This is a genomic window from Acidiphilium cryptum JF-5, assembly GCF_000016725.1.
GTDB classification, from domain to species: Bacteria; Pseudomonadota; Alphaproteobacteria; order Acetobacterales; family Acetobacteraceae; genus Acidiphilium; species Acidiphilium multivorum.
Genome location: NC_009484.1, coordinates 1,818,802 through 1,875,838, shown reverse-complemented (window position 1 = coordinate 1,875,838; position 57,037 = coordinate 1,818,802). Strand labels below are relative to the sequence as shown.

Sequence of the window (57,037 nt, the reverse complement as noted above, 5' to 3'; positions counted from 1 at the left end):
CTCAGCGCCTCGTCGGCCTTGCCTTCCAGCGCCACCAGCACGCCGATCTTGCCGAGCCCCGGCTTCAGCGCGCCATGCACGTATGACGCGGCAACGCCGTCCTTCACCTCGACCACCGCGGCCCGCCGGATCGACATGTTCTCGCCGACCGTCGCCACCAGGCTCACCAGCTCGTCCGCGACGCTGTGCGACTTGCCCGGAAAGGCCGCCGCCTTCAGCGCCTCGACATCCTCGCCCACGGTGAGCGCCAGCTTCGCCACCGTCTCGACGAAATTCTGGAACGCCTCGTTCCGCGCCACGAAGTCGGTCTCGGCATTCACCTCGACCATCGACGCCCTGTTGCCCTCATGGGCGACACCGACAAGCCCTTCCGCCGCGGTCCGCCCCGACTTCTTCGCCGCCGCGGCAAGACCCTTCTTGCGTAGCCAGTCGACCGCGGCTTCCATGTCGCCGTCGGTCTCGACCAGCGCCTTCTTGCAATCCATCATGCCCGCGCCGGTCTTCTCACGCAGATCCTTGACCATCGCGCCGGTGATATCGGCCATGGGAGTTCTCCTCAGAAAATGAATACGGCCGGACCCGCCAGGGGCGGGTCCGGAATTCGTCCCGCGTGCGGCTCAGGCGTGCGCTTCGGCGTCCTCGTCCACCGCCTCGGCCGGCAGTTCTTCCAGCGCGCCGATATCCGCGCCGGAAGCCGCCATCTCGGCGCTGATCCCGTCGAGCACCGCGTTCGCGACCAGGTCGCAATACAGCGTGATCGCGCGGATCGCGTCGTCATTGCCGGGGATCGGATAGGTGACACCCTCGGGGTTCGAGTTCGAGTCGAGCACCGCGACGACCGGAATGCCGAGCTTGTTGGCTTCCTCGACCGCGAGCTTCTCCTTGTTCGTGTCGATGATGAACAGGATGTCCGGCAGGCCGCCCATTTCCTTGATGCCGCCCAGCGCGCGGTCGAGCTTGTCGCGCTCGCGCATGAGGTTCAGCATTTCCTTCTTGGTCAGGCCCTGGCCATCGCCGGCCAGCGTCTCTTCCATCTGCCGCAGCTTGCGGATCGAGTTGGTGATGGTCTTCCAGTTGGTCAGCATGCCGCCGAGCCAGCGGTGATTGACGTAATACTGGCCGCAGCGCTTCGCCGCATACGCCACGTGCTCGGCCGCCGCCCGCTTGGTGCCGACGAACAGCACGCGCCCGCCGCCGGCGGTGACGTTGCGGATCTCGCGCAGCGCGCGCTCGAGCATCGGCACGGTCTGCTGCAGGTCGATGATGTGGACCTGGTTGCGCACGCCGAACAGGAACGGCGCCATGCGCGGGTTCCAGCGGCGGGTGTTGTGGCCGAAATGCACGCCGGCTTCGAGCAGCTGGCGCAGGGAGACGTCTGGCATCGCCATGATCTGGTATCCTTGTCTGGGGCCGCCGGGCAGGCGGCCATCCGGTTGAACCTCCACGAAGCCGAGCCTTGCGGCACCGGAACCAGCGCGCTGGATAAGGCGCTTCGTGTGCGAATTATCGGCAACTTCGCCCGAAGGCGTGCCGATCGGGGCGATATGGCCCAGATCGGCCTCCGGCGCAAGACGTGCTAGACGCCGGGCATGACGCCGCTCGCCCTTTATATCCACTGGCCGTTCTGCAAGGCCAAATGCCCCTATTGCGACTTCAACTCCCATGTCCGCGAGCGGATCCCGGAGCGGCGGATCGTCGCCGCACTCCTCGCCGAACTCGACTTCGAGGCCGCCCGCCTCGGTCCGCGCCGGCTGACCTCGATCTTCTTCGGCGGCGGCACGCCGAGCCTGATGGCGCCCGAAGGCGTCTCGGCACTGATCGCGCGGGCCTGCCGCCTGTTCGCGCCGGCGCCCGATCTCGAGATCACGCTCGAAGCCAACCCCACCAGCATCGAGGCCGGGCGGTTCCGCGCCTATCGCGAGGCCGGGGTCAACCGCGTCTCGATCGGCGTGCAGAGCCTGAACGACGACGCGCTGCGCTTTCTCGGCCGCGAGCATGGCGCGGCCGAGGCGATGGCCGCGGTGGAACTCGGCCGGGCCATCTTCCCGCGCCTGTCCTTCGACCTGATCTATGCCCGGCCGGGCCAGACGCTCGCCGCCTGGCGCGCCGAACTCGGCGCCGCCCTCGCCGTCGGGCTCGATCATCTCTCGCTCTACCAGCTCACCATCGAGCCCGGCACGCGATTCGCCACCGCCCATGCCCGCGGCGATTTCGCGCTCCCCGAGGATGACGATGCCGCGGCACTTTACGACGCCACCGCCGAGGAGGCGGCGCGCTTTGGCCTCGGCCCCTACGAGATTTCGAACTACGCGAAGCCGGGCGAGGAGTCGCGCCACAACCTCGCCTACTGGCGCTACCGCGACTATGCTGGCATCGGCGCCGGCGCGCATGGGCGGATCAGCCTGGGCGGCACCCTGCTCGCGACCCGGCGGCACCGCGCGCCGGAGGAATGGGCCGCCCGGGTCGAGGCGGCGGGGCATGGCAGCACCGAGGAAATCGAGATCGGCGCGGACGAGCGCGCCCGCGAGGCGCTGCTGATGGGGCTGCGGCTGGCCGAGGGGATCGACAGGGACGCCTACGCGGCGCGGACCGGGCGCGATCTCATGGACATGCTCGACCCCGATGTGACGGCGCAGGCGATCGAGGCGGGCTATCTCGACGTCACGCCGGCGCGGGTGAGCGCGACCTATGAAGGCCGCAAGCGGCTCGACTCGCTACTGGCGGCGCTGCTCGGCTAGAGCATCATCCGATCAGATGGAGTCATCTGATCGAATAAAGATGCTTTAATTATCAATATTATAGAGCACTACATCCGATCCGGATGGATCGGAAAGTGCTCCAAGGCCTACTGCGGCCGGCGCTGCACGCCGGTGCCGAGGAAGCCGCCATCGACCGCGAGCACGTGGCCGGTGACATAGCCGGCATCCTCCGAGCAGAGGAAGGCGGCGGCGCCGGCGATTTCCTCCGGCGTCGCGTAGCGGCGCATCGGCACGGCGTCGGTCCAGATCCGGCGGATCTCGGCGTCGTGCATGCGCGCGACCAGCGGCGTGTCCACCGGGCCGGGGGCGATCACGTTCACCCGCACGCCGGCGGTGGCGAGTTCCACCGCCATGACCTGGCTCATGATCACCACGCCGCCCTTCGAGGCGCCGTAGGCGGTGCGGCCGACATTGCCGCGCATGCCCGACACGCTGGCGATGTTGACGATCGCGCCGCCGCCCTGCGCGACCATCGCCCGCGCCGCCGCCTGCGCGACCAGGAACGTGCCGCGCAGGTTGATCGCGATGATGCGGTCGAACAGTTCGGGGGTGGTTTCCAGCAGCGGCACGTCATGGCCGATGCCGGCCGCCTGGACGAGGATATCGACCCGGCCATGGGTGGCGCGGGTGGTCTCGACGAGTTCGGTGGCGCTCGCCGGATCGGCGACGTCCACCCGCAGCGGGGCGATGGGGGGCGCGGCGTCGAGCGTTGCCGCGTCGGTCGCGATATCCGCGGCGATCACCTTCGCGCCCTCGGCGGCGAGGCGGGCGGCGATGGCGGCGCCGATGCCGGACAGCCCGCCGGTGACGATGGCGATCTTGTTGTCGAATCTCATGGCTTGTCTCCGGTCGGGGCGAGTCTGTCAGTGGGGGAGCAGGACCGTGGTGATCGCCGGGACGAAGGCGACGATCAGCAGGCCGATCAGCAGCGCGGCAAGATAGGGCACGATGCGGCGCATGCCGGCGGCAGGGTCGATCCGCCCGATCGCGCAGGCGGCGTAGTAGCCGACGCCGAAGGGCGGGGCGAACAGGCCGATCCCCATCGCGAGGATCACCACGATCGCGTAGTGCACCTCGTTGATGCCGGCCTGGCTCGCCACCGGGAACAGCAGCGGGCCGAACAGCACCATCGCGGGGATGCCCTCGAGAACGCTGCCGAGCACGATGAAGACCACGATGGACGCGAGCAGGAAGCCGTCGCGCCCGCCGGGCACCGCCTGCATCGCCGCCCCCAGCGACATCGCGAAGCCGGACTGGGTGAGCGCCCAGGACATGCAGCTCGCGGTGCCGATGATGAACAGGATCGCGCCGGAGAGCGATGCGCTGTCCACCAGCATCGGCCAGAGGCGGCGCCAGTCGAACTGGCGGTAGACGAGCAGGCCGACCAGGGCCGAATAGAAAATGCCGATGGTGGACACCTCGGTCGCGGTGGCGATGCCGTCGGCGACGGCGAAGCGGATCAGGAAGGGGACGACCAGCGCCGGCAGGGCGATGACGAAATTCCGCGCCATGATCCGGACGGGCGCGCGCGGCGCGGCACCGTGGCCATCGCGCCCCGCGTTCCGCCGCGCGATGATGCCGAGCACGATCGCCAGCACGAGCGCCGGCAGCATGCCGCCGGCGAAGAGGGCGGCGATCGAGACGCTGGTGACCGAGCCGATGATGATCAGCACCAGGCTGGGCGGGATCGTCTCGCTCATCGCGCCGGAGGCGGCGAGCAGCGAGACCAGCTCGCCCTCCGGCACGCCGCGGCGCTTCATCTCGGGGAACAGCACCGGGGCGACCGCCGCCATGTCCGCCGCCTTGGCGCCGGAAATGCCGGAGACGATATACATCGCGCCGAGCAGGACATAGCTGAGCCCGCCGCGGAAATGGCCGAACAGGGCGGCCAGGCTGTCGACCATCGCGCGGGCCATGCCGGTCATCTCGATCAGCGTGCCGAGGAAGACGAAGAGCGGCACCGCGAGCAGGATCAGCGAACTCATGCCCTCCTGCATCTTGCCGACCATGATCGAGAGCGGAATGCCGCCGGCATCGGCGAGATAGGCGAAGGTGGCGAGGCCGAAGGCGAAGCCGATCGGCACGCCGGCGGCAACGCCCGCGCCGAGCAGCAGCACGAAGAAGACGACGAGCGACCAGTTGCCGATATCGTCGAACCAGGGGGCGAGGACGGACAGCGCGAGGCCGGCGGCGGCGAGGCCGATCGCGGCGAGCAGCAGGTCGCGCAGGCGGTGCGCCGGGAGCTGGACCAGCGCGGTCAGCACGATCAGCCCGAAGCCAGCCGGCAGGGCGGCGGTGCGCAGGCTGCCGGGCAGGCCCAGCGCCGGCGTGTGGATCGCGCCCTGCTGGGCGGCGAAGCCGATCGCGTCCGGCAGGAGCAGCAGCGCGAAGCCGGCCATCGCCGCCAGCGCGAAGGCCTCGGCGAAGGCGCGGGTCGAGGGGCCGAGACGGGCGACGAGCGCCGTCATGCGCATGTGGCCGCCACGGCGCAGCGCGATGACCGTGCCGAACATGGCAAGCCAGAGGAACAGGAGTTCTTCCAGCTCCTCCGACCAGACCATCGCGATGCCGCAGGCGCGCGCCAGGATGCTTGCGCCGAGCAGCAGCACCTCGGCGGCGAGCAGCAGGGCCGCCGCCGCCTCGACCGCGCGGGCGAGCGCGCGGTCGGCACGGGCGAGCGCGCCGGGGCGGGGCGGCGTCATCGCAAGGCGGTCGTCAGGCGAGCTTGCCGACCGCGGCTTCCAGCGTGCTCCACGCCTCGTCGCCGAAGCGCTTCTTCCACTCGGCATAGAAGCCGGCCTTCTGCAGGGCGGCGCGGAAGGGCGCGGCATTCGTGTCGTTGAACTTCAGGCCCTGGCCTGAGAGCTTGCCGCGCAGGGAATCGTTGAGCTTCGCGACGTCGGCGCGCTCCTTCACCGCGGCGCCGTTGATCTCGTCCTCGACGATGGCGCGCAGCTTCGGCGGCAGCTTCTCGAACGCCTTCGGGTTGGCGAGGAACCAGAACCCGTCCCACATGTGGTTGGTCATCGAGCAGTATTTCTGCACCTCGTAGAGCTTCGCCGTCTCGATCACCGCGAGCGGGTTTTCCTGCGCGTCGACGAGATGGGTCTGCAGGGCGGAGTAGACCTCGTTGAAATTGATCGAGGTCGGCACCGCGCCGAAATCCTTGAACAGCGAGGTCCAGAGCGCGGCGACCGGCACGCGGATCTTGAGCCCCTTGAAATCGGCCGGCTGCATGATCGGGTGGGTGCCGGTGGTGGTCTGGCGGAAGCCGTTGTCAAAGATCCGGTCGAAGGCGGTGAGGCCATGCGCGGCGATGCGGCCGCGGATATGGGCGCCGAGCTTGCCGTCCATCGCCGACCAGACCTGATGGTAGTCCTTGAAGGCGAAGCCGACGCCGGAAATCGCCGCGTCGGGCACCAGGGTCGACAGGATCAGGCCGGAGAGGGTGAAGAACTGCACGGCACCGCTGCGCAGCTGGCTGAGCGTTTCGGTATCCGAGCCGAGCGCGCTGTTCGGGAACAGCATGATGCGCAGCTGGCCGCCGCTGCGGTGCTCGATGTTGCGGATCGCCTCGGAGAGGCGGACGTTGAGCGGATGGGTCGCCGGCAGGTTGGTGGCCAGCCGGTAGCGCAGCACCGCCGCCTCGGCGCGGCCGCCGATGGTGAACAGGGGCAGGGCGGCGGCCGAAAGCCCGAGCTGGCGTCGCGTGATGGTCATGGTCAGGTTTCCTCCCGTTTTGCTGCGCCGGTTGTAAATTAAACGCGATCGTTTGCAACGGAAATGAACGCCGTGGCGGCGGCGGCCGTCACGGCGTCGGGATGCCGGCGCGGCGGGCGATCTGGCGGGCGCGGGCGCGGACCGGGGCGTCGACCATGGCGCCGTCGACCGCCTCGGCGCCATCGGGCCCGGCGGCGAGAATCCGCTGCGCCCAGGCGAGTTCCGCCGCCGACGGGCGGAAGCCCTGCCGGGCCGGCGCGATCTGGCGCGGGTGGATGCAGAGCTTGCCGCCGAAGCCGAGGCTGGCGGCGTGGCGGGCGTCGTCCTCGATCGCGGCTTCATCGTCGATCGCGGTGGTGACGCCGTCGATCGGCGGCGGCAGGGCGGCGAGGCGGGCGGCGAGCACGAGTTCCGCGCGGGCGTGGAGCAGGGCCTCGCGCGTGTGCGCGGCGCCGAGATCGGCGCAGAAATCGATCGAGCCGAACGCAAGCCGCGCAACCCCGGCGGCGGCGAGGCGGCGCGCCTCGGCGAGGCCGCGCGCGGTCTCGATCAGGGCGATGACCGGAGGGCCGCCGGCGGCTTGCGAAACCGCGGCGATCCGCTCCGGCGCTTCCGCCTTGGGCAGCACGATCCCGGCAAGGGGCAGGCGCGCGGCGCAGGCGAGATCCTCCGCGTGCCAGGGCGTGCCGGCGGCGTTCACCCGCAGGAAGATCTCGATCCCGCCGGGCAGCGCGCCCGGGGCGGCGAGGGCGGCGCGGGCGGCGGACTTCGCCGCGGGGGCGACCGCGTCCTCGAGGTCGATGATGATGGAATCGGCGCCGGAGGCGGCGGCCCTGGCGAAGCGTTCCGGCCGGTCCGCCGGGACGAAGAGCAGGGCGAGACCGCCGGCGCTCATGCGGGCGATCCGGCGCGCGGGGCGGGTGGGGTGCAGGGGCGGAAGGCGGGCAAGCGGCGTCTCCGGTTCGGCTGGATGCCGCAGGTTAGAGAGCCGGCGCGCGGGGTCAATGCGTCGCGCCGGGGAATGCGGCGGGAGCGGCGTCAGATGGCCATCGCCGTCTGGTCCGGCCGCGCCGGCACCGAGGGATCGAGTTCGGCATCGGTCATGTTGGTGAAGTAGTGGTCAGGGTAGATGGTGTTGAGCCGGCGCAGGCCGAGGCGGGCGATTTCGGCCAGCGAGACGTCGTTCTGGGCCTCGTAGATCTCGACCTGCATGATGACCCTGTTGTTGCGCAACGTCCGCTCCATGCCTTTGAGGACGCGCGCCTCGTGGCCTTCGACATCGATCTTCATCACGATGACCGCGCCGGTTGCCTGGAGCGCGGCATCGATGGTGGTCGCGGGCGCCGGGTAGGAGTCGGCGCCGCTGGCGAGGATGCCGACGCCGGCGCGGTTGCCGTCCGGATGCGTCCGGCTGTCGCTGAAGCGGATGGTGCCGGTTGTATCGGTCACGGCGATGTTGGCGGCGGTGATCGCGTGCGTCGCGTCGTTCAGCAGCAGGTTGGCCTGCAGCTGGGCGAAGTTGTCGCGGTCGGCCTCGAAGGCGTGGATCCGGTCGAACAGGCCGGTGCGCAGGGCGAGGAGCGAATAGAGGCCGAAATAGGCACCCACATCGACGAACATCATGGAACCGATGCGCCCGGCGCGGCGGGCGAGGTGGAAGAGATAGTCGAGCTGCTCGCGCTCCCATGCATCGCTGTCGATCAGGGCGCGGTCGACGATCGAGCCGCGGTCGAGCAGGAGCGTGAGGCCCTGGCGGTCGTGGATATCGAATTTCGACCGGTGCCGGGGGGCCGCTTTCGGCACGCCCATCGCGGCCTCGATGGATGAAATCTTGTCGCTGATGTTCAGCAGCGCCGAATAGGCGCGGATCGTCTGACGCAGGGGGGTGAAGGTCCTGATCGACATCGCGAGGGTCCCGGATGGTGTCGCGGGACGATCCCATCCGCCTGCGGCGCCAGCAAGACGGGCTTAAGTATCCCGATCTCGCTCATTGGTGGTAGGGCCACCGGGACCGCACGGCATTTTGACCGGATGGTCGGAGTGAGAGGATTCGAACCTCCGGCCCCTGCGTCCCGAACACAGTGCTCTACCAGGCTGAGCTACACTCCGATGACGCGGCCTATAGCCAAGGGAGGCGGGATAGGCAAGGCTCCGGCGGCGCGTTTCTGCCGTGCGCGGCGACGGAAAGTGACGCAGGGCCACCATTGCGTTGACGAGATTTAACCACAGCATCCCGCCCCGATTATTCGCGATCTTGCAGATTGGGTGCTATGGAGCCGCCATGTCTCGACCTCTGAAAGCCGGCGAGCGGCTGGCCAAATCCGATTCGCGGCGCCGTGCCGGCCCCACTCCTCCCAAGCGTGGCGGCAAGCCTGCCCCCAGGAAGCGCCCCGGCCTTGCCGGCGTTGCGGGCGGGATGTTCGTGCGCGGCCTCTATCGCCTGGCGCTGGTCGGGATGGTGGGCGGCGTTCTCGTGGGCGGCGGGCTGTTCTTCTATTTCAGCAGCGGCCTGCCCGGCGTGGACCGGCTGCGCCATTACGAGCCGCCGCTCGAAACCCGGATCTACGCCGAGAATTTCCGCCTGATCGGCGCGCTGGGCACGCAGCACCGGATCTATGTGCCCTACGACCGGATTCCGCCGCTGGTCGCCGATGCGTTCATCGCGGCCGAGGACAAGAATTTCTGGACCGAGCCGGGAATCGACCCGCTGGCCATCGTCCGCGCCGGCGTGGTCGACCTGACCCGGATCGGCAGCCATGAGCGCCCGCTCGGCGCCTCGACCATCACGATGCAGGTGGTCAAGAACATGCTGCTCGACAACCGGATCGACTTCACCCGGAAGATCAAGGAGGCGATCCTCGCCGTCCGGGTCAACCGGGCGATGTCGAAGAAGCAGATCCTGACCCTGTATCTGAACGAGATCTTCCTCGGCCAGGACAGCTGGGGCGTGGCCGCGGCGGCGCAGGCCTATTTCGACAAGCCGCTGTCGCAGCTGACCGTTGCCGAGGCGGCGATGCTCGGCGGCCTGCCGAAGGCGCCGACCAATTACAACCCCTTCCTTCACCCCAAGCGCGCCCGCGACCGGCGGGACTGGGTGATCGGGCAGATGCAGGCGGACGGGTTCATCACCGCGGCGCAGGCGCGCGAGGCACTCGCCGCGCCGCTGGTGCCAAAGGCGGCTGCCGGGCCGGCGTCGATTCCCGGCGCGGGCTATTTCGTCGGCGCGGTGGAGACGCAGCTGGTCCGCATGTTCGGCCGCAAGACGGCGATGGAGGGCGGGCTCATCGTCCGCACCAGCCTCGATCCGAAGCTGCAGGCGGCGGCGACGCGGGCGATGCGCGACCGGCTCGTGTCGTACGACCACGAATTCGGCGTCTATCACGGCCCGGTCGGGCATATCGGCGCCGGGGAACTGGCCGCCGGCTGGGCGCGGGCGCTGGCGCGGCAGGACACGCCGAAGGGGCTCATCGCCTCCTGGCGTCTCGGCGTGGTGATCAGCGAGACCGCGCAGCGCGCGCGAATCGGCTGGCTCGACGGCGACTCGCCGTCGGAGGCGCATACCGGCACGCTCACCCTGGCGGCGATCCAGTGGGGGCGGCCGATGATCCACGGCCGTCCCGGGCCGCTGCTGCGCAACATGGCGCAGATGCTCAAGCCGGGCGATGTGATCATGATCGAGCCCAAGCCGGACAAGGGCGGGACGGTCTCGCTCGAGCAGGTGCCGAAGGTCGAGGGGGCGATGCTCAGCCTCGACCCGCAGACCGGGCGGGTACTTGCCATGGTCGGCGGCTGGAGCAACCGGCTCAGCCCCTATAACCGCGCGATCCAGGCGCATCGGCAGCCCGGCTCCAGCGTCAAGCCGTTCGACTATCTGACCGCGATGCAGGCGGGCGTTCAGCCGGATGCGACGATTCTCGACGCGCCGTTCATCCAGCGCCTGTCGGACGGGCAGATCTACCGGCCGGGCAATTACGAGAATTCCTTCCAGGGCCCGGTGCCGGTGTTCTACGCGATCCAGGAGTCGCTCAACCTGGCCACGCTGCATCTGGTGCGGCGGGTCGGGCTGCCCAACGTGATCGCCAATTTCAAGAAATTCGGCGTGGTGAAGCACGCGCCGCTGATCTATCCGGCGGCGATCGGCGCGCTCGACACCACGCTGTGGCGCATGGTCCGCGGCTATGCCGCGCTCGACGAATACGGGCGCAAGGTGCAGCCCTCGCTCATCGACAGCGTGACCGCGCCGGACGGGCACATCCTGTACCAGGCGCCCGACCAGTCCTGCGCCAACTGCATGGACGGTTCGGCGCAGCAACCGCCGATCCTGAACCGGCCGGGCGCGCGGCTCGCTAATCCGGACAGCGTCTATCAGGTCATCATGATGATGCGGAACGTGGCCGAATACGGCACCGGCGTGCCGGCGGTGAAGGGGCTGAAGCGGCCGATCGCCGGCAAGACCGGCACGACCAACAATTTCAACGACGCCTGGTTCATCGGCTTCGTGCCGCAGATGGTGACGGGATGCTGGATCGGCTTCGACAAGCCGAGGGATCTCGGCGTCAACCAGACCGGCGGCAATGTCTGCGGCCCGGCCTGGAACCAGTACATGAAGGTCGCGCTCAAGAACCAGCCGGTGATTCCGTTCAAGCCGCCGCCGGGCATCACGCTGCACAAGGTGACGTTCCGCGACGAGACGGTGGAAGAGGCATTCAAGCCGGGCCAGACGCCGGGCGCGCAGTCCAACCCCGGGCTCGTCGCCGACGATCCGCTGAATCTCGGCGGTGCCTTCGCGAACACGACGCCGTCGACCGGGTCGCACGATTTCAGCCCGGCGCCGGATGGCCAGACCCCTTCGGGCGGGGCGCCGGCGCCGTCCGGCAATGTCGACAAATCGCTGGGCGGGCTGTATTGACCGGCTTTGGAAATCATCCCGACAGAATCTGAAGAGAAGAGAGAATGTCTGCCGAAACCCAATCGCTCGCCGAGCAGATCACGCAAAGCGTGGCCCTGCTGAGGAGGCATCTTTGACTGGGATGCCGCCCTTCGCAAACTCGAGGAACTGAACGCCCGCGCCGAGGACCCGGCGCTGTGGGACAATGCCGACGCCGCCCAGGCGATGCTGCGCGAGCGCAACCGCCTCGCGACCCAGACCGAGGCGGTGCACACGATCGAGCGCGAGACCGAGGATGCGCTCACCCTCGCCGAACTCGCCGAGGCGGAGGGCGACCAGTCGGTGCTCGCCGAGGCCGAGGCGGCGCTGCGCCGCATTTCCGAGGAGGCCAAGCGCCGCGAGATCGAGAGCCTGCTCGCCGGCGAGGCCGACGGCAATGACTGCTATCTCGAGGTGAATGCCGGCGCCGGCGGCACCGAGGCGCAGGACTGGGCCGAGATGCTGCTGCGCATGTATACCCGCTGGGCCGAGCAGCACGGCTACAAGGTGACGATGCTCGAGGAATCCGAGGGCGAGCAGGCGGGCATCAAGTCCGCCACCATCCAGGTCTCCGGCATGAACGCCTATGGCTGGCTGAAGACCGAGGCCGGGGTGCATCGGCTGGTGCGGATCTCGCCCTTCGACGCCAATGCGCGGCGGCAGACCAGTTTCGCCAGCGTCTGGGTCTATCCGGTGGTCGACGATTCGATCGAGGTCGAGATCAACCCGGCCGACCTGAAGGTTGACACGTTCCGCGCCTCCGGCGCCGGCGGCCAGCACGTCAACAAGACCGAGAGCGCGATCCGCATCACCCACGTCCCCTCCGGCATCATCGTCGCCTGCCAGAACGACCGCAGCCAGCACCGCAACCGCGCCACCGCGATGGAGATGCTGAAATCCCGCCTCTACGAGATGGAGCTGCAGAAGCGCGAGGAGGCCGCCGCGGCCTCGGAAAGCGCGAAGCGCGACATCGGCTGGGGGCACCAGATCCGCTCCTACGTGCTCGCACCCTACCAGCTCGTGAAGGATTTGCGGACCAACTTTGAAAGCGGCAATCCGGACGCGGTGCTGAACGGCGATCTCGACGCGTTCATGGCCGCATCGCTCGCCTCCCGCGTGGGGGCGACCCGCAGCGAGGCGTCGGCCCAGGCCGAGTGAGCCGGCCCGAAGCGGCGGGCTCTGCCGCCGCTTCGGGAGACGGGCTGAATGCGGATGGCGGGACTTGAACCCGCACGCCCTGACGGGCAACAGATTTTAAGTCTGCTACGTCTACCATTCCGCCACATCCGCGTGGCGAACCGTTCCTGCCACGGCGCGGGCGCGTCGGGCAAGCGCCCGGCGGGCAGGTCAGAATCCGAACTGCACCTGCCGGCTGTTGCCGCGGGCGAGGTTGCGGTAGCGCGCCATCGCCAGCAGCGGGAAGAACCGTGGATAGCCGTGGTAGCGCAGGTAGAACACCCGCGGGAAACCGACCGCGTTATAGGGCTGTTCGGTCCACGAGCCGTCGTCTTCCTGCACCGATTGCAGCCAGGCGATGCCGCGGGCGACGGCCTCGTGCTCGGCCTGGCCGGCGGCCATCAGGCCGAGCAGCGCCCAGGCGGTCTGCGAGGGCAGGCTTTCGTGATACTCGCCGGGCTTCGCGTGGGCGTAGGTCTCGCAATCCTCGCCCCAGCCGCCATCCGGCCGCTGGCGGGCGAGCAGCCATTCGACGGCGCGGACCATCATCGGGTCGTCCTGCGCCACGCCGGCGGCGTTCAGCGCGCAGAGCGAAGACCAGGTGCCGTAGATGTAGTTCGTGCCCCAGCGGCCGAACCAGGAGCCGTCCTGTTCCTGCTCGCGGCGCAGATAGGCGACGCCCCGCTCGATCGCCGGGCGATCTTCCGCGTGGCCGAGCTGGGCGAGGAAGGAGATGCAGCGCGCGGTGACGTCCGCCGTCGGCGGGTCGAGCAGGGCGCCGTGATCGGCGAAGGGGATGTGGTTGAGGTAGTGGAACTCGTTGTCCGAATCGAAGGCGCCCCAGCCGCCGGAGCGGCTCTGCATGCCGAGGATCCATTGCCGGGCGCGTTCCACCGCCTCGCGATGGGCGGGATCGCCGTTGCGGTCGAGGATCATGCCGACCACGGCGGTATCGTCCACGTCGGGGTAGTGCGCGTTGTTGTACTGGAAGGCCCAGCCGCCGGGCGGGGCGTCCGGCTTGCGATAGGCCCAGTCGCCCTTCACGTCGAGGATCTGGCGGGGGATCAGCCAGTCGCAGGCGGCGGCGAGTTGGGCATCGCCGGGGCTGCCGGCCTCGGCGAGGGCGTGTGCGGCCAGCGAGGTGTCCCAGACCGGGGAGAGGCAGGGCTGCACGTAGCTCGCCCCCTCGAAACGGTAGGAGGCATCGGTCACCAGCTTGCGGACCGAGGCCCAGGCCGTCGCGTAATCCGGGTGGTCGGGGCTGTAGCCGAGCGTGTGATACATCATCACCGTGTTGGCCATGGCGGGGTAGATGGCGCCCAGCCCGTCCTCGCCGTTCAGGCGCGGGGTGATGAAGTCGATCGCCGCCTGGATCGCGCGCTTGCGGCTGCGGGCGGGGAAATGCCGCTCGAGCGGGCGCAGCGCCGAATCGATCGCCTTGAACAGGTAGCCCCAGTTCGAGCGGTAGGGGCCGCGGATATAGTCGGTCACCTGATCGGGCGGGGTGACGAACAGCTCGTCGATCCGGACGTTGCGCGGGTTGCGCGCGATGGGGCGCTCGGTCAGCAGCACCAGCAGAGGTGCTATGACGGTGCGCGACCAGTAGCTGATCTTCCAGATGGTGATCGGGAACCAGTCCGGCAGCAGCATGATCTCGACCGGCATGACCGGGCAGGCCCGCCAGGGGACGGCGCCGAACAGCGCGAGCTGGATGCGGGTGAACACATTGGTGCGCGCCGCCCCGCCGCGGGCGAGGATGGCTTCGCGTGCGCGGCGCATGTGCGGGGCGTCCGGGTCGTCGCCGATCGCCTTCAGCGCGAAATAGGCCTTCACGCTGGCCGAAATGTCCATCGCCCCGTCATGGAAGAGCGGCCAGCCGCCGGGATTCTGCGGCGAATTGCCCTGGATGCCGCGCAGGAACACGCCGATGCGCGCTTCAAGCTCGGGGTCGATCCGGTCGAGGAAATGTTCGAGCAGGACGTATTCGGCGGGGATCGTCGCGTCGGCCTCGAGTTCGTAGACGTAATGGCCGTCCGCGCGCTGTTCCGCCGAAAGCCGCGCGTGGGCGCGGCTGATCGCCTGGTCGAGGGCATCGAAATCGAAGGAAATCGTATCGAACATTGCCCCCGTATATGCGATTTTGCTTCGCCGCGCCTAGTATCCTGCGGATAGGGCAGGGCCGGGATGCGGCTTGCGCCGGTCTCCCGCGCCCTGCGGAGCCGTTCAGTCGGGCAGGGTCTGGCCGCGCGTTTCGCGGCCGAAGGGGACGATCAGCAGCCCGATCGCGAAGGCGACGGCGGTGATCGCGACCGGCGTGCCCAGCGTTCCCATGCCCTTCACCGCCCCCGCGAGGATGAAGTTGACCACGGCGCCGGCGAAGCGGCCGATCGAGGTGCAGAAGGCGAAGGCGGTGGCGCGGATTTCGGTCGGATAGAGTTCCGGCAGCCAGAGACTGAACATCGCGAAGTTGCCGCCGCCGAAACCGAGGAAGAACAGGACGGTCAGGAAGGCCGGCAGGGCATGGCCGGCGGGCAGGTAGAACGCCCAGCCGAAGGCGAGGATGATGGTGATGAACATCACCGCGAAATAGATCGAGAGCGTCGGCCGCCGTCCCCAGCGCTCGGCCATGATCGGCAGGGCGATGCAGCCGAGGATGGTGCCGATGGAAAGGATGCCGGTGCCGAAGGAGGCCATGTGGATCGCCGCCTTGATCGGCATGCCGGCGGCCTTCGCGAGGATGATGATCGCGCTCGGTTCATAGACCGCGCCGGCCCAGAGCCCGATGATGGCGACCGTGAGCAGCACCGACATCACGATGGTCTGGCGCCGGTAGGCGGGCGCGAAGATGGCGACGAGCGGATGGGTGTCGCGGCCGGCGTGGTGGCGTTCCCATTTCCCCGTCTCCTTCACGCCGAGCAGGATCAGGATCGAGATGATGACGGGGACCATGCCGCAGAGGAACATCGCCCGCCAGCCCAGGCTTGCGCCCACGGTGAAATTGAGCGCGGCGGCGGCGAAGAAGCCGAAATAATAGCCGGTCTGCAGCAGTCCGGCGCCCATCTTGCGCCGGTCCTCCGGCCACGCCTCGGCGACATAGGTGCCGGCCATCGCCCATTCGCCGCCGATGCCGATGCCGGCGATCAGGCGGAACAGGCCGAGTTCCCAGATGTTTTGCGACAATGCCGCTGCCCCGGTGAAAACCGCGTAGAGCATGATGGTGGCGGCGAGCGCGTTGCGGCGGCCGAACCGGTCGGCGATCGGGCCCCAGAGGAACGAAAAGCCCCAGCCGACCAGAAAGACGGCGAACAGGATGGAGCCGATCTCGCCGATATTCGCCGGGGTGGGCTTGATGCCGGAGCGGGGCAGCAGCTCGGTGAGCGCCGGGGCGAGAACCAGCGCGTAGATCACGCTGTCCATCCCGTCGAGCATCCAACCGAACCAGGCGCCCCAGAACCCGGCGATCTGCTGCCGGTTGAGGCTGGTTCTCGCGCGCGCGCCACCAGGCGCGGCCGTGCCGAAATCGTTCATTCCGTTCCTCCCGCGTGCCGGAATCGGAGATTCCGGCAGAGCTTTCTGTCCAGTTATTTTTTTATGGACGCATGGGAACGATTCGCCAAATCAGCTTTCGGTGGTGATGAGCCCGCGCGTGCGCCGGGCCAGCCAGGACTGGCCCGGCGGCGCCATCAGCTGGTCGACCGCGGCGGCGCGCGCCACCGTTCCGTCGCGCAGATAGGCTTCGTGCCGCGCCTCGATCGCATCGGGATCGTAGAGATAGTTCACCATCACGCCGAACGACTCGGCGATGCCACGCGGACTCGTGTTGCCGAGCCAGTTGATCCGTTCGAGACGCGCGCCATTGCCGAGATGGAAGCGGGCCACCGGGTCGGGCCGGGCCGCGGCCGGAACGCCGTTCGCGCGCCAGGCGCCGGTCAGATAGAGCGCGGCGAGGCGCAGCAGGGGGCCGCGCAACGCTGCGGCGAGCGGCGCTTCGGTCCACCATGGGCGGTCCTCGAGAATCGATTTGAGCAGATTGGCGTCGCCTTCGGCGGAGGTATCGGCCGCCGGGGCGGTGCCGAGCGCGCGGCCGATCGCCTCGCGCTCCTCGGCGGCAAGCAGCGGGGCGGAGGGCGAGTCCAGCACCGCGCGGATGGCGCGGCGCAGGCCGGGAACGGGGGACAGGGTCGAGAATTTCCGCAGGTTTGCCAGTTCGGACTGGAGTTCGGCAACGACCTGCTTGATCAGGAAATTGCCGAAGGAGATGCCGCGCAGGCCCTCCTGGCAGTTCGATATCGAATAGAAGATCGCCGTATTTGCCCGTGCTGCGGCATCCTGCTGGGCATGCTCGGCGGCATCATCGTCGGCGGCCGGGGCCAGCAGCGGGCCGATCGCCTCGGCCAGCCCCTTGACCAGCGCGACCTCGACGAAGATCAGCGGCTCGTCCGGCAGGGCGGGATGGAAGAAGGCGAAGCAGCGGCGATCGGGGGCGAGGCGGCGGCGCAGGTCGTCCCAGCCCTGGATTTCGTGCACCGCCTCGTAGGCGATGAGCTTTTCGAGAATGAAGGCCGGGGTGCGCCAGTCGATCCGGCGGAGCTCCAGGAAGCCGCGGTTGAACCAGGATGCGAAGAGGTGCCGAAGGTCGGAATCGAGCGGAGCAAGGCTCGGGCGTTTCGGCAGTTCGGCCAGCACCTCCCGGCGCATGTCGATCAGCGCGCCGGTGCCGCCGGGCGCCATGTTCATCCGGCGCAGGAGTTCCTGGCGGGGCGGCTCGGCGGCTGTGGCGAGGGCGGCGGCGGTGGCCGCGTCGGGCGATGCCAGATAGGCGCGGGCGGCGTCCTGGAGGCGGTCCGCGTCCGGCTCGAAGCCGGTGGCGAGGAATTCGCAGAACGTGATCCGCTCATGCGGCGCGAGGCCGCGCAGCGTGCCGAGCAGGGCAGCGGCGAGGGCCGCGCCGGAGGCTTCGCCACGCCCGCCCAGCAGGGCATCGGCCAGAAGCTCCGCCCGCTCGCGCGAGGGAAGATCGTCATTCGGCAGATTGACGAAGACGCGCCCGTGCTCGGCGATCGACGACCAGAGGCGTTCAAGCCAGGAGCGGTTGGGGCGATCGTGCGAAAGGGGGGACGTGGCGGACATCTCGGAACTCCTGCGGCAATCGACGCCGGATGATACCGGATTGCCGCAGGGGTTGGAACCGAGGAGCGGCGCGGACTCAGTTTCCGTGCGTGGCGAGGGCGTCGACCCGCGCCTGCGCGGTGATCAGACGGTCGGACGCATCGCGCCAGGCGATCTCGTCCGCATCATCGGTTTCGCGCCAGGCCGCTTCGGCGGCGGCGAGTTCGTCGGCCGCCTTGAGCGGATCGATTTCGCCGAGCTTGGTGATCGCATCGGCGAGCACGGTGCAGCGCTCTTCGGTGATCTGGGCGAAGCCGCCGGAGACGAAGAAACGGTCGACCAGCTTCTCGTCCTCGTAAAGGTCGATCAGGCCGCCGCGCAGCGAGGTGATCATCTTCGAATGGCCCGGCAGGACACCGAGGTCGCCCTCGGTGCCGGGGATCACCACCATGCTGACCGGCCGGGCGAGCAGGAGCCGCTCCGGGCTGATGATTTCGAGCGCGACGGTCATGGGATCAGGCCGTCGCGTTCAGGGACTCGGCCTTCTTCACCGCGTCCTCGATGGTGCCGACCATGTAGAAGGCGGCTTCCGGCAGATGGTCGTATTCGCCGGCGCAGATCGCCTTGAAGCTGCGCACCGTGTCTTCCACCGGCACGAAGATGCCCGGCGAGCCGGTGAACACCTCGGCGACATGGAAGGGCTGCGAGAGGAAGCGCTCGATCTTGCGGGCGCGGGCGACGGTGAGCTTGTCGTCTTCCGACAGCTCGTCCATGCCCAGGATCGCGATGATGTCCTGCAGCGACTTGTAGCTCTGCAGGATGCGCTGCACCTCGCGGGCGACGTTGTAGTGCTCCTCGCCGACGATGCGAGGGTCGAGCGCGCGGGAGGTGCTGTCCAGCGGGTCGACCGCCGGATAGATGCCCTTTTCCGCGATGGCGCGGTTCAGCGTCGTCGTCGCGTCGAGATGCGAGAAGGAGGTGGCCGGCGCCGGGTCGGTCAGGTCGTCGGCCGGGACGTAGATGGCCTGGACCGAGGTGATCGAGCCCTTCTTGGTCGAGGTGATGCGCTCCTGCAGCGCGCCCATGTCGGTCGCGAGCGTCGGCTGGTAGCCCACCGCGGAGGGGATGCGGCCGAGCAGCGCCGAGACCTCGGCGCCCGCCTGGGTGAAGCGGAAGATGTTGTCGACGAAGAACAGCACGTCCTGGCCTTCCTCGTCGCGGAAATATTCCGCCATGGTCAGGCCGGAGAGGCCGACGCGCATGCGCGCACCCGGCGGCTCGTTCATCTGGCCATAGACCAGCGCCACCTTGGAGCCTTCGGTGGTGCCCTCGCCGAGCTTGATGACGCCGGCGTCGATCATTTCGTGGTAGAGGTCGTTGCCCTCGCGGGTGCGCTCGCCGACCCCGGCGAAGACCGAGACGCCGCCGTGGCCCTTGGCGATGTTGTTGATCAGTTCCTGGATGAGCACGGTCTTGCCCACGCCGGCGCCGCCGAACAGGCCGATCTTGCCGCCCTTCAGGTAGGGGGCGAGCAGGTCGACGACCTTGATGCCGGTGACGAGGATCTCGGCCGAGGTGGCCTGCTCGTCGAAGCTCGGCGCCTGGCGGTGGATCGGCGCGGTGCGGGTGGTCGGGATCGGCCCGCGCTCGTCGATCGGCTCGCCGATCACGTTGAGGATGCGGCCAAGGGTCTCCGGGCCGACGGGAACGGCGATCGCCTCGCCGGTGTCGCGCACCTCGTCGCCGCGGGCGAGACCGTCGGTGCTGTCCATCGCGATGCAGCGGACGGTGCGCTCGCCGATTTCCTGCGCGACTTCAAGCACCAGCCGGCGGTCGCCCACCCTGGTTTCCAGCGCGTTGAGGATGTAGGGCAGCTCGCCCTCGAACTGCACGTCGACCACGGGGCCCATGATCTGCGTGATGCGGCCGGTAACGTTCTTTGCCATGTGCGTAATTCCCTAAGCCTCAGAGCGCTTCCGCGCCGGAAATGATCTCGATCAGTTCCTTGGTGATGTTCGCCTGACGGGTGCGGTTGTAGTTCAGCGTGAGACGGTTGATCATCTCGCCCGCATTGCGCGTCGCGTTGTCCATCGCGGTCATGCGCGCGCCCTGTTCGCCGGCGGCGGATTCGAGCAGCGCGCTGTAGATCTGCACCGCGAGGTTGCGCGGCAGCAGACGGTCGAGCAGCGTGCCGTCATCCGGCTCGATCTCGTAGTCGCCGGCGGGCTGGTCCGAACCGGCATTGTCGTTCGCGGCCTGGCCGGCGCTCGCCGGGATCAGCGGCGTTTCGCTCGGCACCTGCGACATCACCGAGACGAAGCGGTTGAACATCAGCGTGCAGACGTCGAACTTGCCGTCGTTGAACGCGGCGATGATCTGGTTGGCGATCGCTTCCGCGTCGGCGAACTCGATCGTCTTCTTGCCGACGAAATTCGCCTCGCCGATGATCTTCTCGCGCATGTCGCGGCGGAAGAAGTCGCGCCCCTTGCGGCCGACCGTGAACAGCCGGACCTGCTTGCCCTCGGCCTCCAGCTTGCGCGCCCGCGCCCGGGCGGCGCGGTTGATCGAGGCGTTGAACGGTCCGGCGAGGCCGCGATCGGCGCTCACGACGACGATGAGATGCGTGCGGTCCGCCCCGTTGCCGACGAGCAGCGCCGGCGCGTTGGGGTTTTCCGCAGCCCCCTCGGCGAGGGCGCCCATCATCGCCGCCATCCGCGTGGCGTAGGGGCGCGCCGCCTCGGCCTGCGCCTGGGCGCGGCGCAGCTTGGCGGCGGCGACCATTTTCATCGCCTTGGTGATCTTCTGCGTCGACTTGACGCTGGCGATCCGGTTCCGGAGGGCTTTCAGGCTGGCCATCTGTGCCGACCGCCGCTTACGCGAAGCTGGAGGCGAAGGACTTGACGAAGTCGACGAGCTTCGTCTCGGTCTCCTTCTTGATTTCGCGGTCGTTGCGGATCGAGTCGAGGATTTCCGGCGAACGCGCCTTCATCTCGGAGATCAGCTGGGCCTCGAAATCGCCGATGCGGTTGACCGGCACCTCGTCGAGATAGCCGCGGGTGCCGACGAAGATCGACACCACCTGCTCCTCCACCGGCAGCGGCTTGAACTGCGGCTGCTTGAGCAGCTCGGTCAGGCGCGCGCCGCGGGCGAGCAGCTTCTGGGTCGAGGCATCGAGATCCGAGGCGAACTGCGCGAAGGCCGCCATCTCGCGATACTGCGCGAGGTCGAGCTTGATCTTGCCGGCGACCTGCTTCATCGCCTTGATTTGCGCGGCCGAGCCGACGCGCGAGACCGAGTTGCCGACGTTCACCGCCGGGCGGATGCCCTTGAAGAACAGTTCGGTCTCGAGGAAGATCTGCCCGTCGGTGATCGAGATCACGTTGGTCGGGATATAGGCCGAGATGTCGCCCGCCTGGGTCTCGATGACCGGCAGCGCGGTCAGCGAGCCGGCGCCGAACTCGTCGGACATCTTCGCGGCGCGCTCGAGCAGGCGCGAGTGCAGGTAGAACACGTCGCCCGGATAGGCCTCGCGTCCCGGCGGGCGGCGCAGCAGCAGCGACATCTGGCGATAGGCGACGGCCTGCTTCGAGAGATCGTCATAGACGATCAGCGCGTGCATCCCGTTGTCGCGGAAATACTCGCCCATCGCGCAGCCCGTGTAGGGGGCGAGGAACTGCATCGGCGCCGGCTCGGAGGCGGTGGCGGCGATGACGATGGAGTATTCCATCGCGCCGTTTTCCTCGAGCGTGCGCACGAGCTGGGCGACGGTGGAGCGCTTCTGCCCGACCGCGACGTAGATGCAGTAGAGCTTCTTGCTCTCGTCGTCCTGCGCGTTCAGCGGCTTCTGGTTGATGAAGGTGTCGACGATGATCGCGGTCTTGCCGGTCTGGCGGTCGCCGATGACCAGCTCGCGCTGGCCGCGGCCGATCGGGATCAGCGCGTCAATCGACTTCACGCCGGTCTGCATCGGCTCGTGCACCGACTTGCGCGGGATGATGCCGGGCGCCTTGGTCTCGACCAGGCGGCGCTCGGTCGCCTCGATCGGGCCCTTGCCGTCGATCGGGTTGCCGAGCGCGTCGACCACGCGGCCGAGCAGGCCCTTGCCGACCGGCACGTCGACGATGCGGCGGGTGCGGGTGACGGTGTCGCCCTCGCGGATCGCCTTGTCGTCGCCGAAGACGACGACGCCGACATTGTCGTTCTCGAGGTTCAGCGCCATGCCCTGAACGCCGGCATTCGGAAACTCGACCATCTCGCCGGCCATCACGTTTGCGAGGCCGAACACGCGCGCGATGCCGTCACCGACCGACAGGACCTGGCCGGTTTCGGCGACGTCCGTCTCGGTGTCGAAGCTCGCGATCTGCTTCTTCAGAATCTCGGAGATTTCGGCGGGGCGGATCTCCATATCAGGCGGCTCCCTTCATCACATGGCGCAGGCGTTGCAGGCGCGATTTCAAACTGGTGTCGTAAAGCTTCGATCCGATCCGCACGGTCAGCCCGCCGAGCAGCGACGGGTCGACCGTTTCGCGGATGGTGACGCGCCCGTAGCCGGCCTCGGCGAGGCGGGCGGTGAGTTGGGCGCGCTGGGTGTCGGTGAGCGGATGCGCCGAGGCGATGTCGGCCGCGACCACGCCGCGCTTCTCCGCGACATAGACGGCAAATCCCGCGACCAGCGACGGCAGGTCGGCCAGGCGGCGGTTGGCGATGGCGGTGCCGATGAAATTGCGGACGAGATCGGACACGCCCTGGCTGGCGAGCACCTGTTCCATGGCGCGCCCGGCCTCGCGCGCGTCGATCGAACGGCTGGCGATCAGGCGGCGCAGCGACGGGTCTTCCGCGAACAGCCGGCCCAGTGCCGCCATTTCGGAGACCACTTCATCGAGCTGCTTGCGTTCGTCGGCGAGTTCATAAAGCGCCCGCGCATAGCGGGCCGACAGGCCGGATGTCCGGTCCTGCTGCGGGGAGGCGGCTTGCGGCGATGCGGAAACGGCGGACGACACCAGTATGACCCTGCTTTCGATCTCAGTTCTTGCGTTTCAACCCCGGACCGGCCCGCCGCGCCCTGTCGGCCAGAGTGCGGACATGCCTTCCCGTGCGCTTTTTCAAGCGATGCGCGCCAGTAGCATACGCCCCCCGGCCGCGCAACGCATGCGCTCACAGGAATGAGATCGGATCGATGTCGATATCGATCCGCGCGGCGCGGGGCAGCCCCTCGGCGCGAGCACGGTCGAGCCAGGCGCGCAGCACGGGCTGCACCGCGATCCCGCGCGGCGCGCGCAGCAGCAGGCGGCGGCGATGCCGGCCGCGCAGCATGGCGAAGGGGGCCGGCGCCGGGCCGAGCACCTGCACGCCATCGCGCGGCTGGGTGCGGGCGAGGGCGGCGGCGGCGGCATCGGCGGTGGCGGCCTCGTCGGCGCTGACGATCAGCGCGGCGAGCCTTCCGAAGGGCGGCCAGTGGCCCGGCGCGCGCAGATCGGCCTCGGCGCGGCGGAACCCGGCGAGGTCGTTGCCGATGAGGGCGCGCATCACCGGATGCTCCGGCGCGTAGGTCTGCAGCAGGACACGGCCGGGCAGGCGCCCGCGCCCGGCGCGGCCGGCGACCTGGTGCAGCAACTGGGCGCCGCGCTCGCCGGCGCGCAGGTCGCCGCCGCCGAGGCCGAGATCGGCATCGACCACGCCGACCAGCACGAGGTCGGGGAAGTGCCAGCCCTTGGCGATCATCTGCGTGCCGATCACGAGGTCGATCTCGTGGGCGACGATGGCGCGCAGCGCCGCCTCCGCCTGCTCGGCGGTGGTGATGGCGTCGCTCGCCATCAGGATGGTGCGGGCGGCGGGGAACAGCTCGGCGACTTCCTCGGCGATGCGTTCCACGCCGGGGCCGATCGGGACGAAACTCTGCTCCGCGGCGCAGTCCGGGCATTTGGCGGGCACCTGCGCGGCGTGACCGCAATGGTGGCAGAGCAGGTGGCCGGGCCGGCGGTGTTCCACCAGCCAGGCGGTGCAGTTCGGGCAGGTGAGCCGGTGCCCGCAGCCGCGGCAGAGGGTCAGCGGCGCATAGCCGCGGCGGTTAAGGAAGAGCATCGCCTGGCCGCCGCCTTCCAGCGTGGTCTCCAGCGCGCCGGCCAGCACGGGAGAGAGAAAGCGGCCGCGCGCGGGCGGGGCGGCGCGCAGGTCGATCGCCTCGATCGCCGGCAGCCTCGCGCCGCCATGGCGGGCGGCGAGGGTGATGTGGCGGTAGCGGCCGGCTTCGGCGTTCACCGCCGATTCGAGGCTCGGCGTGGCGGAGGCGAGGATGACGGCGCAGCCGGAGATCCGCCCGCGCACCACCGCCATGTCGCGCGCATGGTAGGTCACGCCGTCCTCCTGCTTGTAGGCGGCCTCGTGCTCCTCATCGACCACGATCAGGCCGGGATCGGCGAAGGGGAGGAACAGCGCCGAGCGGGCGCCGAGCACCAGCTTCGCCGCGCCGCTCGCGACCGCGTGGTAATTGGCGCGGCGGGTCGCTTGCGTCAGGCCGGAATGCCACAGCGCCGGCGCCGCGCCGAAGCGGGCGGCGAAGCGCGCGGCGAATTGGGCGGAGAGCGCGATTTCCGGCACCAGCACCAGCGCCTGCCGCCCCTCCCGCAGGCAGGCGGCGATGGCCTCGCAGAACACCTCGGTCTTGCCCGCGCCGGTAACGCCCTCGAGCAGCGTGACCTCGAACCGCCGTGCGGCGACCGAGGCGCGCAGGGCGGCGGCGGCCTCTTCCTGTGCCGCCGACAGCGCGGGCGGCGCGTGGTCGGGGTCGGGCAGCGGAACAGACGGATCCCGCGCGGCGGGGCGCAGCAGCCCGGCATCGGCGAGGCCGCGCACCACGGCGGCGCCGGTGCCGGCCGCGGCGGCGAGCTCGGCGGTGGTCGGGCGGTCGAGCGTCGCGAGCGCATCGAGCACGCGCTGGCGCGTGGCGGTGATCCGCCCGGACGGCGCTGCGCCCGCCGCCCAGCCGGCGCGCGGGGCGGGCGGGTCGAGCAGGCCGGTCTTGAGGGCGAGGGCGAGCACCTCGCCGCGCGGCGCCATGGTGTACTGCGCGACCCAGTCGATGAAGCGGCGGAGCGGACCGGGCAGGGCAGGGGTGGCGATAACGGCGTGCAGCGTCTTCAGCCGGGCCGGCGCGATGCCCGGCTCCGGCGCGTCGTCCCACACCACGCCATGCACGATGCGCCGGCCGAGCGGCACGGTGACGACGGCGCCCGGCGGCGGAGGCGCCTCGCGCGCCTCATAGGTGAAGGCGGCATCGAACGCGTAGGGCAGCAGCACGGAGACCAGCGCCATCAGGCGCGGGCCGGGTCAGACGTTGAAGCGGAACAGCAGGACGTCGCCATCCTGGACAATATAGTTGCGCCCCTCGATTCGCAGCTTGCCGGCCTCGCGCGCGCCGGCCTCGCCGTTGCAGGCGACGTAGTCGTCATAGGCGATGGTTTCGCAGGCGATGAAACCGCGCTCGAAATCGCCATGGATCACGCCCGCCGCGGCGGGGGCGGCGGTGCCGCGCGTGATCGTCCAGGCGCGGGTCTCCTTCGGGCCGCAGGTGAAATAGGTGATCAGGCCGAGCAGGTCGTAGCCGGCGCGGATCACCCGGTCGAGCCCGGAATCGGCAAGGCCGAGGCCTTCGAGGAATTCCTCGCGCTCGCCGGCCGGAAGCTGCGCCACCTCGGCCTCGATCGCGGCGGAGACGATGACATGCGCCGCCCCCTGCGCCGCCGCCATCTCGGCGACGCGGGCCGACTGCGCGTTGCCGGTCGCGGCCGAGGCTTCCTCGACGTTGCAGACATAAAGAACCGGCTTGGCGGTGAGCAGCTGCAGCCGGCGCACCGCCTCCTCCTCGCCAGCGGGAATCGCGGTGCGGGCGGGCCTTCCGTCTTCGAGGACTTTCAGAAGCGGCTCGATCAGGGCGAGCTCGGCGGCGGCGGCGCGGTCGTTGCCGCGCGCCTTCTTCTGCAGGTTGGGCACGCGCTTCTGCAGGCTTTCGAGATCGGCCAGCATCAGCTCGGTCTCGACCGTGTCGGCATCGCGCAGCGGGTCGATATGCCCCTCGACATGGGTGATGTCGTCATCCTCGAAGCAGCGCAGCACGTGGATGATGGCATCGACCTCGCGGATATTGGCGAGGAACTGGTTGCCGAGACCCTCGCCCTTCGCCGCCCCGCGCACGAGGCCGGCGATGTCGACGAATTCGAGGCTGGTGGGAACGGTCTTCACCGACTTGCCGATCTTCGCCAGCACGTCGAGCCTGGGGTCGGGCACGGCGACGCGGCCGACATTCGGCTCGATCGTGCAGAACGGATAATTCGCCGCCTGCGCCGCGACGGTCGCGGTCAGCGCGTTGAACAGGGTCGACTTGCCGACATTGGGCAGGCCGACGATGCCGCAGTTGAAACCCATCTCAGGCGGTGTCCTTGGTCAGGAGGGCGACTTTCGTCATGAAATCTTCCGGCTTGCCGGCGGCGAGCAGGGGGGCGGCGTCGGAGACGGCTTCGAGCGTGTCGACCAGCCAGTCCTCGTCCGTCTTCGCGAAATTGCCGAGCACATGGCCGTGCACCCGCGCCTTGTCGCCCGGATGGCCGATGCCGAGGCGCACGCGCCAGTAGTCCTGGGTGCCGAGCGTGCGGTCGATGCTGCGCAGGCCGTTATGGCCGGCCGCGCCGCCGCCGCGCTTCACCCGCACCTTGCCGGGGATCAGGTCGAGCTCGTCATGAAAGACGGTGACGGCGTCCGGCGGCAGCTTGAAGAAGGCGCTGGCCGGCTGCACCGCGCGGCCCGACTCGTTCATGTAGGTCAGCGGCTTGAGGGCGACGATCTTCTCGCCGCCGACGCTGCCCTCGCTCACCAGGCCGGAAAAGCGCTTCCGCCACGGCGCGAAGCCGTGGCGGTCGGCGATCACGTCGATCGCCATGAAGCCGATATTGTGACGGTTCCGCGCCATCCCGGGTTCGGGATTGCCGAGGCCGACCCACAGCTTCATGGCGAGGGTTCCGCGATATTACTTCTTGCCGCCCTTGGCAGCGCCCTTGGCGGCACCCTTGGCCGGCGCGGCGGCGGCGCCCTCGGCCGGGGCCGCCTCGGCCACCACGGTCGGCGGCGCGATGGTCGCGATCACGAAGTCACGGTCGGTGATGGTCGGCTTCGCCTCGCCGGTGCCCTTGAGGTCCGACCAGCGGATATTGTCGTTGATGTCGAGCGGGCCGAGATCCGCCTCGAAATGATCGGGGATGTGATCCGGGTCGCACAGCACCTCGACGGCGTGGCGCACGACGTTCAGCACGCCGCCGCGCTTCATGCCGACCGAGATCAGTTCGTTGAGGAAGTTGACGTTCACAGCCACCCGAACCGGCTCGCCGGCGGCAAGGCGCTGGAAGTCCACATGCTCGGGCTGGTCGGTGACCGGATGCAGCTGGATGTCGCGCATCAGCGCACGGGCCTTGCCCGAAGCGGTCTCGATCTCGTAGAGGCGCGAGCGCCAGCCGCCGCGCTTCATCTCGCGCAGCACGATGCGCGGGTCGAGCGCGATCAGGGTGGGTTCCTGCTTCGCCCCGTAAATCACCGCCGGCACCTTGCCGGCCCGCCGTGTCGCCCGCGCCACCCCCTTGCCGGCCCGCGCGCGATCCTCGGCCGCAATGGTCTCGAACTTGGCCATTCTTCGCTCCATGAACTCAATGAAAAAAACCGGCCTCCAGGGGTGCCGGCAGGGTTCGCCTAGCCCATCGGGGCGGGCGTGACAAGTTTTGTCGCCGCATGCGCGCCATCCGCGTGGCGGCGGGGGCGGGTCAGAGCATGAAGCGGTCGCCGAGATAGACGCGGCGGACCTCGGGATGCGCCACCACCTCGTCCGGCGCGCCTTCCATGAGGACATGGCCCTCGTGCAGGATATAGGCGCGGTCGATCACTTCCAGCGTCTCGCGGACATTGTGGTCAGTGATGACCACGCCGAGGCCGCGCTGCTTGAGCTGGGCCACCATGTCGCGGATCTCGCCGACCGCGATCGGGTCGATGCCGGCGAGCGGCTCGTCGAGCAGGATGTAGCTCGGCCCGGTGGCCAGCGCGCGGGCGATCTCGACCCGCCGGCGCTCGCCGCCGGACAGGGCGAGGGCCGGCGTGCGGCGCAGGTGCGAGATGCCGAATTCGGCGAGCAGGGCATCCAGCATGGCCTCGCGCCGGTCGGGATCGTTCTCCACCACCTCGAGGGCGGCGGTGATGTTCTGTTCGACCGTCAGGCCGCGGAACACGCTGGCTTCCTGCGGCAGGTAGCCGATGCCGAGCCGCGCGCGGCGATACATCGGCAGGGTCGAGATATCGGCGCCGTCGAGCATGATCGATCCGGAATCCGGCTGGATCAGCCCGACGATCATGTAGAAGGTCGTGGTCTTGCCGGCGCCGTTCGGGCCGAGCAGCCCGACGGCCTCGCCGCGCCGCAGCGTGACCGAGACGTTGCGCACCACGGGACGCTTGCGGAAACTCTTGCCGAGGCCACGCGCGACCAGCCCCTGCTCGGCCAGAGTGCCGGGAACGGGGAAGCGTTCGCGAACGCCGCCCTCGATGACGCGAAGCTGCTCCTTCATCATTTCGCTCTGGCGCCCGATTGCGGCGATTTCGCGGCACCGGGTTTTGCGGCCGGCGCCGAGTCCGGCAGGATGAGGCCCTCCACCCGATGGCCGGGAGCGGAGACCAGCGTCGCCACCCCGGTCTTCATGTTGACCTGGGCGATGTGGCCGGCAAGCTCGTTCGGGCCGTGGGTGATGTGGACATTGCCGGTGAGCACCGCGATTCCGGTGGCCGGATGATAGACGCCGTGATCGCCGGTCGCGACATCGGTCTGCGTCGTCACGACGACATGCCCCTCCGCCACCACCTTGCGCAGCTGGCTCGCTTCCGCCGTGGAGCCCGCCGGTGGCGTGCCGCCGGCTTTCGGCGCGGCGGGGGCGGCGGTGAAATAGCCGGTCAGCCGGTCGGCGGTGACGGACCGGCCGTCCTTGCCGACCACTTTCGCATGGCCGATCGCGACCGCCTTGCGGGCCTCGGACCAGTATTGCAGCGCCCTGGTGGCGGTGACCGTCTCGGTCGGGGTGATCAGCCGCAGGTTGCCGCCGGTCAGCACGAGTTCGTGGCGGGCCATGTGATAGACCGCGAGATCGCCGAAGGCCTGCTCGGTCGCGGTGAAGATGTGGACATGGCCCACCGCGTCGAGCTGGGTGATCTGCGACGCGCCGGAATCGAGGCCGCCGAGGCCTCCGGCCGAAGCATCAGGTTTCGCCGCCGGCGTCGGCTTTGCCGCGCCGCTGGCCGGCTTCGGGCTGTAATGGGCGACGAGTTCGTCCGCCGTCACCGTGACCTTGCCGCGCACCGCCCTGGCATTGCCCTTCGCGGTCACGATCCGGGTCTTCTGGTTCCAGGAAATGCCGTTCTGCGCCGTGATGTCGATCGGCGCCGGCTGGCCGCCGGCGGTGCCGAAACCGAGCGACTGCGCGCTGGCGCCGGCGGGAAGGGCGGCCACGAGCAGGAGCGCCGTGAGCGGCGCCGCCAGCGGCCTCATGAACCGCCTCCGGCACCCGTGGCGGTCGATGACGGATTCGCCTGGTCGAGCACGAGATGCGAAGGCCCGGTGAAAGTAATGATCTGGCCGCGATTGCGCGCGGTGAAGCCCTGCGCCGAGGTCAGCGTTCCGAACGGGCCGAAGGCGCTGACCGGGTCGTGCCCGTCGGCGGTGCCGGCCTGGATGTCGATCGTTGCCTGGCGCGTGCGCATGGTGGTGCCGTCGGCGCGGTAGAGCGTCACCTTGCCGGCCAGGTCGAGACGCTGGGTCTTCTGGTGATAGACGCCGTTGCGGGCATCGAGCATGAACCAGGCGCCACCTTTCGTCGTGATGTCGCCTTTCGGCCCGGTCAGGCTCAGCCGGTCGCCGCCGGTCTGCACGGCGTGGCGCGCGGTGATGGTGAATTTCTCGCCGCGCGCGTCCACGCCGCGATATTCCGCCGTGCTCATCCGCGAGAGGGCGGCGCCCGAGGCTTGCGGCAATTCGCGATAGGTGACCCGGCCGAAGCTCGCGCCGCTGCGCAGGTCGGGGAAGATCACGATGGCGAAGAGCAGCACGGCCGCGATCGCCGGGAGAACGATCTTGGCGATGCCGACGATGCGCCGCTGCCGGCCGAGGGCGGCGCGCTGGCGGTCACGCGCGTGGGCCAGGGCGGCGAACAGCCCGTCGGCCTGCGAGAACAGCGTGCCGTGCCGCTGCGGCTTGCCGGGCTGGTCGGGGGTGCGCGCGGTGTTCATGCGACACCCGCCCGCAGCAGGTCGTGCATGTGGACGATGCCGAGCACCCGCCGCGACTCGTCCACCACGAACAGCGACATCACCCGCGGGGTCAGCGCCGTCATGTCGTGCAGCGCCTCCTCGGCCAGGCGTTCGGGCCCGATCACGCGCGGGCTGGTGGTCATGATGCGGCCGACCTCCCGCGTCAGCAGATCCGGCGCCATGGCCCGGCGGAGGTCGCCGTCGGTCACCACGCCGAGCAGGCGGCGTTCGCCGTCGATGATGCCGAGGCAGCCGAAATGCTTTGCGGTGATCAGCAGGATCGCCTGATCCATGCGCGTGTCCGGCCCGGCGAGCGGCACGGCCTCGCCTTCATGCATCAGGTCGCGAACGCGCCGGAGCCGGGCGCCGAGCTTGCCGCCGGGGTGGAACAGGCCGAAATCGGCGGCGGTGAAGCCGCGCCGGGCGAGCAGGGCAACGGCGATGGCGTCGCCGAGCGCCATCTGCATCGTCGTGCTGGTGGTCGGCGCCATGCCGATCGGCCCGGCCTCGGGGGCGGCGGGGAGCAGCAGCACGAGGTCGGCGGCGCGGGCCAGGGTGCTCTCGGCGCGGCTGGTGATCGCGACCAGCGGCAGGGCGAAGCGGCGGACATGGGAAACGATGGCGGCGAGTTCGGCGGCCTCGCCGGAGTTCGACAGGGCGATCACCGCGTCGCCCGGCACGATCATGCCGAGATCGCCGTGGCTCGCCTCGGCCGGGTGGACGAACAGCGCCGGCGTGCCGGTGGAGGCGAGGGTGGCGGCGATCTTGCGCGCCACATGGCCGGACTTGCCCATGCCGGTGACGACGACGCGGCCGGCGATGTCCGCCAGCGTCGTCACCGCCGCGGTGAAGCCCTCGCCCAGCGTTGCGGCCAGGGCGTTGAGCGCGGCCGCCTCGGTCGCGAGCACGTCGCGCGCGATGGCGAGATCGTCGGTGGCGGCCGTCGGGGACTGATCGCGGCGTGGAGGGGCAACAGGCATGGTCTGTCCGCTCGTCATGGCCTTGTATGTGACGATGCGCCGCGCCGGGTCAACAGAATGACGCGCGGGGCGGGGCCGCCGTCAGCGATGGCTGAAAATGTCGGGGTCCTCGAAACCGAGCAGATCGAGCTTCGCGCGCGCCGGCAGGAACCGGTAGCACGCATCGGCCAGTTCGCGCCGCCCCTCGCGGACCAGGAGGGCTTCGAGCCGCGCCCAGATCGCATGCAGGTGCAGCACGTCCGACGCCGCATAGGCGCATTGCTCGGGCGAGAGCTCGGCCGAACCCCAGTCGCTGGTCTGCTGCTGCTTGGAGATCTCGATGCCGACGAGGTCGCGGCAGAGATCCTTCAGCCCGTGGCGGTCGGTATAGGTGCGGACCAGCTTCGAGGCGATCTTGGTGCAGATCACCGGCGCGGTCGTCACGCCGAGCGCGTGATGCAGCATCGCGAGGTCGAACCGGGCGAAGTGGAACAGCTTGGTCACGCCGGGATGCTCGAGCAGGCGCTTCAGGTTCGGGCAGTCGGCGCCGCGCCCGCCCAGGGCGGGCGGGACGATCTGCACGAGATGCGCGCTGTTGTCGCCGGCGGAGAGCTGCACGAGGCAGAGCCGGTCGCGCCGCGGATCGAGGCCCATCGTTTCGGTGTCGACGGCGACCACGGGGCCGAGATCGAGCCCGTCCGGAAGGTCGTGGCGATGGATGTGGATGGTGGCGCCGGCGGCAAACTGGGTCTGGCTCATCGGCCCATCACGATCCCGCACGCGGGACTATTGAGAGTTGGTGCCCAGGAGAAGACTCGAACTTCCACAGCCTTGCGGCCACAGGTACCTGAAACCTGCGCGTCTACCATTCCGCCACCTGGGCAAGGAGGCTAACCGCGCCGCACCGGCGCGCTTCGGTGAACGGGGCTGTAGCGAAGCGGCGCCCTGCCGTCAATCCGCCTTCGTGCGGGAGGCGGTTGTCTTGCGCGGGCCAGTCATGCGAACAGAAGGCACCCATCAAAAGGAGACCCTCATGGCATCGCGCAAGGTTGCAACGGTTTTCGGCGCATCCGGCTTCATTGGCCGCCATGTCGTGAAACGCCTGGCCGCCGCGGGCTGGGTGGTGCGCGCGGCGATGCGCGATACCGAGGCCGGCGCCTTTCTCCGCCCGCTTGGCGATGTCGGCCAGATCGTGCCGCTCTATGCTCCGCTCGACAACGAGGCGGCGTTGCGCCGCGCGATCGAGGGGGCGACCTGCGTCATCAATCTCGTGGGAATCCTGGCCGAACGGCGGCGCGGCGATTTCGACCGGGTGCAGCACCAGGGGGCGGCGAGAATCGCGACGCTCGCGGCGGAGGCGGGGGTGCGCGCGCTCGTGCACGTCTCGGCGATCGGCGCCGATCCGAAGGCGGCGAGCCAGTATGCTCGGAGCAAGGGGCTGGGCGAGGCGGCGGTGCGGGCGGCCTTTCCTGCGGCGACGATCCTGCGCCCCTCGATCGTGTTCGGGCCGGAGGACGGGTTCTTCAACCGCTTCGGCGCGATGGCGGCGCAACTGCCGTTCCTGCCGGTGATCGAGGGCGAGACGAAATTCCAGCCGGTGTATGTCGGCGACGTCGCCGATGCGGTGATGGCGGCGATCGACCGGCCCGAACTCGCCGGCGCAACCTACGAGCTCGGCGGCCCCGAAGTGCGGAGCTTCCGCGACCTGCTGGCCTATATCAACGCGGAAACCGGCCATCACCGCGCCCTGATCGGCGTGCCGCGCTGGGCCGCCTGGTTGCAGGCTTCGGTGCTCCAGCGCCTGCCCGGACGGTTGCTGACGACCGATCAGCTCCTGCTGCTCCGGCGCGACAACGTGGTCGCGCGGAACGCGCGGACGCTGGCCGATCTCGGCATCGTCGCGACGCCGATCGACCTTGTCGTCCCCTCCTACATGCGGCGCTACCGGCATGGCGGCGGGCGTCCGACTGGCGGCGAAGCGTGATAGGTCTCAAACGGGACATAATTTTCTGTCACAAAACCGCGGTGACGAGGGCGCAGAGCTGGTAATCGAGCATATATGGCAGTTGATATGACTTAACATCGAATTATTGCTGGCAATCTCCGTTCCCGTGAGCTAGATACTGCCGGAAACAGCTATCCACGGAACGGAGTTGTGCCGATGACCGAGCACATGCAGCAATTCGTGCGTCTTGCGCAGCAGCCGCCGGAAAAGCGCGCCGCCGTCGAACGCCGCGAGGATTTCGGCGAGATCTATCGCGATTTCGACCCGAAGGACGCGGCGGCCCAGGCCAGCCGGTGCAGCCAGTGCGGGATTCCGTTCTGTCAGGTGCATTGCCCGCTCGGCAACAACATCCCCGACTGGCTGAAGCTCTCGGCCGAGGGGCGGCTCGAGGAAGCCTACGAGATTTCCGCCGCCACCAACACGTTCCCCGAAATCTGCGGCCGCATCTGCCCGCAGGACCGGCTCTGCGAGGGCAATTGCGTCATCGAGAAGGGGTTCGAGAGCGTGACCATCGGCGCCGTCGAGCGCTACATCACCGACACCGCCTTCGAGAATGGCTGGGTCCGGCCGATCCGCCCGCGGCGCGAGCGCGCGCAGAGTGTCGGCATCATCGGCGCCGGGCCGGCCGGCCTCGCCGCCGCCGAGGCGCTGCGGCGCAAGGGGTATCAGGTGCATGTCCATGACCGGCACGACCGGGTGGGCGGGCTGCTGATCTACGGCATTCCCGGCTTCAAGCTGGAGAAGGAGATCGTCGCCCGGCGGCGCGCCTGGCTCGAGGACGGCGGCATCCATTTCCATCTGAACGAGGATATCGGCGGCGCCCTGAGCTTTGCCGAGCTGCGCGCGCGCTACGACGCGGTGCTGGTCGCCACCGGCGTCTACAAGGCGCGCGAGATCGACGTGCCGGGCAGCCGGCTCGACGGCGTGGTGCCGGCGCTCGACTATCTCATCGCCTCGAACCGCAAGGGGCTGGGCGATGCGGTGCCGGACTATGATTCGGGTGCCTTGAACGCCGCCGGCAAGCGCGTCGTCGTCATCGGCGGCGGCGACACGGCGATGGACTGTGTCCGCACCGCGATCCGCCAGGACGCCGCCGCCGTCACCTGCCTCTATCGGCGCGACCGCGCCAACATGCCCGGCTCGGCGCGCGAGGTCGCGAACGCGATCGACGAGGGTGTCGAGTTCACCTGGCTCTCCGCGCCGGAGGCCTTCGTCGGCGCCGGGCGGGTCAGTGCGGTGAAGGCGGTGCGGATGCATCTCGGCCTCGCCGATGCCTCGGGCCGCCAGACGGTCGAGCCCATCGCGGGTTCGGAATTCACCATCGAGGCCGATCTCGTCATAAAGGCGCTCGGCTTCGACCCCGAGGATCTGCCCGGCGCCTTCAACGAGCCGGGCCTCACGCTGACCCGCTGGGGCACGCTGAAGGTCGATTCGAAGAGTTTCATGACCGCGCTGCCCGGCGTGTTCGCCGCCGGCGACATCGTGCGCGGCGCCAGCCTCGTCGTCTGGGCGATCAAGGACGGCCGCGATGCCGCCGACGCCATGCACGCCTATCTCGAAACCGCCGCCGCGCGCCCCGACGGCGCGCTCGCCACCGCCGCGGAGTGATGACCATGACCCATGAAACCGCCTCCGAATTTCTCGCCGCCTGGCAGCGCAACACCACGGCCCTCGCCGGCAGCTACGATCCGGCGCAGGAACACGATGCCTGCGGCGTCGGCCTGATCGCGGCGCTCGATGGCCGCAAGCGGCGCGACGTCGTCGTCGCCGGAATCGACGCCCTGAAAGCCGTCTGGCATCGCGGCGCGGTCGATGCCGATGGCAAGACCGGCGATGGCGCCGGCATCCATGTCGAGATTCCGCAGGATTTCTTCGCCGATGCGGTGGAGCGCGGCGGCGACCGCATGCGCCGCGGGCCGATCGCGGTGGGCATGGTGTTCCTGCCCAAGACCGATCTCGGCGCGCAGGAGCGCTGCCGGCAGATCGTCGAGACCGAGATCCTGAATTTCGGCTACCGCATCTATGGCTGGCGCCAGGTGCCGATCGACGTCTCCTGCATCGGCGAGAAGGCGAACGCGACCCGCCCCGAGATCGAGCAGATCATGGTGTGGAACGCGCTCGGCAAGTCCGAGGAGGAGTACGAGCGCGACCTCTACGTGATCCGCCGGCGGATCGAGAAGGAAGCGATCGCGGCGCAGATTCCCGAGCTTTACATCTGCTCGCTCTCCTGCCGCTCGATCATCTACAAGGGCATGTTCCTCGCCGAGAGCCTGACGGAGTTCTACCCCGACCTGCTTGACGAGCGGTTCGTCTCGCGCTTCGCGATCTACCACCAGCGCTATTCGACCAACACCTTCCCCACCTGGCGGCTCGCCCAGCCGTTCCGCTGCCTTGCGCATAACGGCGAGATCAACACGCTGGCCGGCAACGTGAACTGGATGAAGAGCCACGAGACGCGCCTCGCCGCCGGCGCGCTCGATGATTATCTCGGCGACATCAAGCCGGTGATCCAGGCCGGCAGTTCCGACACCGCGACGCTCGATGCCGTCTTCGAACTGCTGGTGCATGGCGGCCGCGACGCGATGATGGCGAAGACGCTGATGATCCCGCCCTCGATCGGCGCCGATGCGACGATGAAGGCCGCGCATCGCAACCTGATCAGCTATTGCAACGCGGTGATGGAGCCGTGGGACGGGCCGGCCGCGATCACCGCGACGGATGGCCGCTACGTCATCGCCGGGCTCGACCGCAACGGGCTGCGGCCGCTGCGCTTCACCCGCACCAGCGACGGGCTGCTGATCGTCGGCTCGGAAACCGGCATGGTCAAGCGCGAGGAGGCGGAGATCGTCGAGCGCGGCCGCGTCGGGCCGGGCGAGACCATCGCCGTCGATCTCGCCGATGGCCGCTTCTACCATCATGCCGAGCTGATGGACGATCTCGCCGCCCGGCAGGATTTCGGCGCCTGGACCGCCGGCATCAAGGTGATCGACCATATCGTGAAAACCGATGCGCCGGAGCCGGTTCTCTTCGAGGGCGAGGCGCTGCGCCGCCGCCAGCTCGGCGTCGGCTACACGCTGGAGGAGCTCGAACTCATCCTGCATCCGATGGTCGAGGACGCCAACGAGGCGACCGGCTCGATGGGCGACGACACGCCGATCGCCGTTCTGTCGGAGCGTTATCGCGGGTTGCATCACTATTTCCGCCAGAGCTTCAGCCAGGTCACCAACCCCGCGATCGACAGTCTGCGCGAAAGCCGCGTGATGTCGCTGAAGACGCGGCTCGGCAATCTCGGCAACGTGCTCGACGAGGATTCCAGCCAGTGCGATCTGTTGCAGCTGGAAAGCCCGGTTCTCTCGACCGCCGAGTTCGACGCGATGCGCCGGACGATGGGCGACAATGCCTGCGTGGTGAACTGCACCTTCCCGGTCGCCGATGGCGAGGGCGGGCTGCGCGCCGCGATCGAGCGGATCCGCCGCGAGGCCGAGGAAGGCGTGCGCGCGGGCTGCACGCATGTCATCCTCACTGACGAGACGTTTGACGAGGCGCATGCGCCGATCCCGATGATCCTCGCCACCGGCGCCGTGCACACGCATCTCGTCCGCCAGTCGCTGCGGACCTTCACCAGCCTCAACGTGCGCGCCGCCGAATGCATGGACGTGCATTACTTCGCCGTGCTGATCGGCGTGGGGGCGACCACGATCAACGCCTATCTCGCGCAGGAAAGCATCGCCGACCGGCATCGCCGCGGCCTGTTCGGATCGATCAGCCTGAAGGAGTGCATCGGCCGCTACAAGAAGGCGGTGAACAAGGGATTGCTCAAGGTGATGTCGAAGCTCGGCATCTCGGTGATCTCGTCCTATCGCGGCGGCTACAATTTCGAGGCGATCGGACTCTCGCGCGCGCTGGTGGCGGAATTCTTCCCCGGCATGCCCTCGCGGATTTCCGGCATCGGCCTGCCCGGCATCGCCCACAAGATGCTGGAACTGCACCGCACCGCCTGGGATTCGGATGCCGTCACCCTGCCGGTCGGCGGCGCCTATCGCCTGCGCCGCAAGGGCGAGACGCATGCGTTCGACGGGCAGATGGTCCACATGCTGCAGACCGCGGTCGCGACCGACAGCTTCACGCTGTATCGCAAATACGCCGATGCGGTGAACGCCCAGCCGCCGGTGGCGCTGCGCGACCTGCTCGATTTCCGCAGCGAGGGGATGACGCCGATCCCGGTGGACGAGGTCGAGAGCATCACCGAAATCCGCAAGCGGCTTGTCGCACCGGGCATTTCGCTCGGCGCGCTCAGCCCCGAGGCGCACGAGACGCTGTCGATCGCGATGAACCGCATCGGCGCGCGCTCGGATTCGGGCGAGGGCGGCGAGGACGCGGCACGGGCGACGCCGCGGCCGAACGGCGATAACGCGTCGTCGGCGATCAAGCAGATCGCCTCGGGCCGTTTCGGCGTGACGGCGGAATATCTCAACAACTGCCGCGAGATCGAGATCAAGGTCGCCCAGGGTGCCAAGCCCGGCGAGGGCGGCCAGCTGCCCGGCTTCAAGGTTACCGAGCTGATCGCCAAGCTCCGGCATTCGACGCCGGGGGTGATGCTGATCAGCCCGCCGCCGCATCACGACATCTACTCGATCGAGGATCTCGCCCAGCTGATCTACGATCTCAAGCAGATCAACCCGCAGGCGACGGTGTGCGTGAAGCTCGTCTCGCGCTCGGGCATCGGCACCATCGCGGCCGGCGTGGCGAAGGCGAAGGCGGATGCGATCCTGATCTCCGGCCATTCCGGCGGCACCGGCGCCTCGCCGCAGACCTCGATCAAATATGCCGGCCTGCCCTGGGAGATGGGCCTGTCGGAGACACATCAGGTGCTGATGCTCAACCGGCTGCGCCACATGGTGAAGCTGCGCACCGATGGCGGCATCAAGACCGGGCGTGACGTGGTGATCGCGGCCATGCTCGGCGCCGAGGAATTCGGCATCGGCACCGCCTCGCTGGTGGCGATGGGCTGCATCATGGTGCGCCAGTGCCATTCCAACACCTGCCCGGTCGGCGTGTGCACGCAGGACGAGGCGCTGCGCGCGAAGTTCGAGGGCACGCCGGAGAAGGTGATCAACCTGTTCTCCTTCATCGCCGAGGATGTGCGACACATCCTCGCCTCGCTCGGCGTCCGCCGGCTCGAGGACGTGATCGGCCGCACCGACTACCTGCACCAGATCTCGCGCGGCTCCGAGCTGCTCGACGATCTCGATCTCAACGCGCTGCTCGCCCAGGCCGACCCCGGCCCCTATGCGCGCTTCTGCACGCTGCAGGGCCGCAACGAGGTGCCGGAGACGCTGGATGCGCAGATGATCGAGGATGCGACACCGTTCTTCGAGCGCGGCGAGAAGATGCAGCTGCAATACGGCATCCGCAACACGCATCGCGCGATCGGCACCAAGTTCTCGGGACAGATCGTGCGGCGCAAGCGCGGCGCCGACCTGCAGGCCGACCACGTCACCGTGCGGCTGCGCGGGGCGGCGGGCCAGTCGCTCGGCGCCTTCGCGGTGCGCGGGCTCAAGCTCGAGGTCTTCGGCGATGCCAACGACTATGTCGGCAAGGGCCTGTCCGGGGCGACCATCGTGGTGCGGCCGGCGCCGTCCTCGACGCTTGTCAGCCAGGATAACACGATCATCGGCAATACCTGCCTCTACGGCGCAACCTCGGGCCGGCTGTTCGCCGCCGGCCAGGCGGGCGAGCGCTTCGCGGTGCGCAATTCCGGCGCCGTGGCGGTGGTCGAGGGGGCAGGGTCGAATGCCTGCGAATACATGACCGGCGGAACGGTCGTGATTCTCGGGCCGGTGGGCGACAATTTCGGTGCCGGCTTCACCGGCGGCATCGCCTTCGTCTACGATCCGGCCGCCGATTTCGAGCTGCGGGTCAACCCCGACACGCTGCTCTGGAATCGGGTGACGGAGGCCTACTGGGCGCAGCATCTGCGCGACCTCGTGACCGAGCACGCGCGCGAGACGCAGAGCCTCTATGCCGAGCGCCTGCTCAACGAGTGGGAGCGCACGCTGGCGCGGTTCTGGATGGTGGTGCCGCGCGACTATGCGCGCTTCCTGCCGGTTCCGATGACGGCGCCGGCGGTGGAGAAGATTCCGGCCGAGTAACCGGCCGGAAGATCTTCAGCCGAGATGCGCCGCGGCGAACTGCCGCAGCGCCCGGTAGCGGTGGCTGATCGCCGATTTTTCCGCCTTGTCGAGTTCGGCGAAACTGCGCGTCTCGCCGAGCGGCACGAAGACCGGATCGTAGCCGAAGCCGCCATCGCCGCGCGGCGCGGGGGCGATGCGCCCGCGGCACCAGCCGAGATAGGTGAAGGTCCGTCCTTCGGGTGTCGCGAGGCAGATGGCGGCGGCGAAGGCGGCGCGGTCGTCCGCCCGGCTGGCGGCGATGATGTTCGCCATCGCCGCGGCATAGCCGCCCGCCTCCTGCGCGAAGCGCGCCGAGCGCACGCCGGGCGCGCCGCCGAGGGCGGCGACCTCCAGCCCCGAATCGTCGGCGATCGCCGCGAGACCGCTCGTTGTCGCCGCCGCGAGCGCCTTGATCCGCGCATTGCCGGCGAAATCCGGCGCGTCCTCCACCGGCTCCTTCAGGCCGAGCGCGCCGGAAGATACACAATCGAGCCCGTGCGGGGCGAGCAGCAGGGCGAATTCGGCGAGCTTGCCGGCATTGTGGGTGGCGATCACCACCCGCTGGCCGCGTTCGAGCCGCATCGCCGCCTCAGGCCGCATCGAGGGCCGCGCGCTGTGCCGCGAACAGCTCGGCGGTGCCCTTGCGGGCAAGGCCGAGCAGGGTGCCGAAGGTCGCCTCCTCGAAGGTCGCCCGTTCGGCGGTCGCCTGGATCTCGACGATGCCGCCCGTGCCGGTGAGGACGAAATTGGCGTCCGCCTCGGCGTTGGAATCCTCGGCGTAATCGAGGTCGAGCACCGGGACGCCCCCGAACACGCCGCAGGAGACGGCCGCAACCTGGCCAATCAGCGGGTCGGTCGCGATCACGTTCGCCTTGCGCAGCGTGCGAATCGCGAGCGCGAGCGCGACCCAGGCGCCGGTGATCGCGGCACAGCGCGTGCCGCCATCGGCGTTCAGCACGTCGCAATCGAGGGTGATGGTCATTTCGCCCAGCGCCGTGCGGTCCACCACCGCGCGCAGCGAGCGGCCGATCAGCCGCTGGATTTCCTGTGTGCGGCCGGACTGCTTGCCGCGCGCCGCCTCGCGGTCGCCGCGGGTGTGGGTCGCGCGCGGCAGCATGCCGTATTCCGCCGTCACCCAGCCCTGGCCGGCGCCGCGCAGGAAGCCCGGCACCCGGCCCTCCACGCTCGCCGCGCACAGCACCTCGGTGCCGCCCATGCGGATCAGCGCCGAGCCCTCGGCATGGCGGGAGAAGCCGGTGACGATCTCCACCTGGCGCAGCGCATCGGCCATGCGGCCGCTCGGTCTCTTGATTTCGGGCATGAAGCCACTCCTGTCGGCTGAAACGTGTCGCTTGATTTTCGCCCCGCGATACCCGACTCTGGCGCCATGGACCAGACATCCAAGCGTTCCTCCGCCCGCGCCGGCCGGCCGAAGCCGGCGGTCGGGCCGGTGCGGCTGCCGCCGGGGCTTGATGAACGCTCCGCCGCGGTGCTGCGTGAAATCGTCGAGCAATATGTCGAGACCGGCGAGCCGGTGGGCAGCCGCACGCTCTCGCGCCTGCTGCCGATGGGCCTGTCGCCGGCGACGATCCGCAACGTCATGGCGGACCTGACCGATGCCGGGCTGCTGTTCTCGCCGCATATCTCGGCCGGACGGCTGCCGACCGAGCGGGGCTTGCGCCTCTTCGTCGACGGTTTGCTGCATTTCGGCGAATTGTCGGACGAGGAGCGCGAGCGGATCGAGGCGGCGCTTGCCCAGTCCGGCCGGTCGATCCAGGACACGCTCACCGAGGCCTCCGCCCTGCTCTCGGGCCTGTCGCAGGCGGCCGGGATCGTGCTGGCGCCGAAATCGGAAGGGGCGGTCAAGCATATCGAATTCGTGCCGCTGAGTTCCGGCCGCGCCCTCGTCGTGCTGGTCTCGGCGGATGGCCAGGTCGAGAACCGGGTGATCGAGACGCCGCCCGGCGTGCCGCCATCGGCGCTGCAGGAGGCGAGCAACTACCTCAATGCCCAGCTCTCCGGCCTGTCGCTCGGCGAGCTGCGCGTTCGCGTGGCCGACGACATGAGGGCGGACCGCTCGGCGCTGGACGATCTCGCCGCCGGCATCGTCGAGGCCGGTCTCGCGACCTGGTCGGACGAGGGCAGGGGCGGTTCGCTGATCGTGCGCGGCCAGGCGCGGCTGCTCGCCGATGTCGACCAGCTGGAAAAACTCGCCTCGGTGCAGCAGCTCTTCGAGCGCCTGGAGGCGCAGGAGACGATGCTGAAGCTGCTCGAACTGGCCGAGCGCTCGGAAGGCGTGCGCATCTTCATCGGCGCCGAAAGCGGGCTGTTCGGCGCCTCCGGCATGTCGATGGTGGTTGCCCCGGCGCGCTCGCGCGATGACCGGATCGTGGGCGCGATCGGCGTGATCGGGCCGACGCGGATCAATTACGGGCGCATCATTCCCGTGGTGGATTACACCGCGCGGGTGATCGGGCGGCTGCTCGGATGAGCCTGTTCTTCGACGATCTGGCGGTGGGCACCCGCTTCGAAAGCGGCACGACGACGCTCGATGCGGCGGCGATCCGGGAGTTCGCCGCGCGATACGATCCGCAGCCCTTCCATCTCGACGATGCGGCGGCGCGGACGACGCTGTTCGGCGGGCTCGCCGCCTCGGGCTGGCACACGGCGGCGGTGACGATGCGGCTGCTGGTGGAGAGCGTGCCGATCGCCGGCGGGCTGATCGGCGCCGGGAACGATATCTCCTGGCCCCGGCCGACGCGGCCGGGCGATGTGCTGCGCGTGGTTACCGACGTCGTGGAGATGACCCCCTCCGCCTCGCGCCCCGATCGCGGGCGGGTGGTGATGCGGTCGGAAACGCTGAACCAGAACGGCGAGGTGGTGCAGATCCTGCTCGCCCGGCTGGTGGTGCCGCGGCGCGCGCCGTAGCCACTCATCCGCGACCGAGCACCATGCCAGGGCGACGCCGGTCCGGCGATGAGGCCGCCGGCGCGGCGCGCCCGGTCTTGACGCTGCCGCCGCAAGTATGATTATTTTTTTATCGATAGCAGAAATAATCAATCTCAGGCGGGAACGTGGTCACAGATCGAGGCGACCGGCCATCCGGCGACGATACCGAACTCGTCACCCGGGTGGCGTGGCTCTACTACGAGGCATCCCTGACCCAGGCGGAGATCAGCGCGCAGCTTCGCATTCCGCCGGCGCGCGTGCAGCGGCTGATCGCCGGCGCCGCGCGCAGCGGCCTCGTGCGGATCCTCATCGAGGGTGATCTCGCCGGCTGCCTCGGCCTGGAGCGGACGCTGATCGAGCGCCATGGCCTGACCTATTGCCGGGTCGTTCCCGCGCTGCCCGACGCTCCGGCCGCGGCGGGCGGCGCCGCATCGTCCCGCGTCATTTCCTCGCTCGGCCGCGCGGCGGCGGCGTTTCTTCATGAAACCTTCGCCCGCGGCCAGCATCGTGTCGTCGGGTTCGGGCATGGCCGCACCATGGCCGCGACGGTCGAACACCTGCCGCGCGAGCCGCGGGAGGGGCTGAAGGTCGTCTCCATCATCGGCGCGCTCGCGCAGCGGATCGACGCCAACCCGTTCGACGTGATCCACGCGCTGGCGGAAAAGACCGCGGCGGCGGCCTATCTGCCGCCGGTGCCGTTCTATGCCCAGTCGCGCGCCGATCGCCGGGTGCTGCTGCGCCAGCGCGGCGTGGCCGAGGCGTTCGCCGTGGCGGCGGAGGCCAGTCTCTATGTCATGGGCATCGGCGAGATCGGGCGGACGGCGTCGCTCTGCCAGACCGGCATGCTGCTGCCCGAGGAACTGGAACAGGCGCGGCGCGACGGCGCGGTGGCCGAGGCGCTGGGCTCGTTCTTCGACGCCGGGGGGCGGCGCATCCGCACCGAACTGCATGACCGGCTGATCGGCATCGATCTCGCCGAAAGCGGCGATCGCGAGGTCGTCGCCGTGGCGGGCGGGATGGAGAAGCAGGCCGCGATTGCCGCGATGCTGCGCGGCCGGCTGATCACCGGGCTGATCACCGACGAGCGGACCGCTTCGTCCCTGGTGGCGGACAACGACGACGACGCGGCGCGTGGCGCGTCCCGCAGGGTGGCGAAGGCGTGACGCGCCGGCGATTCGCGCGCGCGAGACAGGGAGAACCGCCGTGGAGGCCGTGATCGGGCTTGACTGCAGCACCAGCGCGGTCAAGGCGCTGGCCTTCGACCGGCAGGGAAGCGTGCTGGCCATCGGCCGTGCCCGGCTCCCCTTCGCGCCCGATGCCGAAGGCCGGTTCGAGCAGGACCCGGAATACTGGTGGCGGGCCTGCCGCGCGGCGCTCGCCGAACTGGCCGCGGGGCTCGACGGGATCGAGATCGCCGGGCTGGCGATCGCCAACCAGCGCGAGACGATCGCGCCGCTCGATGCCGGTTTCCGGCCGGTTCGGCCGGCGATCCTGTGGCTCGACGGGCGGGCGGCGGGCGATGCCGCGGCGATGGCGGAGGCCCTCGGCGCCGACCATCTGCACCGGGTTACCGGCAAGATCCCCGACCCCAATCCGGCGCTTTACAAGCTGGCCTGGATGCGCCGCTGCGAGCCGGAGCGGCTCGGCGCCAGCGCCTGGTTCGCCGAGGTGCATGGCTATCTGGTCCAGCGGCTGACGGGCCGGTTCGCGACCAGCACCGCATCGGCCGATCCGCTCGGCGTCTATGATCTCGCGGCGAAGCGCTACGCGGACGACCTGCTCGACGCGATCGGGCTGTCCGCCGCGCGGTTCGCGCCGGCGCTGCCGCCCGGCACGAAGCTGGGCGGCCTGACCGCCGAGGCCGCGCGCGCGACCGGCCTGCAAGAAGGGCTGAAGGTGATTGCCGGCGCCGGCGACGGCCAGGCGGCCGGTCTCGGCGTGAACGTGATGGAGCCGGGCCGGGCCTATCTCAACCTCGGCACCGCCGTGGTCGCCGGAATGCGGAGCGCGAGCTACCGGGTGGGGCGCGGCTTCCGCACCATGATCGCCGCGGATGGCGAGGGCTATATCCTCGAAACCTCGCTCCGTTCGGGCACGTTGCTGTGCGACTGGCTGACGCGCGACATCCTCGGCGGCGATGCAGCACTGCTCGCCGAGCTCGAACCCGCGGCGGCGGCGCTGCCGCCGGGATCGGACGGGGTGATGATCCTGCCCTATTTCCTCGGGGTGATGACGCCGCACTGGGACGGCGCCGCGCGCGGCGCGATCGTCGGGCTCGCGCCGCATCACGGCAGGGCGCATCTCCTGCGGGCGCTGTACGAAGGCATCGCCCTGGAGCAGGCCGGGGTGATGGCGCGCATCGAGGCCGAGGCCGGGCTCGCCGCGCGCGAGATCGTCGCCATCGGCGGCGGCGCGCAAAGCGACCTCTGGTGCGCGATCCTGGCCGACGCGCATGGCGTGCCGGTGCTGAGATCGGCGACGGTCGAGGCCACCAGCCTTGGCGCGGCGATGGCCGCCGCCGTCGGCGCGGGCTGGTATTCCGGATTTGCCGAGGCCGCATCGGCGATGGCCGGCGCGGTGACCGCGCGCTTCACCCCGGATGCAGGCCGCGCCGCCCTCTATGCCCGCCTGCGCCGCGCCCATGCCGGGCTCTATCCGGCGCTGCGGCCGTTCGGCGCCGCCCCGTTGACCTGAAAGGATACCACGATGAAGGCTCTCTACATCCGCGGCGTGCGGGACATCACGATCGGCGATGCGCCCGAACCCGTGCCGGGAAACGACCGCATTGCCGTCGAGGTCGCCGGCGTCGGTGTCTGCGGCAGCGACCTGCATTATTACCTCGAAGGATCGATCGGCAGCCAGGTCATCGTCGAGCCTTTCGTGCCGGGCCATGAATTCGCCGCCCGCGTGATCGAGGCGCGTCCGGAACTCGGCCTTGCCAAGGGCGAACTCATCGCGGTCGACCCCGCCATGCCCTGCGGCCATTGCGAATGGTGCCATCGCGGCGAGATCAACCTCTGCCCCGACACCGTGTTCAACGGCGCGCCGCCCTATCCTGGGGCGATGGCCGAGCGCATGGCGATCGAGCCGCGCCAGGTCGTGAAGGTGCCGCAGCATTTCACGATCGAGGAGACGATGATGCTGGAGCCGCTCGGCGTCGCGATCCACGCCATCGATCTCGCGAGGCCGCGCCTGCTGGAATCGGTTGCGGTGATCGGTTGCGGGCCGATCGGCCTGCTGATGATCGCGCTCGCCCGCCTCGCCGGCGTCGGGCAGATCCTGGCGATCGATCCGGTAGACTATCGCCGCGCGCATGCTGGCGCGCTGGGTGCCGACCGCGTCAGCGCCGACCGGCACGACATCGCCGCCTGGACCGATGGCCGCGGCGTCGACCTCGTGCTCGAGGCGACCAACGCGCCGGAGGGATTCCAGCACGCGGCCGATGTCGCGCGGATCGGCGGGCGGATCGTCCTCGTCGGCATTCCCGAAGGGGATTCCTACACGCTTGCCGCCGGGGCGGCGCGGCGCAAGGGGCTTTCCGTCAAGTTCTCGCGCCGCATGGGCCATGTCTATCCGCGCGCCATCCGCCTCGTCGCCGAACGGCGGGTCGATGTCGCGCGCATCGTCACGCACCGGTTTCCGCTGGCTGAGGGCGCCCGCGCCTTCGAGATTCAGGCCGCCTGCGCCGATGGGGCGCTCAAGAGCCTCATCCTGCCGAACGCCTGAACGGCCGGATAATTCCGGTTGCAGGCGATGATTAATCCGGGCATACGTGAAAAAATAATCAAACTTCGCGGCAACCCCGCCTTCAAGGAGGATACGTCATGCAGAGAGTGCTGAAATACGCGCTGGCAGGGGCGACGAGCGCGCTCGTCGGCCTCGGCGCGAGCGCCCCGACCGCCCATGCCTGGACGCTCGCCCAGGCCGCCGCGCCCTACAAGGGCATGACGGTGACCGTGGTCGGGCTCGACCGGCCGAGCTACAAGGCCGCCGAGAAACTGACGCCGGAATTCGAGAAGGAAACCGGCATCCACGTGAAATGGGTGAACTACCCGTACGAGAACACGCTGAAGGCCGAGACGCTGAACTTCGTCTCGCACAGCAGGCAGTTCGACGCGATCCTGACCGACGTCGTCTGGCCGGTGGACTTCACCCGCGCCCACTGGGTCGTCCCGGTCGATCATTTCCTGGCCGACAAGGCGATCGCCGATCCCGATATCGACATCGGCGATTTCTTTCCGGTCTGGCGCCATGCCTTCACGGTGGGCGGCAAGCTCATCGGCCTGCCGTTCGATTCCTATGCCGGGCTGCTCTACTACAACAAGAAGATCCTCAAGGAGCACGGCTTCTCCGGCCCGCCGACCACCTGGACCCAGCTGCTGAACGACTACGCGGCGAAGCTCTACGATCCCTCGAAGAACCTCTACGGCTACGCGCTGCAGTCGGCCCGCGGCGAGACGCAGACGGCCGACAGCTTCACCCGCTTCCTCTGGCCCTGGGGCGGGCGTTACTTCGACGCCAAGGCGAAGAAGATGACGCTGGATTCGAAGGCGGCGATCGCCGGCGAGACCTTCCGCCAGGAGCTGGTGAAATACATGCCGAAGGGCATCATCGCGGATGATCACTCGCAGGTCGTCCAGCTGATGGGCCAGGGGCAGCTGGCGATGATCACCGAATGGTCGGCCTTCTACCCGACGCTCAAGGCCTCCTCGATCGGCAACGATCTCGGCGTCACGGTCGAGCCCAAGGGGCCCAATGGCCGCTACTCGGCCTTCGGCGGCTTCGCCTACATGGTCAGCGCGCAGGTTCCGGCGAAGGAGCAGAACGCGACCTGGCTGTTCATCCAGTGGCTGACCTCCAAGGCGATGGCGCAGCCGCTGATCGAGAACGGCGCGGTGGTCGCCCGCAAGAGCGCCGATACCGACCCGGCGCTCGATGCGAAATATCCCTACCTGAAGCCGATGGTGGAAACCTGGGAAAACGGCAGCGTGCCCGACTGGCGCCCGCAGATCGCCTGCTATCCGTATTTCTCTGAACTGGTCTCCGATTACGGCTCCGAAATCGAGGCCGGCAAATACCCGGTCGCGAAGGGGCTGAAGCTGCTCAACGCCAAGCTCCAGCACTACATGAACTCGACGGGTTGCTGGAATTCGGTCAACCTGCCGAAGCGCTGATCTTCCGGCGCGAACCATGCGCCCCGTCCGGCGGGGCGCATGCGACGCGGCGGCGCACGCTGCAAACGGGCAACGGATACCAATGGCAAACACGGACGGAACGGCAAGCCTCGCGGCCGCGAGCACGACGTTGAAGACGCCGCTGGCGCGGCGGCTGGAGCCGTGGTTCTTCGTCGGGCCGTCGCTCTTCCTGCTGCTGCTCGTCGGCCTCTACCCGACGATCTTCGTGCTCTACTACTCGTTCCATAACTGGACGATGGGCATGGGCCCGCCGACCTTCGCCGGGCTCGAGAACTACATCAACGCGCTCACCTCCCCCGGCTTTCTCGACGCCCTCAGGCGGACCGGCGAGTTCCTCATCGTCACCCTGCCGGTCGAGCTCGGCCTCGGCATGGCGATCGCGCTGGCGCTCGACCAGACCCGGAACCCCGCGCTGCGCCGCCTCGTGCAGATCCTCCTCGTGGTGCCGATCGCGACCACGCCCAGCGTGGTCGGCATGCTCGTCCAGCTGATGTTCAACACCCAGCTCGGCATCGTGAACTATCTCGGCCATCGCCTCGGCCTCGGCCAGGTGGACTGGCTCGGCAGCGGCACCGCCGCGTTCGGCATGGTGACGGTGACGCAGATCTGGGAATGGACGCCCTTCGTCGCCCTCGTGCTCTCGGCCAGTCTCGCCACCGTGCCCGGTGACATCGAGGAGGCGCTGATGCTGGAGACCGAAAGCTTCTGGGCCCGCTTCCTGCACATCAAGCTGCCCTACATGCGGCCGGGCATCGTCGCCAGCCTCGTCTTCCAGACGATCTTCACGGTGAAGACCTTCGACATGATCTACTCGATCCAGAAGGGCGGCCCCGGCAACGCGACGCAGATGGTCTCGCTGAAGATCGAGCGCATCGCCTTCCGCGGGTTCGATGTCGGGCTGGCCTCGGCGGAATCGGTGCTGACGCTCGTCTTCACCATCCTTCTCGCCCAGGCCGTGGTGAAATTCCTCTATTCCGACCGGGCGGAGGGCTAGCGATGAAACAGCGCGCCCTCACCCTGCTGCACGGACTGTTCCTGCTCGCCGTGGCGCTGGTGATCGTGTTTCCGTTCTACTGGATGATCGCCTCCTCGCTGAAGCCGGAATCGCTGATCTTCCGCCTGCCGCCGGCGTGGCGCTTCGCACCGGACCTTGCCGGCTATGCCAAGGCGATCACCCAGAACGACATGCTGCGCGCCCTCGCCAATTCGGTGATCGTGACGGTGGGCGCGGTGGCGCTCGGCCTCGCGGTCGGCGCGCCGGCGGCCTATGCCCTGGCCCGCTACGAGTTCCGCGGCCGCGCGCAGATCCAGTTCTGGTACGTGACGAACTGGATGCTGATCCCCGTCGTGGTGCTGATCCCGTTCTATCTTCTCGCGGCCGACCTGCAGCTGATCAACAACCCGGTCGTGCTGATCCTGATCTACCAGACCTTCGTCGTGCCGCTGGTCGTCTGGCTGCTGGTCGACCAGTTCCGCGCGGTTCCGGTGGCACTTGAGGAAGCGGCGCTGCTCGACGGCATGAGCCGGTTCGGCATCTTCCTGCGCATCACCCTGCCGCTGACGCTGCCGGGCATCACCGTCGCCGCCATCCTGGCCGGCATCTTTGCCTGGAACGACCTGCTCTACGCCTTCATCCTCACCCCCTCGAACGATGCGCGGACGGCGCCGGTCGTCATGATGGGATTCCTCGGCGGCTACATCATCCCGTGGCAGACGGTGATGTCCTGCGCCGTGATGATCTGCGCGCCGGTCGTCGTCGGCGGCATCGCGATCCACAAATACATTGCCCGCGGCCTGACGCTGGGCGCAGTGAAGTAGCCGGCGGGAGACAAGCGTGGCAGAGATCATCATCGAGGGCGTGACCAAGCGGTTTGCCGCGGTCGAGGCGCTGCAGCGGGTCGACCTCGCGATCGCCGACGGCGAGTTCATGGTGCTGCTCGGCCCCTCGGGCTGCGGCAAGACGACGCTGCTGCGCATGATCGCCGGGCTCGAGACGCCGAGCACCGGCCGCATCCTGATCGGCGGCACCGACGTGACGCTGCTGCCGCCGGCCCGCCGCGACGTCGGCATGGTCTTCCAGAACTACGCGCTCTATCCGCACATGACGGTGCGGCAGAACATCGCGCTCGGCCTGAAGCTGCGCGGCCTCGATGCCGCGGAGATCGAGCGGCGGATCGGCTTCGTCGCCAACCTGGTGCAGATCGCGCCCTATCTCGACCGCAAGCCGCGCGCGCTGTCCGGCGGGCAGCGCCAGCGCGTCGCCCTGGCGCGCGTCATCGCGCGCGAGCCGTCGGTCTCGCTGATGGACGAGCCGCTGTCGAACATCGATGCCCAGCTGCGCACCATCATGCGCGCCGAATTGCTGCGGATCCACCGCAAGGTGGGCATGACGACGATCTACGTCACCCACGACCAGGAAGAGGCGATGGGCCTCGGCGATCGCATCACGGTGATGAATTTCGGCCGCGTCGAGCAGATGGGCACGCCGGACGACATCTATGCCCGCCCGGCCAACGCCTTCGTCGCACGCTTCATCGGCGCGCCGCGGATGAACCTCGTGCGCGCCGCGCACGGCATCGGGCGCGACGTGATCGACACGCCGTCGCTCCGCGCGCCGCTGCCGCCCGGCGTGGCCGTGCCGGACGACGTGCTGGTCGGCTTCCGCGGCGAGGATGCGCGGCCCGGCGCCGCCGCCCCCGGCGAGATGGCGATCGGCGGCGTGATCGACGTGGTCGAGCATCTCGGCGCGCAGATCGAGGTGCATTTCCGTACCGCGGACGGCCAGGAAGTCGTCGTCCGCCGGCCGCGCAACGAGCGCCACTGGCGCGAGGGCGAGCGGATCGACCTCGCCGTGCCGGCCGACAACATGCATCTCTTCGACGCGCAAGGCGGGGCCGCGTTGCGCCCGCCGGGACATTGAGGAGGAACGCGATGGGAGGTTCGGGAGCCGGGCGTTTCGCGGGGCGGCGCATCCTGGTCACCGGCGCGGGCAAGGGCATCGGCCGTGTCGCGGTCGCGATGCTCGCGGCGGAGGGCGCGGAGGTCATCGCCGCCAGCCGCGCGCCCGACGACCTCGCAAGCCTCGCCGCCGAGACCGGCTGCCGGATCCACGCCGTCGACCTCGCCGATGCGGCGGCGGCGGCGGCCATGGCGGAGGCGGCGCTGCCGGTCGATGCCCTGGTCAACAATGCCGGGATCGCCGAACTCGCGCCGTTCGTCGACACCACTGCCGAGATGTTCGACCGGATCATGGCGGTGAACGCGCGGGCGCCGATGCTGGTCGCCCAGGTCGTGGCGCGGGACTGGATCCGCCGCGGGGTGAAGGGGACGATCGTCAACGTCTCCTCGATCGCGAGCCTCTGGGGCACGCCGGATCACGCGGCCTATGGCGCGTCCAAGGCGGCGCTCGATTCGCTGACGATGACGATGGCGCAGGAACTCGGCCCGTTCGGCATCCGCACCAACAGCGTCAACCCGGTGGTGACGCTGACGCCGATGGCCGAGCGCGCCTGGAGCGATCCCGCCAAGGCCGGCTCCATGCTGGCGCGGATCCCGCTGCGCCGGTTCGCGCAGCCGGAGGAGGTGGCGTCGGTGATCGCCTTCCTGCTCTCGGATGCGGCCAGCATGGTGAACGGCGCGATCCTGCCGGTCGATGGCGGGTTCACCGTCGCCTGACCGTCCGCCCGCGGGCGGTTACCTGCGGGCCGTGGACGTCTCCGCCGGCTCGCGGAGCATCGCCTCGCGGGCTGCGGTGGCGAGCTGGTCGACCCGCTCGTTCATCGGGTCGCCGGCATGGCCGCGCACCCAGATCCATTCGATCTCGTGCGGCTTCGCCGCGGCCAGCACGCGCTGCCAGAGCTCGTAATTCGCCACCGGGTCGCCCTGCGCGTTGCGCCAGTTCCGTCGCACCCAGCCGGTATGCCAGCGGGTGATGCCGTTGCGCAGATATTCGCTGTCGGTGTGCAGCTTCACCCGGCACGGGCGCTTCAGCGCTTCCAGCGCGGCGGCGGCGGCGGTCAGTTCCATGCGGTTGTTGGTGGTCTCGCGCTCGGCGCCGGACATTTCCCGCTCCGCCGCGCCGAAGCGCAGCACCGCCGCCCAGCCGCCGGCGCCCGGATTGGGCTTGCAGCCGCCATCGGTCCAGATCTCGACCAGTCCGCCCGGCTCAGACGCCATAATCGGCCGCCGATCCCGCCTGCAGGTGAAAGCGCAGGCGCCAGTAATAGTCGAGCGGGTCCTTGCGCGTCACCAGCGCGTCGTCCGGCGTGTTGATCCAGTCATAGAGCCGGGTGAGCAGGAAGCGGATCGCCGCCCCCCGGCAGAGCACCGGCAGCGCCTCGGTCTCGGCGGCCGAGAGCGGGCGGACCGCCTGGTAGCCGCGCAGCAGCGCGCGCGACTTGGTGATGTTGAAGCTGAAATCCGGCTCGAAGCACCAGGCGTTGAGGCACACCGCGATGTCGTAGGCGTAAAGGTCGGTCGCGGCGAAATAGAAATCGATCAGCCCCGAGATCGCGTGGTCGAGGAAGAACACGTTGTCGGGGAACAGGTCGGCATGGATGTGCCCGCGCGGCAGCGCTCCCGGCCAGGCGGCGAGGGTGGCGTCCAGCGCCGTGCGAACCTCGCCGGTCAGGCCCGGCCGCACCGCATCGCCGCTGTCGCCGCAGCGCGCGAGCAGCGGCGGCCAGCCCTGCGGGCCGAGCGCGTTGGCGCGGGTCGGCGCGTAATCCTCGCCGGCGAGATGCATCCGCGCCATCGCCGCGCCGAGCGGGCCGCAATGCGCGACCGTCGGCCGCCGCGGCCACACGCCGGGCAGGAAGGTGGTGATCGCCGCGATCCGCCCGGCCAGCGGATTGAGATTGGCGCCGTCGCGCGCGCGCACCGGCAGCGGGCAGGGCAGGGATTTCGCGGCGAGATGTTCCATCAGCCCGAGAAACCAGGGCAGGTCCGCCGGGTCGACCCGCCGTTCGTAGAGCGTGAGGATGAAGTCGCCCTCGGTGGTGCGCAGCGAATAATTGCTGTTCTCGACCCCCTCGGCGATGCCGCGGAACGCGACCATGCGGCCGATGTCGTATCCTTCGAGGAACGCGGCCAGCGCGTCGTCCGTCACTTCCGTATAGACTGCCATGGCCCCGGGAGATGACCGATCGCCGATTTGATGGCAAGGGAGAACCGACAAATCGGATGGAGACAGAGTTGACCCGCATCGCCCGCCTTGCCGCCCTGTTCGTCCCGCTCGCTCTTGCCGCCTGCGCCGGCGGGTCCGGCCCGAAGCTCGACTGCCCGCAGGTCGCCGTGCTCCAGCAGGCGAGCCGCCTGGTCCGCAGCGCCGGCCCGTCCGACGAGGTCGCGGCCCGGATCATCGATGCCAGGGTCACCGGCGTCGCCGGCAAGTGCTCCGCGCGCGGCCATCATGGCGAGCGCGTCGTCTTCCGCATCGGCTTCGCCGCGACCAAGGGCCTCGCCGCCCGGCAGGACGACTTCACATTGCCGTATTTCGTGGCGATCACCGAGGGCGACAGCATCATCGCCAAGCAGGTCTATCCGGTGCGCTTCGATTTCCGCAACGGCGCGACGCAGGCCGTCGCCACCACGAAGCCGATCCGGCTCGATTTCCCGAACGCGCCGCGCAGCGCCGCGCAGCAGGTGCTGGTCGGCTTCCAGATGACGCCGTCCGAACTCGGCCAGGCGCGCGGCACGGCGCGATGAACGTGCCGGCGCCGGAGGTGATGGCACACCACCAGGGTGCGGACTATCTCGACTGCCTCGGCCGGCTGCACCGTGCCCTGGCACCGCGCCGCTATCTCGAGATCGGCGTCTGGCGCGGCGAGTCGCTGGCCTTGGCGGAAGCCGAGAGCCTCGCGATCGACCCCGATTTCCGGCTCGACCGCGACGTGCTCGCCGGCAAGCCCGCCTGCCATCTCTTCGCCTGCACGAGCGACGATTTCTTCGCCCGGCGCGACCCGCTGGCGCTGCTCGGCGGCCCGGTCGATTTCGCCTTCCTGGACGGGATGCACCGTTTCGAGTTCCTGCTCCGCGACATCGTCAACACCGAGCATGTCTGCCACGGGCACAGCGTGATCGCGCTGCATGACTGCCTGCCGATCGACCCGCGCATCACCAACCGCGACCAGAACCCCGACCTGCGCCGCGATGCCGTGGTGCCCGGCTGGTGGGCCGGCGATGTCTGGAAGGTCGCCGTGCTGCTGCGCCGCTACCGGCCGGAGCTGCGGCTGCTGGCGCTGGATGCCCCGCCGACCGGGCTGCTGCTGGTCACCGGGCTCGATCCGGCGAGCCGCCGCCTCGAGGACAACTACGAGGCGATGGTCGCGGACATGATGGATGTCGATCTCGCCGCCTTCGGCACCGCGCGGCTGTTCGACCTGCTCGCCCCGCGCCCGACCGCGCTGCTCGACGATCCCGCCGCCCTCGCCGCGGCGCTGTTCCCATGACCGCGCCGTTCGAGGGCGCGGCGCTGGTGACGGGCGGCGCGAAGCGGCTGGGGGCCGCGATCGTCCGCAGCCTGTCGCAGGCCGGCTTTCCGGTCGTCATCCACCACCGCGCCTCGTCCGGCGAGGCCGAAGCCCTTGCCGCCGAGCTGCGCGCCCAGGGCGGGGTGGCGCATGTCCTGGCCGCCGACCTTGCCGATCCGGCGGCGGTCGAATCCCTGATCGCGCGGGCCGAGGCGCTGGCCGGGCCGATCGGCGTGCTGGTCAACAACGCCTCGCGCTTCGAGTTCGATTCCGCCGCCAGCGTCACCGCCGCCTCGATCGCCGCCCACATGGCGCCGAACCTCGCCGCGCCGGTGCTGCTGGCGCGCGACATGGCGGCGCGGATCGGCGGCCGGCAGGGCGTGATCGTCAACCTGCTCGACCAGAAACTCGCGAACCTGAACCCGGATTTCTTCGCCTATACGCTGTCCAAGGCCGCCCTCGCCGCGGCGACCGAGATGCTCGCGATGGCGCTGGCGCCGGCGGTCCGGGTCTGCGGTGTCGCGCCGGGGCTGACGCTGATCGCCGCGAAGCAGAGCGAGGAGAATTTCCGCCGCGGCCAGAGCGCAACACCGCTGCGGCGCGGCTCGCAGCCGGAGGACATCGCGCGCGCGGTGCGTTTCATCGTCGAAACCCCGTCGGTCACCGGCACCACGCTCTATGTCGATGCCGGCGAGCACCTGATGCGCCGGCAGCGCGACGTGTCGTTCAACGCCGGGTAACGCGGCGGATCAGCCGGGCGAGCGGCAGCACGGCGCGCACCGGCCAGGGCCCATCGGGCCAGACCAGTTCGGCGTTCAGCCTGGCGAGCGCCGCGGCGTGCACCGCGTCCAGCGCATGGCGGGCCTCCTGCCGGCGCAGCCTTTCCTCGAGGTCGAGAATCCGGTCCTGCAATCCCGCGATCTTTTCGTCGCGGCTCGCGATCATGCGCCGGAAGACGGCATCGACAGGGGAACGCGGAAGGTCGGTCGGGCGGAGATCGGCAATTGGCATATGCACGTTATACGTGTGGTCATGTAACGCCCAAAATTAAAAATTGTAATCGTTGCGGCTTTCGTTCCGCGGCTATCCGACCGCGCCGGCCCTTGTGCAGGGTCGGGCCGTGTCCTAATTGCGGCGCATGACCGAAGACACGCTGAACGCCGAACCCGTGCTCGACGCGGGGGCGGATCCCTTGGAGGCCGGCAGCGAGAGGGCGCCCGCTTCCGAGGCCGAGCAGCTTGCCGCCGCCCGCGAGCGGATCGCCGCCCTCGAGGCGGAGTCCGCCGATCTGCGGGACAAATGGGTGCGCGCGCAGGCGGAGATGGAGAACCTGCGGGCCCGCACGCGGCGCGAGGTGGAGGATGCGCGGCTCTACGCCGTGCAGAAATTCGCCGCCGACGTTGCCGAGACCGCCGAGAACCTTCGCCGCGGGCTGGATGCGCTGCCGCCGCCGCAGGAGGGCGAGTCGCCACTGCTCGCCAGGCTGCGCGACGGCTTCGCCGGGGTGGAGCGCAGCTTCATCGCCATGCTCGAACGCCACGGCATCCGCGCCGAGGAGGCGATGGGCGCGACATTCGACGCCGACAAGCACCAGGCGATGGGCGAGCAGGAGACATCCGATGCCCCGCCGGGCACGGTGATCCAGGCCTGGAGCCGCACCTGGACGCTGAACGGTCGCCTGCTCAAGCCGGCGATGGTCGTCGTCGCCAGGGCGCAGGCGGGCAAGCCGCTGGATATCGAGGCGTGAGCCTTGAGTTTTCGTTAACGCCGGGCGGCTAAATTTCCGCAGCCGCCGGCCGGCCGCCCCTTGTGCCTTCGGGGGTGGTTCAATACATCAACGGGGTGAAACAATAGGGGTGCGCCCGATGCTTCGGGTCCGGCTCACCCGCTGAAAGGAGCGTTTCTATGAGTAAGGTCATCGGTATCGACCTCGGCACCACGAATTCCTGCGTCGCGATCATGGAGGGCAAGGATGTCCGCGTGATCGAGAACAGCGAGGGCGCGCGCACGACACCGTCGATGGTCGCCTTCTCCGAGAGCAACGAGCGTCTGGTCGGCCAGTCCGCCAAGCGTCAGGCGGTCACCAACCCGACGAACACGCTGTATGCGGTCAAGCGCCTGATCGGCCGCCGCTATGACGATCCCACCGTCGAGAAGGACAAGGGCCTCGTCTCCTACAACATCGTCCGCGGCGACAATGGCGATGCCTGGGTCGAGTCGCGCGGCCAGCGCTACGCGCCGAGCCAGATCTCGTCCTTCGTGCTGACCAAGATGAAGGAAACCGCCGAGGCCTATCTCGGCGAAGCCGTGACCCAGGCGGTCATCACCGTCCCGGCCTACTTCAACGACGCCCAGCGCCAGGCCACCAAGGACGCCGGCAAGATCGCCGGGCTCGAGGTGCTGCGCATCATCAACGAACCGACGGCGGCGGCTCTCGCCTACGGCATGGACAAGAAGCAGGGCGGCACGATCGCGGTCTACGACCTCGGCGGCGGCACGTTCGACATCTCGATCCTCGAACTGGGCGACGGCGTGTTCGAGGTGAAGTCCACCAACGGCGACACCTTCCTCGGCGGCGAGGATTTCGACCAGCGCGTGATCGACTACCTGGCCGAGGAGTTCAAGCGCGAGCAGGGCATCGACCTGCGCAAGGACAAGCTCGCCCTCCAGCGCCTGAAGGAAGCCGCTGAAAAGGCGAAGATCGAGCTGTCCTCCTCGAAGGAGACCGAGATCAACCTGCCCTTCATCACCGCCGACGCCTCGGGGCCGAAGCATCTCGTGATGAAGCTGACCCGTGCCAAGCTCGAAAGCCTCGTGGATGATCTGGTCGAGCGCACGCTCGGCCCGTGCCGCGCGGCGCTGAAGGATGCCGGTGTCACCGCCGGCGAGATCGACGAGGTGATCCTGGTCGGCGGCATGACCCGCATGCCCAAGGTCATCGAGACGGTGAAGACCTTCTTCGGCAAGGAACCCGCCCGCAACGTCAACCCCGACGAGGTGGTCGCCATCGGCGCCGCCATCCAGGGCGCGGTGCTCAAGGGCGACGTCAAGGACGTCCTCCTGCTCGACGTCACCCCGCTCTCGCTCGGCATCGAGACGCTGGGCGGCGTGTTCACCCGCCTGATCGACCGCAACACCACGATCCCGACCAAGAAGAGCCAGACCTTCTCCACCGCCGACGACAACCAGACCGCCGTGACCATCAAGGTCTACCAGGGCGAGCGCGAGATGGCGGCGGACAACAAGCTGCTCGGCAATTTCGACCTGACCG

At 69.2% G+C, this 57,037-nt stretch carries 50 protein-coding genes and 3 tRNA genes (2 of these 53 running past the window's edge); 21 read left to right on the top strand and 32 right to left on the bottom strand.

The genetic code is table 11. From position 1 onward, the window contains the following. Together tsf and rpsB are read right to left on the bottom strand one after the other, a co-directional pair. A protein-coding gene (gene tsf, locus ACRY_RS10910) for a translation elongation factor Ts (protein ID WP_007422559.1) crosses the window boundary here: on the bottom strand, positions 1-545 show its 5' portion. It extends 361 nt beyond the left edge of the window; only the first 545 of its 906 coding nucleotides appear in the window; the start codon lies at positions 543-545; its stop codon lies beyond the left edge, outside the window. A 72-nt stretch (positions 546-617) separates the two neighbouring features. Then, complete coding sequence (rpsB, locus tag ACRY_RS10905) at positions 618-1,388, bottom strand: 30S ribosomal protein S2 (protein ID WP_011942424.1); 771 nt, start codon at positions 1,386-1,388, stop codon at positions 618-620. A 201-nt stretch (positions 1,389-1,589) separates the two neighbouring features. On the opposite strand from rpsB, the gene hemW reads away from it, so the two are divergent. After that, positions 1,590-2,738, top strand: a complete 1,149-nt coding sequence (hemW, locus tag ACRY_RS10900) for a radical SAM family heme chaperone HemW (RefSeq protein ID WP_011942423.1) — start codon at positions 1,590-1,592, stop codon at positions 2,736-2,738. Between the two features lie 107 nt (positions 2,739-2,845). On the opposite strand, the gene ACRY_RS10895 is transcribed toward hemW, so the two are convergent. The 6 genes from ACRY_RS10895 to ACRY_RS10870 form a co-directional block, all read right to left on the bottom strand. Next, positions 2,846-3,595 (bottom strand): SDR family NAD(P)-dependent oxidoreductase, encoded by a 750-nt coding sequence (locus ACRY_RS10895; protein ID WP_011942422.1) that lies wholly within the window; start codon positions 3,593-3,595, stop codon positions 2,846-2,848. Between the two features lie 27 nt (positions 3,596-3,622). Then, on the bottom strand, positions 3,623-5,461 hold the full coding sequence (locus ACRY_RS10890; protein WP_043509158.1) for a TRAP transporter large permease subunit: 1,839 nt from the start codon (positions 5,459-5,461) through the stop codon (positions 3,623-3,625). 13 nt (positions 5,462-5,474) lie between these two features. Then, positions 5,475-6,479: a TRAP transporter substrate-binding protein gene (locus ACRY_RS10885; RefSeq protein ID WP_007423815.1), complete on the bottom strand. Its 1,005-nt coding sequence runs from the start codon at positions 6,477-6,479 to the stop codon at positions 5,475-5,477. An 88-nt stretch (positions 6,480-6,567) separates the two neighbouring features. Then, the gene (locus ACRY_RS10880) at positions 6,568-7,374 is read right to left on the bottom strand and encodes an HpcH/HpaI aldolase/citrate lyase family protein (RefSeq protein ID WP_011942420.1); all 807 of its coding nucleotides are present in this window, start codon (positions 7,372-7,374) and stop codon (positions 6,568-6,570) included. Between the two features lie 143 nt (positions 7,375-7,517). Continuing rightward, a complete protein-coding gene (locus ACRY_RS10875; RefSeq protein ID WP_011942419.1) occupies positions 7,518-8,384 on the bottom strand; it encodes an FkbM family methyltransferase in 867 nt (288 codons plus the stop codon). A gap of 127 nt (positions 8,385-8,511) precedes the next feature. Continuing rightward, positions 8,512-8,588: transfer RNA gene (locus ACRY_RS10870), tRNA-Pro, on the bottom strand. 172 nt (positions 8,589-8,760) lie between these two features. Between ACRY_RS10870 and ACRY_RS10865 the strand changes: the two genes are divergently transcribed. After that, positions 8,761-11,388 carry a penicillin-binding protein 1A gene (locus tag ACRY_RS10865; protein ID WP_011942418.1) on the top strand — a complete coding sequence of 876 codons (2,628 nt, stop codon included), beginning with the start codon at positions 8,761-8,763 and terminating at the stop codon, positions 11,386-11,388. Between the two features lie 44 nt (positions 11,389-11,432). Next, positions 11,433-12,564 (top strand): peptide chain release factor 2 gene (prfB, locus tag ACRY_RS10860; RefSeq protein ID WP_138919183.1). Its coding sequence is split into 2 segments (ribosomal slippage): positions 11,433-11,501 and positions 11,503-12,564, totalling 1,131 coding nucleotides; the frame shifts between segments, so codons are not numbered across the junction. A gap of 49 nt (positions 12,565-12,613) precedes the next feature. Here the strand turns inward: prfB and ACRY_RS10855 are convergent. The 19 genes from ACRY_RS10855 to ACRY_RS10765 form a co-directional block, all read right to left on the bottom strand. Further along, positions 12,614-12,696: transfer RNA gene (locus ACRY_RS10855), tRNA-Leu, on the bottom strand. Between the two features lie 57 nt (positions 12,697-12,753). Further along, positions 12,754-14,703: a squalene--hopene cyclase gene (shc, locus tag ACRY_RS10850; protein WP_007423079.1), complete on the bottom strand. Its 1,950-nt coding sequence runs from the start codon at positions 14,701-14,703 to the stop codon at positions 12,754-12,756. 102 nt (positions 14,704-14,805) lie between these two features. Then, the gene (locus ACRY_RS10845; RefSeq protein WP_011942417.1) at positions 14,806-16,110 is read right to left on the bottom strand and encodes an MFS transporter; all 1,305 of its coding nucleotides are present in this window, start codon (positions 16,108-16,110) and stop codon (positions 14,806-14,808) included. A 90-nt stretch (positions 16,111-16,200) separates the two neighbouring features. Further along, the gene (locus ACRY_RS10840) at positions 16,201-17,712 is read right to left on the bottom strand and encodes a malonyl-CoA decarboxylase (RefSeq protein ID WP_011942416.1); all 1,512 of its coding nucleotides are present in this window, start codon (positions 17,710-17,712) and stop codon (positions 16,201-16,203) included. A gap of 76 nt (positions 17,713-17,788) precedes the next feature. After that, the gene (gene atpC, locus ACRY_RS10835) at positions 17,789-18,202 is read right to left on the bottom strand and encodes an ATP synthase F1 subunit epsilon (protein WP_011942415.1); all 414 of its coding nucleotides are present in this window, start codon (positions 18,200-18,202) and stop codon (positions 17,789-17,791) included. A 4-nt stretch (positions 18,203-18,206) separates the two neighbouring features. Next, positions 18,207-19,637 carry a F0F1 ATP synthase subunit beta gene (gene atpD, locus ACRY_RS10830; protein WP_007423083.1) on the bottom strand — a complete coding sequence of 477 codons (1,431 nt, stop codon included), beginning with the start codon at positions 19,635-19,637 and terminating at the stop codon, positions 18,207-18,209. Between the two features lie 19 nt (positions 19,638-19,656). Continuing rightward, entirely contained in the window at positions 19,657-20,547 is an 891-nt protein-coding gene (locus ACRY_RS10825) for a F0F1 ATP synthase subunit gamma (protein ID WP_007423084.1), read from the bottom strand. A gap of 16 nt (positions 20,548-20,563) precedes the next feature. Next, positions 20,564-22,096: a F0F1 ATP synthase subunit alpha gene (atpA, locus tag ACRY_RS10820; protein WP_007423085.1), complete on the bottom strand. Its 1,533-nt coding sequence runs from the start codon at positions 22,094-22,096 to the stop codon at positions 20,564-20,566. Between the two features lies 1 nt (position 22,097). Then, complete coding sequence (locus tag ACRY_RS10815) at positions 22,098-22,691, bottom strand: F0F1 ATP synthase subunit delta (protein WP_007423086.1); 594 nt, start codon at positions 22,689-22,691, stop codon at positions 22,098-22,100. A gap of 154 nt (positions 22,692-22,845) precedes the next feature. Then, positions 22,846-25,002: a primosomal protein N' gene (locus ACRY_RS10810; RefSeq protein ID WP_011942414.1), complete on the bottom strand. Its 2,157-nt coding sequence runs from the start codon at positions 25,000-25,002 to the stop codon at positions 22,846-22,848. A 15-nt stretch (positions 25,003-25,017) separates the two neighbouring features. Further along, positions 25,018-26,112, bottom strand: coding sequence for a redox-regulated ATPase YchF (gene ychF / locus ACRY_RS10805; protein WP_011942413.1), 1,095 nt, complete (start codon positions 26,110-26,112; stop codon positions 25,018-25,020). 1 nt (position 26,113) lies between these two features. Continuing rightward, a complete protein-coding gene (pth, locus tag ACRY_RS10800) occupies positions 26,114-26,692 on the bottom strand; it encodes an aminoacyl-tRNA hydrolase (protein ID WP_011942412.1) in 579 nt (192 codons plus the stop codon). An 18-nt stretch (positions 26,693-26,710) separates the two neighbouring features. After that, positions 26,711-27,364, bottom strand: a complete 654-nt coding sequence (locus ACRY_RS10795; RefSeq protein WP_007421907.1) for a 50S ribosomal protein L25/general stress protein Ctc — start codon at positions 27,362-27,364, stop codon at positions 26,711-26,713. A 130-nt stretch (positions 27,365-27,494) separates the two neighbouring features. Then, positions 27,495-28,289, bottom strand: a complete 795-nt coding sequence (gene lptB, locus ACRY_RS10790) for an LPS export ABC transporter ATP-binding protein (RefSeq protein WP_011942411.1) — start codon at positions 28,287-28,289, stop codon at positions 27,495-27,497. Continuing rightward, on the bottom strand, positions 28,286-29,257 hold the full coding sequence (locus ACRY_RS10785; RefSeq protein ID WP_007421909.1) for an LptA/OstA family protein: 972 nt from the start codon (positions 29,255-29,257) through the stop codon (positions 28,286-28,288). The genes lptB and ACRY_RS10785 overlap by 4 nt, the downstream gene beginning before the upstream one ends. After that, complete coding sequence (gene lptC, locus ACRY_RS10780; RefSeq protein ID WP_011942410.1) at positions 29,254-29,994, bottom strand: LPS export ABC transporter periplasmic protein LptC; 741 nt, start codon at positions 29,992-29,994, stop codon at positions 29,254-29,256. The genes ACRY_RS10785 and lptC overlap by 4 nt, the downstream gene beginning before the upstream one ends. After that, positions 29,991-30,995, bottom strand: coding sequence for a KpsF/GutQ family sugar-phosphate isomerase (locus ACRY_RS10775; RefSeq protein WP_007421911.1), 1,005 nt, complete (start codon positions 30,993-30,995; stop codon positions 29,991-29,993). Before ACRY_RS10775 ends, lptC begins: the two co-directional genes overlap by 4 nt. 81 nt (positions 30,996-31,076) lie before the next feature. Further along, positions 31,077-31,733, bottom strand: a complete 657-nt coding sequence (locus ACRY_RS10770) for a ribonuclease D (RefSeq protein ID WP_007421912.1) — start codon at positions 31,731-31,733, stop codon at positions 31,077-31,079. A 38-nt stretch (positions 31,734-31,771) separates the two neighbouring features. Then, positions 31,772-31,857, bottom strand: a tRNA-Leu gene (locus ACRY_RS10765). A 150-nt stretch (positions 31,858-32,007) separates the two neighbouring features. Here ACRY_RS10765 and ACRY_RS10760 point away from each other — a divergent pair. The 3 genes from ACRY_RS10760 (at position 32,008) to gltB (ending at position 39,131) form a co-directional block, all read left to right on the top strand. Further along, positions 32,008-32,958 (top strand): complex I NDUFA9 subunit family protein, encoded by a 951-nt coding sequence (locus ACRY_RS10760; RefSeq protein WP_007421913.1) that lies wholly within the window; start codon positions 32,008-32,010, stop codon positions 32,956-32,958. Between the two features lie 177 nt (positions 32,959-33,135). Next, positions 33,136-34,587, top strand: coding sequence for an NAD(P)-dependent oxidoreductase (locus tag ACRY_RS10755; RefSeq protein WP_011942408.1), 1,452 nt, complete (start codon positions 33,136-33,138; stop codon positions 34,585-34,587). Between the two features lie 5 nt (positions 34,588-34,592). Beyond that, positions 34,593-39,131 carry a glutamate synthase large subunit gene (gene gltB, locus ACRY_RS10750; protein ID WP_011942407.1) on the top strand — a complete coding sequence of 1,513 codons (4,539 nt, stop codon included), beginning with the start codon at positions 34,593-34,595 and terminating at the stop codon, positions 39,129-39,131. A gap of 15 nt (positions 39,132-39,146) precedes the next feature. Here the strand turns inward: gltB and rdgB are convergent, their stop codons facing one another. Both rdgB and rph read right to left on the bottom strand, forming a co-directional pair. Further along, on the bottom strand, positions 39,147-39,734 hold the full coding sequence (gene rdgB, locus ACRY_RS10745; protein ID WP_011942406.1) for an RdgB/HAM1 family non-canonical purine NTP pyrophosphatase: 588 nt from the start codon (positions 39,732-39,734) through the stop codon (positions 39,147-39,149). Positions 39,735-39,741: 7 nt separating this feature from the next. Next, positions 39,742-40,473, bottom strand: a complete 732-nt coding sequence (rph, locus tag ACRY_RS10740; protein WP_007421918.1) for a ribonuclease PH — start codon at positions 40,471-40,473, stop codon at positions 39,742-39,744. A gap of 66 nt (positions 40,474-40,539) precedes the next feature. On the opposite strand from rph, the gene hrcA reads away from it, so the two are divergent. The 10 genes from hrcA (at position 40,540) to ACRY_RS10690 (ending at position 50,971) form a co-directional block, all read left to right on the top strand. After that, entirely contained in the window at positions 40,540-41,643 is a 1,104-nt protein-coding gene (gene hrcA, locus ACRY_RS10735) for a heat-inducible transcriptional repressor HrcA (protein WP_007421917.1), read from the top strand. Next, positions 41,640-42,080, top strand: coding sequence for a MaoC family dehydratase (locus ACRY_RS10730; RefSeq protein ID WP_011942405.1), 441 nt, complete (start codon positions 41,640-41,642; stop codon positions 42,078-42,080). The genes hrcA and ACRY_RS10730 overlap by 4 nt, the downstream gene beginning before the upstream one ends. 146 nt (positions 42,081-42,226) lie before the next feature. Continuing rightward, positions 42,227-43,264 carry a sugar-binding transcriptional regulator gene (locus ACRY_RS10725; RefSeq protein WP_011942404.1) on the top strand — a complete coding sequence of 346 codons (1,038 nt, stop codon included), beginning with the start codon at positions 42,227-42,229 and terminating at the stop codon, positions 43,262-43,264. 40 nt (positions 43,265-43,304) lie between these two features. Beyond that, positions 43,305-44,795: a xylulokinase gene (locus ACRY_RS10720; RefSeq protein WP_011942403.1), complete on the top strand. Its 1,491-nt coding sequence runs from the start codon at positions 43,305-43,307 to the stop codon at positions 44,793-44,795. A 12-nt stretch (positions 44,796-44,807) separates the two neighbouring features. Then, positions 44,808-45,827, top strand: coding sequence for a zinc-dependent alcohol dehydrogenase (locus tag ACRY_RS10715; protein WP_007421922.1), 1,020 nt, complete (start codon positions 44,808-44,810; stop codon positions 45,825-45,827). A 98-nt stretch (positions 45,828-45,925) separates the two neighbouring features. Continuing rightward, positions 45,926-47,275, top strand: a complete 1,350-nt coding sequence (locus ACRY_RS10710) for an ABC transporter substrate-binding protein (protein WP_007421923.1) — start codon at positions 45,926-45,928, stop codon at positions 47,273-47,275. A gap of 82 nt (positions 47,276-47,357) precedes the next feature. Further along, complete coding sequence (locus tag ACRY_RS10705; protein WP_007421924.1) at positions 47,358-48,290, top strand: carbohydrate ABC transporter permease; 933 nt, start codon at positions 47,358-47,360, stop codon at positions 48,288-48,290. A 2-nt stretch (positions 48,291-48,292) separates the two neighbouring features. Then, positions 48,293-49,114 carry a carbohydrate ABC transporter permease gene (locus ACRY_RS10700; protein ID WP_007421925.1) on the top strand — a complete coding sequence of 274 codons (822 nt, stop codon included), beginning with the start codon at positions 48,293-48,295 and terminating at the stop codon, positions 49,112-49,114. A gap of 16 nt (positions 49,115-49,130) precedes the next feature. Further along, entirely contained in the window at positions 49,131-50,216 is a 1,086-nt protein-coding gene (locus tag ACRY_RS10695) for an ABC transporter ATP-binding protein (protein WP_007421926.1), read from the top strand. An 11-nt stretch (positions 50,217-50,227) separates the two neighbouring features. Continuing rightward, the gene (locus tag ACRY_RS10690; protein WP_011942401.1) at positions 50,228-50,971 is read left to right on the top strand and encodes an SDR family oxidoreductase; all 744 of its coding nucleotides are present in this window, start codon (positions 50,228-50,230) and stop codon (positions 50,969-50,971) included. A gap of 18 nt (positions 50,972-50,989) precedes the next feature. Here ACRY_RS10690 and rnhA read toward each other — a convergent pair whose 3' ends face one another. Continuing rightward, on the bottom strand, positions 50,990-51,472 hold the full coding sequence (gene rnhA, locus ACRY_RS10685) for a ribonuclease HI (RefSeq protein ID WP_007421928.1): 483 nt from the start codon (positions 51,470-51,472) through the stop codon (positions 50,990-50,992). Beyond that, complete coding sequence (locus ACRY_RS10680; protein WP_011942400.1) at positions 51,462-52,421, bottom strand: homoserine kinase; 960 nt, start codon at positions 52,419-52,421, stop codon at positions 51,462-51,464. The genes rnhA and ACRY_RS10680 overlap by 11 nt, the downstream gene beginning before the upstream one ends. Before the next feature lie 68 nt (positions 52,422-52,489). Between ACRY_RS10680 and ACRY_RS10675 the strand changes: the two genes are divergently transcribed. From ACRY_RS10675 to ACRY_RS10665, 3 genes are read left to right on the top strand one after another with little or no spacing between them, the layout of a single operon-like run. Continuing rightward, positions 52,490-53,002, top strand: coding sequence for a hypothetical protein (locus tag ACRY_RS10675; protein ID WP_231295241.1), 513 nt, complete (start codon positions 52,490-52,492; stop codon positions 53,000-53,002). Then, the gene (locus ACRY_RS10670; protein ID WP_011942398.1) at positions 52,999-53,745 is read left to right on the top strand and encodes a class I SAM-dependent methyltransferase; all 747 of its coding nucleotides are present in this window, start codon (positions 52,999-53,001) and stop codon (positions 53,743-53,745) included. Before ACRY_RS10675 ends, ACRY_RS10670 begins: the two co-directional genes overlap by 4 nt. Continuing rightward, positions 53,742-54,506 carry an SDR family oxidoreductase gene (locus ACRY_RS10665; RefSeq protein ID WP_011942397.1) on the top strand — a complete coding sequence of 255 codons (765 nt, stop codon included), beginning with the start codon at positions 53,742-53,744 and terminating at the stop codon, positions 54,504-54,506. Before ACRY_RS10670 ends, ACRY_RS10665 begins: the two co-directional genes overlap by 4 nt. Here the strand turns inward: ACRY_RS10665 and ACRY_RS10660 are convergent. Further along, positions 54,493-54,777: a hypothetical protein gene (locus ACRY_RS10660; protein ID WP_011942396.1), complete on the bottom strand. Its 285-nt coding sequence runs from the start codon at positions 54,775-54,777 to the stop codon at positions 54,493-54,495. The genes ACRY_RS10665 and ACRY_RS10660 overlap by 14 nt on opposite strands. Positions 54,778-54,904: 127 nt before the next feature. Between ACRY_RS10660 and ACRY_RS10655 the strand changes: the two genes are divergently transcribed. Both ACRY_RS10655 and dnaK read left to right on the top strand, forming a co-directional pair. After that, positions 54,905-55,513 (top strand): nucleotide exchange factor GrpE, encoded by a 609-nt coding sequence (locus ACRY_RS10655; protein ID WP_007421610.1) that lies wholly within the window; start codon positions 54,905-54,907, stop codon positions 55,511-55,513. 158 nt (positions 55,514-55,671) lie between these two features. Beyond that, positions 55,672-57,037: the 5' portion of a molecular chaperone DnaK gene (gene dnaK / locus ACRY_RS10650; protein ID WP_007421611.1), read on the top strand. The gene runs 542 nt beyond the window's last position; 1,366 of the gene's 1,908 nt are visible here — the first part of the coding sequence; the start codon lies at positions 55,672-55,674; the stop codon falls past the right edge of the window.

Bases quoted from the DNA above. Each gene is read 5' to 3' on its own strand.
- ACRY_RS10715 (WP_007421922.1), top strand. From the start codon at position 44,808: ATGAAGGCTCTCTACATCCGCGGCGTGCGGGACATCACGATCGGCGAT.
- ACRY_RS10705 (WP_007421924.1), top strand. From the start codon at position 47,358: ATGGCAAACACGGACGGAACGGCAAGCCTCGCGGCCGCGAGCACGACG.
- rnhA (WP_007421928.1), bottom strand. From the start codon at position 51,472: ATGGCGTCTGAGCCGGGCGGACTGGTCGAGATCTGGACCGATGGCGGC.
- ACRY_RS10670 (WP_011942398.1), top strand. From the start codon at position 52,999: ATGAACGTGCCGGCGCCGGAGGTGATGGCACACCACCAGGGTGCGGAC.
- lptC (WP_011942410.1), bottom strand. From the start codon at position 29,994: ATGAACACCGCGCGCACCCCCGACCAGCCCGGCAAGCCGCAGCGGCAC.
- ACRY_RS10810 (WP_011942414.1), bottom strand. From the start codon at position 25,002: ATGGCGCTGGTCTCCGTGCTGCTGCCCTACGCGTTCGATGCCGCCTTC.
- ACRY_RS10660 (WP_011942396.1), bottom strand. From the start codon at position 54,777: ATGCCAATTGCCGATCTCCGCCCGACCGACCTTCCGCGTTCCCCTGTC.
- ACRY_RS10785 (WP_007421909.1), bottom strand. From the start codon at position 29,257: ATGAGGCCGCTGGCGGCGCCGCTCACGGCGCTCCTGCTCGTGGCCGCC.
- shc (WP_007423079.1), bottom strand. From the start codon at position 14,703: ATGTTCGATACGATTTCCTTCGATTTCGATGCCCTCGACCAGGCGATC.
- ACRY_RS10840 (WP_011942416.1), bottom strand. From the start codon at position 17,712: ATGTCCGCCACGTCCCCCCTTTCGCACGATCGCCCCAACCGCTCCTGG.
- pth (WP_011942412.1), bottom strand. From the start codon at position 26,692: ATGAAGCTGTGGGTCGGCCTCGGCAATCCCGAACCCGGGATGGCGCGG.
- ACRY_RS10845 (WP_011942417.1), bottom strand. From the start codon at position 16,110: ATGAACGATTTCGGCACGGCCGCGCCTGGTGGCGCGCGCGCGAGAACC.
- ACRY_RS10730 (WP_011942405.1), top strand. From the start codon at position 41,640: ATGAGCCTGTTCTTCGACGATCTGGCGGTGGGCACCCGCTTCGAAAGC.
- ACRY_RS10680 (WP_011942400.1), bottom strand. From the start codon at position 52,421: ATGGCAGTCTATACGGAAGTGACGGACGACGCGCTGGCCGCGTTCCTC.
- ACRY_RS10795 (WP_007421907.1), bottom strand. From the start codon at position 27,364: ATGGCCAAGTTCGAGACCATTGCGGCCGAGGATCGCGCGCGGGCCGGC.
- rph (WP_007421918.1), bottom strand. From the start codon at position 40,473: ATGCCCGAAATCAAGAGACCGAGCGGCCGCATGGCCGATGCGCTGCGC.
- ACRY_RS10875 (WP_011942419.1), bottom strand. From the start codon at position 8,384: ATGTCGATCAGGACCTTCACCCCCCTGCGTCAGACGATCCGCGCCTAT.
- ACRY_RS10885 (WP_007423815.1), bottom strand. From the start codon at position 6,479: ATGACCATCACGCGACGCCAGCTCGGGCTTTCGGCCGCCGCCCTGCCC.
- atpA (WP_007423085.1), bottom strand. From the start codon at position 22,096: ATGGAGATCCGCCCCGCCGAAATCTCCGAGATTCTGAAGAAGCAGATC.
- ACRY_RS10690 (WP_011942401.1), top strand. From the start codon at position 50,228: ATGGGAGGTTCGGGAGCCGGGCGTTTCGCGGGGCGGCGCATCCTGGTC.
- ACRY_RS10775 (WP_007421911.1), bottom strand. From the start codon at position 30,995: ATGCCTGTTGCCCCTCCACGCCGCGATCAGTCCCCGACGGCCGCCACC.
- atpC (WP_011942415.1), bottom strand. From the start codon at position 18,202: ATGACCGTCGCGCTCGAAATCATCAGCCCGGAGCGGCTCCTGCTCGCC.
- ACRY_RS10770 (WP_007421912.1), bottom strand. From the start codon at position 31,733: ATGAGCCAGACCCAGTTTGCCGCCGGCGCCACCATCCACATCCATCGC.
- ACRY_RS10710 (WP_007421923.1), top strand. From the start codon at position 45,926: ATGCAGAGAGTGCTGAAATACGCGCTGGCAGGGGCGACGAGCGCGCTC.
- ACRY_RS10755 (WP_011942408.1), top strand. From the start codon at position 33,136: ATGACCGAGCACATGCAGCAATTCGTGCGTCTTGCGCAGCAGCCGCCG.
- ACRY_RS10895 (WP_011942422.1), bottom strand. From the start codon at position 3,595: ATGAGATTCGACAACAAGATCGCCATCGTCACCGGCGGGCTGTCCGGC.
- ACRY_RS10665 (WP_011942397.1), top strand. From the start codon at position 53,742: ATGACCGCGCCGTTCGAGGGCGCGGCGCTGGTGACGGGCGGCGCGAAG.
- ychF (WP_011942413.1), bottom strand. From the start codon at position 26,112: ATGGGTTTCAACTGCGGCATCGTCGGCCTGCCCAATGTCGGCAAGTCG.
- ACRY_RS10865 (WP_011942418.1), top strand. From the start codon at position 8,761: ATGTCTCGACCTCTGAAAGCCGGCGAGCGGCTGGCCAAATCCGATTCG.
- lptB (WP_011942411.1), bottom strand. From the start codon at position 28,289: ATGATGAAGGAGCAGCTTCGCGTCATCGAGGGCGGCGTTCGCGAACGC.
- rdgB (WP_011942406.1), bottom strand. From the start codon at position 39,734: ATGCGGCTCGAACGCGGCCAGCGGGTGGTGATCGCCACCCACAATGCC.
- ACRY_RS10880 (WP_011942420.1), bottom strand. From the start codon at position 7,374: ATGAGCGCCGGCGGTCTCGCCCTGCTCTTCGTCCCGGCGGACCGGCCG.
- atpD (WP_007423083.1), bottom strand. From the start codon at position 19,637: ATGGCAAAGAACGTTACCGGCCGCATCACGCAGATCATGGGCCCCGTG.
- ACRY_RS10700 (WP_007421925.1), top strand. From the start codon at position 48,293: ATGAAACAGCGCGCCCTCACCCTGCTGCACGGACTGTTCCTGCTCGCC.
- ACRY_RS10890 (WP_043509158.1), bottom strand. From the start codon at position 5,461: ATGACGCCGCCCCGCCCCGGCGCGCTCGCCCGTGCCGACCGCGCGCTC.
- ACRY_RS10825 (WP_007423084.1), bottom strand. From the start codon at position 20,547: ATGGCCAGCCTGAAAGCCCTCCGGAACCGGATCGCCAGCGTCAAGTCG.
- rpsB (WP_011942424.1), bottom strand. From the start codon at position 1,388: ATGGCGATGCCAGACGTCTCCCTGCGCCAGCTGCTCGAAGCCGGCGTG.
- hrcA (WP_007421917.1), top strand. From the start codon at position 40,540: ATGGACCAGACATCCAAGCGTTCCTCCGCCCGCGCCGGCCGGCCGAAG.
- gltB (WP_011942407.1), top strand. From the start codon at position 34,593: ATGACCCATGAAACCGCCTCCGAATTTCTCGCCGCCTGGCAGCGCAAC.
- hemW (WP_011942423.1), top strand. From the start codon at position 1,590: ATGACGCCGCTCGCCCTTTATATCCACTGGCCGTTCTGCAAGGCCAAA.
- ACRY_RS10760 (WP_007421913.1), top strand. From the start codon at position 32,008: ATGGCATCGCGCAAGGTTGCAACGGTTTTCGGCGCATCCGGCTTCATT.
- ACRY_RS10655 (WP_007421610.1), top strand. From the start codon at position 54,905: ATGACCGAAGACACGCTGAACGCCGAACCCGTGCTCGACGCGGGGGCG.